Origin of the sequence: Actinoplanes sp. NPDC023936 (assembly GCF_040639325.1) — a bacterium.
In the GTDB taxonomy this organism is placed as follows: Bacteria; Actinomycetota; Actinomycetes; order Mycobacteriales; family Micromonosporaceae; genus Actinoplanes.
Genome location: NZ_JBEZZR010000044.1, coordinates 24849 through 76154 on the forward strand (window position 1 = coordinate 24849; position 51306 = coordinate 76154).

40 protein-coding genes are annotated in these 51306 nt (G+C 71.4%); 23 read left to right on the forward strand and 17 right to left on the reverse strand.

What is annotated here, in order from left to right; genetic code table 11:
- Positions 1 to 439: 439 nt before the first annotated feature.
- Together AB0F72_RS36180 and AB0F72_RS36185 are read right to left on the reverse strand one after the other, a co-directional pair.
- Positions 440 to 1936, reverse strand: a complete 1497-nt coding sequence (locus AB0F72_RS36180) for an MFS transporter (protein WP_360441526.1) — start codon at positions 1934 to 1936, stop codon at positions 440 to 442.
- Positions 1937 to 1948: 12 nt separating this feature from the next.
- On the reverse strand, positions 1949 to 2494 hold the full coding sequence (locus AB0F72_RS36185; RefSeq protein ID WP_360441646.1) for a hypothetical protein: 546 nt from the start codon (positions 2492 to 2494) through the stop codon (positions 1949 to 1951).
- A 132-nt stretch (positions 2495 to 2626) separates the two neighbouring features.
- On the opposite strand from AB0F72_RS36185, the gene AB0F72_RS36190 reads away from it, so the two are divergent.
- Positions 2627 to 3127, forward strand: a complete 501-nt coding sequence (locus AB0F72_RS36190) for a hypothetical protein (protein ID WP_360441529.1) — start codon at positions 2627 to 2629, stop codon at positions 3125 to 3127.
- Positions 3128 to 3159: 32 nt separating this feature from the next.
- Here the strand turns inward: AB0F72_RS36190 and AB0F72_RS36195 are convergent, their stop codons facing one another.
- The 4 genes from AB0F72_RS36195 to AB0F72_RS36210 are packed head-to-tail and all read right to left on the reverse strand — an operon-like array spanning position 3160 to position 7987.
- A complete protein-coding gene (locus AB0F72_RS36195; protein WP_360441532.1) occupies positions 3160 to 3942 on the reverse strand; it encodes a metallophosphoesterase in 783 nt (260 codons plus the stop codon).
- A complete protein-coding gene (locus AB0F72_RS36200; RefSeq protein WP_360441535.1) occupies positions 3939 to 5147 on the reverse strand; it encodes an arginine deiminase in 1209 nt (402 codons plus the stop codon). The genes AB0F72_RS36195 and AB0F72_RS36200 overlap by 4 nt, the downstream gene beginning before the upstream one ends.
- Positions 5148 to 5158: 11 nt before the next feature.
- Positions 5159 to 5995 carry a class II glutamine amidotransferase gene (locus AB0F72_RS36205; protein ID WP_360441538.1) on the reverse strand — a complete coding sequence of 279 codons (837 nt, stop codon included), beginning with the start codon at positions 5993 to 5995 and terminating at the stop codon, positions 5159 to 5161.
- Positions 5996 to 6037: 42 nt separating this feature from the next.
- Positions 6038 to 7987 carry a phage holin family protein gene (locus AB0F72_RS36210; RefSeq protein WP_360441541.1) on the reverse strand — a complete coding sequence of 650 codons (1950 nt, stop codon included), beginning with the start codon at positions 7985 to 7987 and terminating at the stop codon, positions 6038 to 6040.
- An 87-nt stretch (positions 7988 to 8074) separates the two neighbouring features.
- Between AB0F72_RS36210 and AB0F72_RS36215 the strand changes: the two genes are divergently transcribed.
- Complete coding sequence (locus AB0F72_RS36215) at positions 8075 to 8935, forward strand: YhjD/YihY/BrkB family envelope integrity protein (protein ID WP_360441544.1); 861 nt, start codon at positions 8075 to 8077, stop codon at positions 8933 to 8935.
- Here the strand turns inward: AB0F72_RS36215 and AB0F72_RS36220 are convergent.
- Positions 8909 to 11497, reverse strand: a complete 2589-nt coding sequence (locus AB0F72_RS36220) for a LuxR C-terminal-related transcriptional regulator (RefSeq protein ID WP_360441547.1) — start codon at positions 11495 to 11497, stop codon at positions 8909 to 8911. The two genes, AB0F72_RS36215 and AB0F72_RS36220, sit on opposite strands and share 27 nt — an antisense overlap.
- Positions 11498 to 11949: 452 nt before the next feature.
- On the opposite strand from AB0F72_RS36220, the gene AB0F72_RS36225 reads away from it, so the two are divergent.
- Entirely contained in the window at positions 11950 to 12390 is a 441-nt protein-coding gene (locus AB0F72_RS36225; RefSeq protein WP_360441550.1) for a hypothetical protein, read from the forward strand.
- An 18-nt stretch (positions 12391 to 12408) separates the two neighbouring features.
- Here AB0F72_RS36225 and AB0F72_RS36230 read toward each other — a convergent pair whose 3' ends face one another.
- The 5 genes from AB0F72_RS36230 to AB0F72_RS36250 form a co-directional block, all read right to left on the reverse strand.
- Complete coding sequence (locus AB0F72_RS36230) at positions 12409 to 15084, reverse strand: LuxR C-terminal-related transcriptional regulator (RefSeq protein WP_360441553.1); 2676 nt, start codon at positions 15082 to 15084, stop codon at positions 12409 to 12411.
- A gap of 150 nt (positions 15085 to 15234) precedes the next feature.
- Positions 15235 to 16704, reverse strand: coding sequence for an alpha-amylase (locus tag AB0F72_RS36235; protein WP_360441556.1), 1470 nt, complete (start codon positions 16702 to 16704; stop codon positions 15235 to 15237).
- The gene (locus AB0F72_RS36240; RefSeq protein WP_360441559.1) at positions 16701 to 19385 is read right to left on the reverse strand and encodes a glucosidase; all 2685 of its coding nucleotides are present in this window, start codon (positions 19383 to 19385) and stop codon (positions 16701 to 16703) included. Before AB0F72_RS36240 ends, AB0F72_RS36235 begins: the two co-directional genes overlap by 4 nt.
- A 21-nt stretch (positions 19386 to 19406) precedes the next feature.
- Positions 19407 to 21113 (reverse strand): sulfate permease, encoded by a 1707-nt coding sequence (gene sulP / locus AB0F72_RS36245; RefSeq protein ID WP_360441562.1) that lies wholly within the window; start codon positions 21111 to 21113, stop codon positions 19407 to 19409.
- A 63-nt stretch (positions 21114 to 21176) separates the two neighbouring features.
- The gene (locus AB0F72_RS36250) at positions 21177 to 21671 is read right to left on the reverse strand and encodes a DUF1269 domain-containing protein (protein WP_360441566.1); all 495 of its coding nucleotides are present in this window, start codon (positions 21669 to 21671) and stop codon (positions 21177 to 21179) included.
- A gap of 261 nt (positions 21672 to 21932) precedes the next feature.
- Between AB0F72_RS36250 and AB0F72_RS36255 the strand changes: the two genes are divergently transcribed.
- From AB0F72_RS36255 to AB0F72_RS36275, 5 genes are read left to right on the forward strand one after another with little or no spacing between them, the layout of a single operon-like run.
- A complete protein-coding gene (locus tag AB0F72_RS36255) occupies positions 21933 to 22208 on the forward strand; it encodes a hypothetical protein (protein ID WP_360441569.1) in 276 nt (91 codons plus the stop codon).
- Between the two features lie 9 nt (positions 22209 to 22217).
- On the forward strand, positions 22218 to 22664 hold the full coding sequence (locus AB0F72_RS36260; protein WP_360441572.1) for a hypothetical protein: 447 nt from the start codon (positions 22218 to 22220) through the stop codon (positions 22662 to 22664).
- Positions 22648 to 23751 carry an AI-2E family transporter gene (locus AB0F72_RS36265; protein WP_360441575.1) on the forward strand — a complete coding sequence of 368 codons (1104 nt, stop codon included), beginning with the start codon at positions 22648 to 22650 and terminating at the stop codon, positions 23749 to 23751. Before AB0F72_RS36260 ends, AB0F72_RS36265 begins: the two co-directional genes overlap by 17 nt.
- Positions 23748 to 24242 carry a DUF1269 domain-containing protein gene (locus tag AB0F72_RS36270; RefSeq protein WP_360441578.1) on the forward strand — a complete coding sequence of 165 codons (495 nt, stop codon included), beginning with the start codon at positions 23748 to 23750 and terminating at the stop codon, positions 24240 to 24242. Before AB0F72_RS36265 ends, AB0F72_RS36270 begins: the two co-directional genes overlap by 4 nt.
- Positions 24239 to 25639, forward strand: a complete 1401-nt coding sequence (locus AB0F72_RS36275) for a DUF2252 domain-containing protein (protein ID WP_360441581.1) — start codon at positions 24239 to 24241, stop codon at positions 25637 to 25639. The genes AB0F72_RS36270 and AB0F72_RS36275 overlap by 4 nt, the downstream gene beginning before the upstream one ends.
- Before the next feature lie 655 nt (positions 25640 to 26294).
- Here AB0F72_RS36275 and AB0F72_RS36280 read toward each other — a convergent pair.
- Positions 26295 to 27740, reverse strand: a complete 1446-nt coding sequence (locus tag AB0F72_RS36280) for a hypothetical protein (protein ID WP_360441584.1) — start codon at positions 27738 to 27740, stop codon at positions 26295 to 26297.
- A 256-nt stretch (positions 27741 to 27996) separates the two neighbouring features.
- On the opposite strand from AB0F72_RS36280, the gene AB0F72_RS36285 reads away from it, so the two are divergent.
- Together AB0F72_RS36285 and AB0F72_RS36290 are read left to right on the forward strand one after the other, a co-directional pair.
- A complete protein-coding gene (locus tag AB0F72_RS36285) occupies positions 27997 to 28461 on the forward strand; it encodes a DUF6325 family protein (protein ID WP_360441587.1) in 465 nt (154 codons plus the stop codon).
- A 5-nt stretch (positions 28462 to 28466) separates the two neighbouring features.
- Positions 28467 to 28787, forward strand: a complete 321-nt coding sequence (locus AB0F72_RS36290) for an SHOCT domain-containing protein (protein ID WP_360441590.1) — start codon at positions 28467 to 28469, stop codon at positions 28785 to 28787.
- Here AB0F72_RS36290 and AB0F72_RS36295 read toward each other — a convergent pair.
- The 3 genes from AB0F72_RS36295 to AB0F72_RS36305 all read right to left on the reverse strand — a co-directional run bounded on the left by AB0F72_RS36295 (position 28777) and on the right by AB0F72_RS36305 (position 30406).
- Positions 28777 to 29337, reverse strand: coding sequence for an RDD family protein (locus AB0F72_RS36295; RefSeq protein WP_360441593.1), 561 nt, complete (start codon positions 29335 to 29337; stop codon positions 28777 to 28779). The two genes, AB0F72_RS36290 and AB0F72_RS36295, sit on opposite strands and share 11 nt — an antisense overlap.
- On the reverse strand, positions 29334 to 29822 hold the full coding sequence (locus AB0F72_RS36300; protein WP_360441596.1) for a hypothetical protein: 489 nt from the start codon (positions 29820 to 29822) through the stop codon (positions 29334 to 29336). Before AB0F72_RS36300 ends, AB0F72_RS36295 begins: the two co-directional genes overlap by 4 nt.
- Positions 29823 to 29908: 86 nt before the next feature.
- A complete protein-coding gene (locus AB0F72_RS36305) occupies positions 29909 to 30406 on the reverse strand; it encodes a DUF6069 family protein (RefSeq protein WP_360441599.1) in 498 nt (165 codons plus the stop codon).
- 152 nt (positions 30407 to 30558) lie between these two features.
- Here AB0F72_RS36305 and AB0F72_RS36310 point away from each other — a divergent pair, with 152 nt between their 5' ends.
- The 5 genes from AB0F72_RS36310 (at position 30559) to AB0F72_RS36330 (ending at position 38190) form a co-directional block, all read left to right on the forward strand.
- A complete protein-coding gene (locus AB0F72_RS36310) occupies positions 30559 to 31824 on the forward strand; it encodes a histidinol-phosphate transaminase (protein WP_360441602.1) in 1266 nt (421 codons plus the stop codon).
- Between the two features lie 67 nt (positions 31825 to 31891).
- The gene (locus tag AB0F72_RS36315; protein ID WP_360441605.1) at positions 31892 to 34006 is read left to right on the forward strand and encodes an ATP-binding protein; all 2115 of its coding nucleotides are present in this window, start codon (positions 31892 to 31894) and stop codon (positions 34004 to 34006) included.
- A complete protein-coding gene (locus tag AB0F72_RS36320; RefSeq protein WP_360441608.1) occupies positions 34003 to 35196 on the forward strand; it encodes a GAF domain-containing sensor histidine kinase in 1194 nt (397 codons plus the stop codon). The genes AB0F72_RS36315 and AB0F72_RS36320 overlap by 4 nt, the downstream gene beginning before the upstream one ends.
- Before the next feature lie 32 nt (positions 35197 to 35228).
- The gene (locus AB0F72_RS36325; RefSeq protein WP_360441611.1) at positions 35229 to 35816 is read left to right on the forward strand and encodes a hypothetical protein; all 588 of its coding nucleotides are present in this window, start codon (positions 35229 to 35231) and stop codon (positions 35814 to 35816) included.
- Positions 35817 to 35847: 31 nt separating this feature from the next.
- Positions 35848 to 38190 (forward strand): PAS domain S-box protein, encoded by a 2343-nt coding sequence (locus AB0F72_RS36330; protein ID WP_360441613.1) that lies wholly within the window; start codon positions 35848 to 35850, stop codon positions 38188 to 38190.
- On the opposite strand, the gene AB0F72_RS36335 is transcribed toward AB0F72_RS36330, so the two are convergent.
- On the reverse strand, positions 38187 to 40202 hold the full coding sequence (locus tag AB0F72_RS36335) for an ATP-binding protein (protein WP_360441616.1): 2016 nt from the start codon (positions 40200 to 40202) through the stop codon (positions 38187 to 38189). The two genes, AB0F72_RS36330 and AB0F72_RS36335, sit on opposite strands and share 4 nt — an antisense overlap.
- Before the next feature lie 164 nt (positions 40203 to 40366).
- On the opposite strand from AB0F72_RS36335, the gene AB0F72_RS36340 reads away from it, so the two are divergent.
- The 8 genes from AB0F72_RS36340 (at position 40367) to AB0F72_RS36375 (ending at position 50468) form a co-directional block, all read left to right on the forward strand.
- Positions 40367 to 41530 (forward strand): S8 family peptidase, encoded by a 1164-nt coding sequence (locus AB0F72_RS36340; protein ID WP_360441619.1) that lies wholly within the window; start codon positions 40367 to 40369, stop codon positions 41528 to 41530.
- Between the two features lie 166 nt (positions 41531 to 41696).
- The gene (locus AB0F72_RS36345; RefSeq protein WP_360441622.1) at positions 41697 to 43052 is read left to right on the forward strand and encodes an NAD(P)/FAD-dependent oxidoreductase; all 1356 of its coding nucleotides are present in this window, start codon (positions 41697 to 41699) and stop codon (positions 43050 to 43052) included.
- Positions 43053 to 43194: 142 nt separating this feature from the next.
- Complete coding sequence (locus tag AB0F72_RS36350; RefSeq protein WP_360441625.1) at positions 43195 to 45345, forward strand: ATP-binding protein; 2151 nt, start codon at positions 43195 to 43197, stop codon at positions 45343 to 45345.
- Positions 45346 to 45506: 161 nt separating this feature from the next.
- Positions 45507 to 46613, forward strand: coding sequence for an LLM class flavin-dependent oxidoreductase (locus AB0F72_RS36355; protein ID WP_360441628.1), 1107 nt, complete (start codon positions 45507 to 45509; stop codon positions 46611 to 46613).
- Positions 46600 to 47838, forward strand: coding sequence for an extracellular solute-binding protein (locus tag AB0F72_RS36360; RefSeq protein WP_360441631.1), 1239 nt, complete (start codon positions 46600 to 46602; stop codon positions 47836 to 47838). The genes AB0F72_RS36355 and AB0F72_RS36360 overlap by 14 nt, the downstream gene beginning before the upstream one ends.
- Positions 47835 to 48707 (forward strand): sugar ABC transporter permease, encoded by an 873-nt coding sequence (locus AB0F72_RS36365; RefSeq protein WP_360441634.1) that lies wholly within the window; start codon positions 47835 to 47837, stop codon positions 48705 to 48707. Before AB0F72_RS36360 ends, AB0F72_RS36365 begins: the two co-directional genes overlap by 4 nt.
- Positions 48704 to 49504 (forward strand): carbohydrate ABC transporter permease, encoded by an 801-nt coding sequence (locus tag AB0F72_RS36370; protein ID WP_360441637.1) that lies wholly within the window; start codon positions 48704 to 48706, stop codon positions 49502 to 49504. Before AB0F72_RS36365 ends, AB0F72_RS36370 begins: the two co-directional genes overlap by 4 nt.
- 28 nt (positions 49505 to 49532) lie before the next feature.
- Positions 49533 to 50468 (forward strand): PfkB family carbohydrate kinase, encoded by a 936-nt coding sequence (locus AB0F72_RS36375; RefSeq protein ID WP_360441640.1) that lies wholly within the window; start codon positions 49533 to 49535, stop codon positions 50466 to 50468.
- The last annotated feature ends 838 nt before the right edge of the window (positions 50469 to 51306 follow it).

Here is a 51306-nt window from a genome sequence, read left to right on the forward strand (position 1 = left end):
GTCACCCGGCCGTAGCTCAGACATGTGATCAAGCCCGGATAGCCGCTCTGGCCTACGGCTGGCGTCACCCGGCCGTAGCTCAGACATGTGATCAAGCCCGGATAGCCGCTCTGGCCTACGGCTGGCGTCACCCGGCCGTAGCTCAGACATGTGATCAAGGCGGGTAGCCGCTTCGGACTCCACTCCGCACCCACGTTTCCGCGGGTAGACGGGTTCCTTAATCAACCAGCAGGGTCAGTGCTCTCGAAACAGGCACCCGGCAGCACTGGTGACCAGCTGGACCAGCTGGTCGTCAGAGCTCCCGGGCGCGACAATGCCGGTGGGCACCTCCAGGGAACACGAACAGCCACTGCATGCGGTGGCCGGCCACAGTGCGCAAATCAGTCACGCCACCCGGCTTTCCCGGCCCGCGCGGGTCGGTCGCGGTCGCGGCGGCCGGCTAACCCGGCTCGGTGATCGGGCCGGTCGCGGCGGCCGGCTGACCTGGGTCGGTGATCGGGCCGGTCGCGGCGGCCGGCTGACCCGGGTCGGGGCTCGGGTCGGTCGCGGCGCCCGGGTTCGCCGGGCCGGTGCGGGGCAGGAACGACGCTGCCGCCAGGCCGATCACGCCGGCGGCGGCCACCGAGCACATCGCCCACAGGTACGCCCGGCCCGGCGCCGCCCCGTCCACCCCGGCGACCAGGATCGTGCCGGTGAGCGCCGCCCCGAGCGACGACCCCAGATTGGAGACGCTGCGGGACAGGCCGGAGATCTCGCCCTGGAGGTGTTCCGGGAAGGCGGACTGCACCACGTTCACCGACGGGGTCAGCATCACGCCCAGGCCCAGGCCGATCACGAAGAGCCCGGGAACCATCCCCCACACGCTACCGGCCGTGCCACCGGCCGCGAGCAGCAACGCGATGCCGGCGATCGTGATCAGGAAGCCGCCCATGATCAGGGTTCGCTGCGGGCGGCGCTGCGCCATCCGTTCCGCGCTGAGCGAGGAGATCAGCACACCGACAGTGGTCGCCGTGAAGACCGCGCCCGTCTCGATCGCGTTGTACCCGCGCACCACCTGCAGATACGTCGAGATCACGAAGGACGAGCCCATCACCATGAGCCACTGCGTGTTCTGGGTGACCAGGCCCAGGTTGGAGGTGCGGTTGTGGAACAGCGCGGTGGAGAGCAGTGGTTCACGGCCGGCTCGCTCCTTGGCGCGTACCGAAAGGAAGAACCAGGTCAGCACGAGCGCACCGGCGACCAGCAGGCCGATCATGGCGAGGACGTTGTTGTCGGCCAGCAGGATGCCGTTGACGATCAGGATCAGGCCGAGCGCGGAGAGCACGGCCCCGCCGGTGTCGAACGGCTTGGACTTGTCGGCCGGCAGCGGATCCGTCACGGCCTTGCGGCTGAGCACCACGATCAACAGGCAGATCAGGGCCTGCAGCACGAACGCGGCCCGCCAGTGGATCACGGACGCGACGAACCCGCCGATCAGCGGGCCGGTCACGGCGCCCACCCCGCCCATCGCGCTGATCAGGCCGAACGCCCGCGCCCGGGCGGCGACTCCGGTGAACAGCAGCGTGGTGAGGATGTAGACCGGCGGGATCAGCAGTGCGGTGCCCACCCCCTCGAAGACCGAATATCCGATGATCAGCAGCGGGAGGTTCTGGGCGAACGAGCTGAGCAGCGCGCCGGCGGCGAAGAGCAGCAGCCCGGCGACCAGGCACCACTTGCGGCCCAGCCGGTCGGTCAGCTTGCCGCCGGGGATCATCAGCGCGGCCATCACCAGCAGGAACAGCGTGATGGCCAGTTGCACGCCCTGGACCGTGGTGTTCAGGTCGTCGCTGATGTCGGTGATCATCACGTTCATGTTCGAACCGGCGAAGCTGCAGATGAACTGGGCCAGCGCGAACGCGATCAGCGCCTGACGCAGTTGGGCCGGGAATCGTGCCATCGAGCAACGCTCCTATTTTCTCGTAGTCCAGCGCGGGCCGACCTCGTGCCATTCGCGCTGCCAGGCACGGTCCCGCTGCCGGTCGAGCAGCGCCCGGCCGGCTTTTCCGAGGCCGCCGAGAAGCGCGGCCAGGCAGAGCACCACCGCGCCGGTCACCAGCACCGCGTGCACCATCGGGCTGCGGTCCAGCGGCGGGTCGCGCAGGTTTCCCCGGTCGTCCACCCAGACCGGGGTCCGGTCGCCGCGCCGGCTCTCCAGCTCGACCGGCAGCAGGCCGCTGCGCGGTGTGCCGTCCGGCGCTGTCCAGCGGGCCTGGGCGGTGCGCGGCACGGGGTTGCCGGTCTGGCTGACGGGCTCGCTGACCAGCTCGGCCGTCACCTCGAAGACATGGGCTTCCTCCCATTCCTCGGCGCGGACACCGGCGAGGTAGTTGGACCGTCCGGCCCACCAGCCGAGCCCCGGTGCGGCGGCCAGGAACAGCATGACCAGGGTGAAGATCATCAGACTCTCGATGCGGTCCGAACGCCGTCGCAGCGGATTACCCATGGCGAAAAGCATCGTCACGCCGGATCCCGCCGTCCCCATTCGCAGCGGGTGATTCATCCGTGCCGGACGAGGCCCCCGGGCCCCCGGCCGGGCGAGGCTCGGGGGAACGAGACGACCGAGGCTCGAGGGGACGAAGGGAACCGCATGGCCGGGACGAATCCACTTCGGGTCCGCGTCACCCGCGACACCGAGGAGGCGACCGCATCCGGAATCTACGGCCTGATCGTCGGCGCCGCCGTGCTCGTCGCCTCGCACGCGAAGACCGCGACAGCGGCCGTGATCGTGGAGGTGGTGACGCTCACCATCTACTGGGCCGCCGAACGGTACGCCCGGATCGTCGCCGAACGCATCCACGAGGGCCACCGCCCGACCTGGCACACGGTCCGCCGCCAGCTGACCACCGGCTGGGAGCTCGTCACGGCCTCCGCGCTGCCGCTGCTGGTCCTGGTGGTCGCCCGCCTGGTCGGCACCCGCCTGATCACCGCGGAGATCCTGTCGCTGGCCTGCACCACGCTGCTGCTCTGCGTGAGCGGCTGGCGGATGGGCATGGGCGGCCGTCTCACCACGCTGGAGCGGGTCGTCTCCACCCTGGTGGCCGGCATGTTCGGCGTCGCCATGGTGGTCCTGAAGACACTGCTCCACTAGAAGGCACTGCTGCACTAGAAGGCACTGCTCCACTAGAGACCACTGCCGCGCTGGGTGCGGGGCACTGTCACCACGCGGCCGGTCGTCCAGGCGCCGTCCACCAGGTAACGCTCCCGGACCACGACCTCGCCCTCGTGCACGCTGATCAGGCTCCACGAACAGCCGATCTCGTGCCGGGTCCGCCGGCTGACCGAGGTGCCCGCCACCACGAAGACCGGCCCGCCCGGCGTCGGCACGCGCACGTCGGGCACGTGCGTGTGCCCGGCGAGGACCAGGTCGACCCGGGCCGCGCGGATCGCGGCGAGCAGCCGGTCCCGGCCGACCAGCCGGTCCGGCCCGGTGACCAGCGGCGGGTGGTGCAGCGCCAGCAGCCGCAGGTGGCCGGCGGGCGCGCCGCCCAGCACCCGGGTCACCAGGGCAGCCTGCCGGGCGGACACCCGCCCGTTCTTCCAGCGCCACCGCGGCATCGACTGCAACCCCAGGGCGACCAGACCCGGGACCGTGCGGTCCGGGTCCAGCTCGGCGCCCATCCAGGTCCGATAGCGATGGTACGGACGGAGCGCCCGCCGCCAGCTCAGGAGCGGGACGTCGTGGTTGCCGGTGACCGTGAGCAGCGGTCCGGGCAGCCGGTCGAGCAGATGCCGGGCCCGGCGGAACTCGTCGGTCCGGGCCCGCATCGTGCTGTCCCCGGTCACCACGGTCAGCGCCGGCCCGGCCCGTGTCACGTCGTCCGCGATGCTCTCCACGGCGGCCCGGTCGTGCGCGCCGAGGTGCAGGTCGGACAGGTGCGCCACGAGGACGGGCCGGCCGCTCACACCGCGTCGCGTTCGAGCGGGCAGGTCATGCACCGTGGTCCGCCCCGGCCACGGCCGAGCTCGCCGCCGGCGATGGTGATCACCTCGATGCCCTGGCGGCGCAGGAACGTGTTGGTGGTGACGTTGCGCTCGTACCCGACGATCACGCCGGGTTCGATCGCGAGGAAGTTGCTGCCGTCGTCCCACTGCTCCCGCTGGGCGGCGCGGACGTCCTCGGTGGTCTCCAGGATCTGCAGCTTGTCGGCGCCGACGGTCTCGGCGATCGTGTCGAACAGGTCGTCGTTGCGGACCACGCGCAGCCCGTCCGCGTCGTCGGCGGGGAGCACCGTCCAGGACCGCAGCGGGCTCCGCAGGTACGGGTAGACCACGAAGGTGGCCCGATCGACCATGGTGAGCACCGTGTCGAGGTGCGTCATCGCGGACGAGTGCGGCAGCTCGACCACGATCACCCTGGTCGCGGCGCCGGCCGCGAAGAGGCTGCGGGCCAGGTTCTCCGCCCCCATCGCGGTGGACCGCTTCCCCAGGCCGACCATCACGGCGCCACGGCCGAGCACGTGGATGTCGCCGCCCTCCAGGGTGGCCGGAGGATGCGTGCGGTCGTCACCGCCGTACCAGACGGTGAAGTCGGTGAGGGTGAACATCGGGTGGAAGCGGTAGACGGCGGCGCTGTACACCGACTCCCGGAGCCGGGCCGGCATCGCCATCGGGTTGATGCTGACACCGCCGTAGATCCAGGCCGAGCTGTCCCGCTGGAACAGGTGGTTGGGCAGCGGATCGAGCACGAAGTCGTCGGCGCCGAGCAACTCCCAACGCAGGCTGTTCACGGTGAACCCGGCCAGCTCGTGCTTGAGCACCCCGCCGATCAGGTACTCGGCCAGTTTCTCGCTCTCCGCCTGCTCGGCCAGCCGGCGCAGCGGGCCGGCCAGGGTGGGGCCGACGGTGTCCTCGGTGAGGATCCGGTCCAGCACCCAGGCCCGCGCCCGCGGGATGTCCATCACGTCGGCGAGCAGCCGGCCGAAGTAGTGCACCTTGACGCCGCGCTCGCGCAGCACCTCGGCGAAGGCGTCGTGCTCCTCGCGCGCCCGGCGGGCCCAGGGAATCCCGTCGAAGAGCAGCCCGCGGAGGTTGTCCGGGGTGAGGCGGCTCAGCTCGACACCGGGCCGGTGCAGGATCACCTGACGCAGCCGGCCGGTCTCGGAGTCCACGTGAAAGCTCATCAGGGCCCGGCCGGCTCGAAACGGCCGAGTTCGTCGTCGCCCTTCTGGATCACGCCGTAACTGGACTCGGGCACCGGCTGCCAGGCGCCCTCCAGCTCGCCGAGGGGTTCCGAGACGACCAGCCGGGTCTCGTCGGAGAGCCGGGCCAGCTGCTTGTTGTCCGGGTACAGCCGGTGCAGCGCGCTGGTCGCGGTGCTGTAGAAGAGCGACCGGCTGTGTCCCTCGGTGGAGTACCTGACACACCAGATCCGGTCACCGTCGGTGGTGGCCACTGTCATCTGCAACGGGTCCGGCACCCCGTGGGCCCGGCCGACCGACTCGACCAGTCCCGCCATCCGCTCGATCGCGGCGATCGGCCGGTCCCGCAGGCCGAACGTGAGCGCCAGGTAGAACATCACCTCGGAGTCGGTGGAGCCGACCATCGCCGGGTAGAGGTCCGGGGCGACCGCGAGGATCAGGTCCCGCTTGAGCCGGGCGAAGTCGCGGATCGAGCCGTTGTGCTGCCAGAGCCAGTTCTGGTAGCGGAACGGATGGCAGTTGGTCTGCTGCACAGCCGTGCCGGTGCTGGCCCGGATGTGCGCCAGGAAGAGCGGCGAGACCGTGGACCCGGCGATCTCGCGCAGGTTGGCGTCGCTCCACGCCGGGCCGACGCCGCGCATCAGGGCGGGCTCGGCCGGTCCGTCGACCGGGTACCAGCCGACCCCGAAGCCGTCGCCGTTCGTCGTCTCCACGCCGAGCCGGGAGTGCATGCTCTGGTCGATCAGGGAGAATCGCGGCTTGTAGAGCAGCTCTTCGAGCCGGATGGGCGTACCGGAATAGGCCAGCCAGCGGCACATGGGCATTCCTCTCACGCGACGGGCCATCAGCGTCCCGCCCGATCACCGGGCCGGGCTCACCCCGGAGGGATGACCGGGCCGGCAGCCGGTCTCCTCGAGCGCGCGGCAGAGCAGCCGGTGCACCGCGTCCGCGCCGACCAGCTCCACCGGCACCCGCCAGGACCGGGGGTGGATCAGCACCGGCCGGTTCTGCCAGCCGCCCAGCCCGCCGTGGCAGCCGATCAGGTCCTCGAACGCGGCGACCTCCTGAGACTCCGGATCCCAGCAGCTGTTGATCACCAGGTCGCCGGTGTTCGCCAGGCCGTCGTGCCGGATCAGGTCCTGGGCCGCGCGCGGGCCGTACCCGAGCAGCGGATCGAGCCCGTCGATGTGGCCGTCCCGCAGCCGGCGGCGCCCGTTGCGGCCGAGCACCACGGCGCCGTGCTCGGCGGAGCGGACCATCACCCAGCCGACGCCCGGATGCTCGACGAGGCCGTCGAGCAGCTTCGGATGCCGGTCGTCGATCTGTTCCAGGGTGACCCGGCCGGGCAGCCGGGCGAGGTAGACGAGTGACAGGTTGCCGGAGGACGCGACGACGATCTCCGGGGTGTCCGGGACGGTCTCGGGCTGCGGGGGCGGGGCTTTGTCCGTACCGGAAAGGCTCACGCGCAACGCGTGCGCCCGGCCCTCCTGCTCGTCCTCGCGGGTCGCCACCACCTCGGCGTCGGTGGTCAGTTGCCCGATCAGCTGCTCCAGGCGCAGGCCGAACCGCTGCTCGAACGTGGCGCCCTGGCTCTGCCCATGATCGGAGAGAACCACGAAGAGGTACGGCCGGGGCGCGGCCGCCGCGACCTCCTCCAGCGTGGCGAGAACGCCGTCGATGCCCTCCAGCGAGGCGAGCGACTCCGGGCGGGCCGGCCCGGCGTGGTGCGCGATCTCGTCGTAGTCCACGAAGTCGCAGTAGATCGACGGCGCGCCCTGCATCATCTGCTCGGTGATGATCGCCAGGTTGAGGTGGCGCAGCAGCACGTTGGTGGCGCCGCGCAGGAAGACGTACGAGCCGCGGCGGCGCATCCGGGGCCGCACGTCGCGCAGCCGCTGCCGGCGGGCCTGGTAGAGCTCCTTCACGATCTCGCCGACGGTGAGGATCAGGGAGCGGGTCAGGCCGTACGGGTCGATCAGGTACGCGCCGAGGTAGCGGGACGGTCCCGCCGAGCCGGCCGTGCTCATGGTCAGCAGCGACGTGCCGGCGTCACCGGAGAACACGTTGCTCACGCTCACCCCGCCGCCGGCCAGCAGGCCCCGGCCGTCGGAGCAGCGGGACTCGACGAGGGCGCTGTCCTTCGGGCGGTTCGTCACGACGAGCCGGGCGGACGATTTCTCGTACCATCGGAAAGCCGGAATCTGATCGCTCGCGCCGTGCAGCAGCCCCGCCTGGCTGGCCGGCGTCGTGGCCGGCAGCTGGGCGTGCCACTCGGTGAGCGCGTGGCTTCCGGAGCGCAACCACCGGCCGAGCGTGGGCAGGTTGCCCGCCTCGATCGCCCACCGGGCCAGCGGCGCCGACAACCCGTCGATCTGGATCATCACGACGCCGGGCGTCTCGGTGCGCGCGACGTTCTTCCGGAAGCGCCGGTTGACCCGCAGCAGATGCTGGGTGGCCGGGCCGCTCTGCCCCGCCGTGACGACCCAGAGTCCGATGCTCATCAGAGCGGCACCGAGCCAGGACGCCGCGAACGCCGACCAGAAACCGTCCACGTGCACGTCCGGCGCGAGCCAGAGCGCGCCCCAGACCAGCAGGGCCTGCGTCACCAGCCAGCCGGCCACCACACCGGCCCAGCCGACGCGGGAGAGCAGGCGGACCAGAAGCGGCCGCAGGAGCGCGCCCAGCAGACCGAGAATGATCGCCGCGCCGAGGACCGCCCAGCCGTTCTCCGCGCTGATGCCGGGCATCAGAACGACGGTGGCGCCCAGCGCCAGCGTGCTGAGGATGACGGTGACCACGATGGAGGGCATGCGCCTCAGTGTCGGCACGCTCCGCGGGCCTGACCCCATCCGTGCCGGATGATGCTCGGCCCGGCCCCGGTCGCCGACCATGACGGGGTGACCGAGCCCGATCGCAGTTTCACCCCGGGGAGCGTCCTCGCCGCGGTGCCCCGCAGGCTGCGCCCCGGAGCGGAGCTGATCCTCGGGAACCGGGCCGGCACGCTGCTGCTGCGCATCGCGAGCGAGTTGTTCCGGGTGCAGATCTTCGACCGGTCGATGACGCTCGCCGCGCAGGCCTTCACCTCGATCTTCCCGATCCTGATCATGTTCGGCGCGCTCTTCGGCCACCGGGCCCGGGACCAGCTGAACCGGGTGCTCCAGGTTCCGGACAGCAGCGCGAGGCTGATCGACGAGGCGCTCAGCGGCAGCCGCAACGGCGCGTTCGGCGTGGCCGGCAGCCTCATCGTGATCATCTCGGCGACCGGCCTGGCCCGCGCGCTGACCCGCTCCTACCGGGCGATCTGGTCGGAGCCGGGACGCCGGGGCGCGGTGGCGACCGCCTGGCAGATCGGCGCCGTGCTGATGATGGTGTTCTTCCTGGTCGCCATCCGGGTGCTCGGCTGGCTCGCCGGCATGCTGCCCGCACCGCACGTCACCGGCGTCGTGGTCACGCTGCTGAGCGACTTCGTGCTGGCCGTGGCGCTGCCCCGGATCCTGCTCGGCCCCGGCCTGCCGCGGAACCGGCTGCTGGTCTCCGCGGCGGTCTTCGGGGCGGCGATGGTCGGGGTCCGGGCGGTCGGCTCGGTCTACCTGCCCCGGGCGTTGCAGGCCAGCGCCGATCGGTACGGGACGATCGGGCTGGCCTTCACCTACATCGGCTGGCTGTACGTCATCTCGTTCTGCCTGCTGCTGTGCGCGGTCATCGGCGCCGTCCTGACCTCGCCGGCCACGTCAGAGCAGGCCCAGCTGGCGGGCTAGCACGACAGCTTCGCGGCGTCGCCCCGCGCCCAGCTTCCGGTAGATCGCGCGCATGTGCGCCTTGACCGTGTTCACCGAGATGCCCAGGTTCTCGGCGATCTCGCCGGCGGTCAGCACGGTCGGCAGGTATTGCAGGACCTCCAGCTCCCGCTCGCTCAGCGGCCCGGCGGCCGGTGTCGCGCCGGGCACCGGGACCTCGCCGGTGATCTCCCCGAGCACGGTGTCGCGGGCCGAGCCGCGGGCCTCGCTCAGCCACTGCTGCCGTTCCGCGAGGACCAGCATGCGCGGGGCGCCGAACCGGCGGAACGGCTGCCGCAGCAACTCCGGCTCGGCGTCGGCCAGGGCGCGGGACAGCGCCTCGCCGGCCCGGCCGCCGTGCCCCTGCGCGTCGGCGGCGAGCGCCGTGAGGATCCAGGCGGAGACCGCGGCCACCCGGTCCGAGCCGGCCCGGACCCGGGACAGCAGGGGCTCGGCCGAGGCCTCGTCGCCGACGTCCCGATGGGCGCGGGCCAGGCAGACCTGCTCGGCGGGGAGCAGCGCGGGGACGGGCGGGCGGTGCGCGTACCGGGTGATCACCGTGGCCGGGCGGCCGAGGTCCAGGTCGGCTTCGGACTCGGCGAGCGCCAGCAACCGGCCCAGCAGCGGGGCGTCGAAGTGCGGCCCGGCGTCGACCCGGGCGCGGTGCAGCACGGCGCGTGCTGGGAGCGGCTCCCGGCGGTCCAGCAGCAGCCGGGCCCGGACCAGGGCGACCATCATGGCGGACGCCGCCTCCGGGTTGTCGCCGACCGCGTGCAGCCCGCGGCGCAACGACTCCTCGGCCTCGGTCTCGCGGCCCCGGTCCGCCTCGATCAAGGCAAGGGTCAGGTAGGCGAGGGCGACCGGCGGCCGGGTCCGCGCGTCGATCCGCCGGGCCAGGTCGATCGCGGCCGTCGCGTGCTCGTCCGCGGTGTTCAGCGCCCCCTGCAGATGGACCAGCAGGGACAGGTGCGCCAGCGCGTCGATCTCCACGAGCGGGCTGCCGGCGGCGCGGGCGGCGGACGCGGCGGCCCAGAGGAACCGTTCGGCATGGTCGAGACGGCCGGTCCAGAGCAGACCGGCGCCCTTGTGGCCGAGCATCATGGCCCGGTACTGCAGCCGGGCCGGCACCTCGTCCCAGCGCAGCGCGGTCAGGTCCTCGAGCGCCTGCGCGGAGACCGCGACGAGCCTGGGCATGTCACCCTGGCAGCGGATCACCACGCCGCTCTCCAGGACGATCAGGGCCAGGTCGATCACCGCGCGGAACCGGGCGTCCCGACCGGTCAGCAGCATCCGGGCCCGGGCGATACGCTGCGGCACGGCGGCCATGTCACCGTCCGCGAACGCGCGCAGCGCCGCGCAGAACGCCAGCTCGGCGCTCTCGACGAGCTGCTTCACCGGGATCCGCCCGAGCACCGCCAGGAACTCCTCCCGGTCGGCCGAGGCGAAGAGCTGCAGCCCGCGGTCCACCACGAGCCGGGCCACCAGGGCCCAGTCCCCGCCGGAGGCCGCGTGATTGATCGCGGTGAGGCCGTTGCCGGTGGCGGCGTGCCACTGGGCGGCCAGCAGATGCAGCGCGTGCACCCGCTCCGGCTCGACGGTGGCGAGCTGGTGGCGCAGCGCGGATCGGAACATCCGGTGGTAGCGGAACCACCGGCCCATCCCGATCCGCTCCACGAACAGGTTCGCCTGGGCCAGCCGTTCCAGGGTCCGGTGACCGTACCGCTGCCCGGTGAGCGCCTCGGCCAGCTCGCCGCAGATCCGGTCCGGCACGCTGGTGCGCAGCAGGAACTCCCGGAAGTGCGGCGGCTGTGCGGCCAGCACCTCGCGGACCAGGTAGTCCTCGATCGCGGCGTCGGCCGAGCCGGCCGGCGCCTCCAGCCCGAGCCCCAGCCCGGCGCCCCAGCCCTCGGCGTGCCGGACCCGGTCGGCCACCTCGGCCGGGGACGGCCGGCGGCCCCGCGCGGCCAGCAGTTGCTCCGCCTCGTCCACCCGGAAGGCGAGGGCCTCGGTGCCAATCTCGGTCAGTTCGCCGGAGGCCCGCAGCCGGTGCAGCGGGACGCCCGGTTCGGTCCGGCTGATCAGCACGACCCGCAGCCGCTCGGGCAGTCGCTGCAGCATCCCGGCGAGGCCGTTCAGCACTCGCGGATCGGTCACCTCATGCAGGTCGTCCAGGATCAGGACGGTCACCGCGGGAAGGCCGGCCAGTCCGGCGAGCAGCCGGTTCGGGAAGCCGGGCTCGTCGCCGGGGAGCGGGCCCGCCTCCGGCAGTCCACTCGCGCCGGCGGTGGTCAGCGCCATGACCAGGTCCGACCAGAACGCCGCCGGCTCGTTGTGCTGGCTCTCCAGCGTGAGCCAGGCGACCGGTCCGGAGTTCGAGCGGGTGCTCGCCCACGAGGCGGCCAGGGCGGTCTTGCCCCAGCCCGGCCCGGCACAGATCACCGTGACCGGGCGGCGCACGCCCGCGTCGAGCGTCTCCGCGAGACGCGGCCGCCACAGCACTCCCCGATCGGTCCAGGGACGCGCCGACCGGACCCGCTGAGCCATCGCCACTCGCTGAGAAGGAGCATCACTCGACATATCGGGCATACCTTCACCACCCCCGATCGGCACGGTGCAAGCTCCGGCGCCCCTCCGCGACAGGGGCGCCCGCTACCGTGTCTCGTTCGCCAAGCCGTTCCGGGTCGAACGCGCCGACCAGCCGTCGGCACATCGAAAATACGAAGCGTCACCCTTCGCGCGGGTTCTATTACGATGTAGAACCCAGAGTGCGACCTAAGAAATCACGCAGAGTAACGCATCGGTGAACCGCTCACCGCAACCGAAGCACAGGCGGTACGCACGCAGCAACCCTTCGTGTCGATCGACTTTCTTGATTTGCAAGTTGCATGTTCAGCGACTGTGCCACAAATTCCCCGCCTCCCTCTCGTCCGCTACGAGTGATGTGCGCTCCCGCCTCACCGGCTCTGCTGGGTACACCGAGGAAAGGGGTTCGCACCATGTCGAGCAGTTACGCAACGGAACGCCCGGCGAACACCGGAGCGGCGCCGGACACCACCGGATGGATCGGCCTGGTGGTGTTCGCCGGGATCATGATGCTCATCCTGGGCGGCTTCCAGATGGCCGAGGGTTTCACCGCCCTGTACCGCGAAGAGGTCTACCTGGTCTCCGCGGACGGCCTCCTCTTCCAGCCCGACTACACCACCTGGGGGTGGGGACATCTGATCTTCGGTTTGATCACGACGGCGACCGGCGCGGGCGTCCTGTTGGGACAGACCTGGGCCCGGGTCACCGGCATCGTCATCGCCGGCATCGGAGCCCTGATCCACTTCTCCTTCCTGGCCGCCGCGCCGGTCTGGTGCTCCATCCTGATCTGCATGGACGTTCTGGTCATCTACGCCCTCGCCGCGCACGGGCGGGACGTCCGGCGCAAGCACTGAGGCGCCCGCACCGAGCGGTCAGATCAGGTTCATCGTCCGGGCCCGGCGCACCGCCTCGTTGCGCCGGGACGCGGAGAGCTTGCGCAGGATGCTCCGCACATGGGTCTTCACGGTGTTGACCGATACGTAGAGCGACGCCGCGATCTCCTCGGTCGGGAGCATGGCGGCCATCCCCCGCAGCACGTCCAGCTCCCGCTTGCTCAGCGCCTCCACCACCACCGGTTCGGCGGCCGCGACCGGGACCGTGGCGGCGCCGGCCGGCACCGCACCCGGCGCGGCGCCCAGCGCCGCGAGTTGCACGGCCAGCCGCTCGTCGTCGCGCAACAGCCGGCGCAACTGACCCCAGGCCTGGTGCACCGGGCGCCGATGGCTCTCCGCCCCGGCCACGCGCAGCGCCCGGCGCAGCGCTTCCCGGGCGCCGGTGGCGTCCTCGGCCTGCGCCGCGAGGACGGCCAGCAGCAGCCAGGCGTCGAGGGCCACCGGCAGCGGCGCGCCGGCGGCATCGGCGACGGTCCGGGCCACGTCGTGCGCGGTCCGCGTGTCGCCACGGCTCACCGCGAGGGTGGCCCGCACCAGCGCCACATCCGCCAGGGAGGAATCGGCGCAGCGCTCCACCAGGGCGGCGGCGTGATCCGGGTGACCGCCGGCGATCAGCAGCCGGGCCTGGCCGAGCAGCACCTCCCGGGTCAGCCACTGCGGCGCGGCACGGCCGTCGACGGCCTGCTCCGCGGACCGCAGGGTGTTCACCGCGCTCCGGAGCTCGCCGCGGGTGTGCAGGCGGCGGGCCCGGACGATCGCGTAACCGAGCATCGCGGACGTGGCCGAGGCCGGCCCGCAGAGCGGCTGGGCCAGCCGCAGATGCCGGTCGGCGGCCTCGATGTCGTAGCGCTCCAGGGCCACCCAGGCCAGCGCCACCTCGGCGATGCCCGGCCGGTGACCGCGGTCCAGCCCGGCTTCGGAGGCCAGCTCCAGGGCCTGCCGTGCGGCGTTCTCCGCCCGGCTCAGCCGCCCCCGGTACGCCTCGGCGAGCGCGAGCTGCCCGAGACAGTCGATCCGGATCGTCTCGCAGCCGGGCAGGATGCTCGCGGCCACGTCGGACAGCGCCTCCACGGCCGGCCCGACCGACCCCAGGTTGTTCAGCGCGGTGCCCTCCGCCGCCTTCAGCAGGAGCCGCAGTTCCGGGTGGCGGGCCAGGCGCTCGGGCGGCGCCACCGCCAGGAACGTCTCGGCGACGGCGACCAGCTCGCCGACCCGCTCCGGCTCGGGCCCACCGGTGAGGATCAGGATCTGCACCAGGAAGCCGGTCAGGGTGAGCCCGTCACCGCAGGTGCTCCCGTTGACGGCGAGCAGTTTCCCGGCGTACGCCAGAAGCTCTGCCGCCCGGTCCGGTCGCCGGTCGCCGTAGGCGATCGCGGCCTGGACCATCACCGCCTCCGGCAGCTCCACGTGCCCCGGCATGGTGGCGAAGAGCCCACCGAGCCGGCCGGCGCTGCCCTCGATCACCAGGCGGCCCACCGCGTAGTCCTCGACCACCATGGCCGCCGCCGACGCCCAGTCGCCGGCCTGCGCCGCGTGCCCGACCGCTTCCACCAGCCGGCCCTGCTCGGCGAGCCAGGCCGCCGCCCGGATGTGCAGGGTCGGCACCTCGTCCGGCTCGGACCAGGCCAGTTGCGCGCGCAGCAGCTCGGCGAAGAGCCGGTGGTACCGGTACAGCCCGGAACCCTCGGCGACCGGCTGGATGAACGCGTTCTCCTTGGTCAGCGTGGAGAGCAGCCGGCTCGCGTCGGTGCGGTCGGTGACCGCCGCCGCGAGCTCCGGGGTGAACGTGTCCAGCACGCTGGTCTCCAGCAGGAAGCGCCGCACCTCCGGCGTCTGCAACCGCAGCACCTCACCGATGAAGTACTCGGCGATGGTCGACTCGTCCCCCGAAATCGTGTCGACCATCCGCTTGGCGTCCGGGCTGCGCTGCAGCGCACAGGCACAGAGCCGGATCCCCGCGGTCCAGCCCTCGGTGTGCTCCAGCAGCCGGCTGATCTCCGCCGGGCCGAGATCGACTCCGTGCGACGCCATCAGCTCGGCGGTCTCGGCGGCGCTGAACGCCAGGTCCGCCGTGCGCAGCTCGCGGAGCTGCCCGGAGAGACGGTAGCGGTAGAGCGGCAGCGGCGGGTCCCACCGGCCGGCCAGCACCACCCGCAGCTGCCGCACGTGGCCGAGCAGGAAGTCCAGGCTGGTGGCCCAGTCCCGGCCGGGCAGCTGGGAGACGCCGTCGAGGATCAGAACCACCGGGGTGGGCTGCTCGTCGATCGCCGCGGCGAGCCGGCCGAGAGCGGCCCGGCCCGCCGTACCCCCCGGCACGGCGGGAACGGCCACCCCCGCCCGGCGCAAACCCTCCATCACGTACGTCCAGAACGCCGGAAGGTCATCGTCACCGGCTTCCACGCTGATCCAGGCGATCGGCCAGTCCACCGGATCGCTGTCCACCCAGGAGGCCAGCAGCTGCGTCTTGCCGCTGCCGGCCAACCCGGTGACGAGCGTGACCGGACCCTGCACGCCCTCGGTCACCCGGGCCAGCAGAGCGGGACGCGCCACCATGAACGGCGGTACCACCGGCACCGCGAACTTGGAGTCGAGTAACGAATCATCCGCGTCTAGACCCGGCACGCCGGGCAGATCCGCGATCAGTTCAGTGGACACGTCTTGTACCTCCGAGAGCCGACCCCATTCGATCTCGGATACAGACTCGTCCGGGTGAACTCACCCGCGCATCGTCCGGATCGGATAATCGTGACCCTCGGTGCCCCGCCCGCTACTCCACGGTCAGATCGCTACTCCACGGTCGAATCGCTACTCCACGGTCAGGACGTGCGCTCCCCACGCCGGCAGATCGACGAAGAGGCCGCTCCGGGCGAGCTCGTCCCCGCCGCGCTCGAAGACCCGCCCGTCCAGCCGGTTCGTGAGCCGCCAGGCCTGCCCGGCGAGGGCGGGGAAGGGCAGCACGACCCGGCCCTGTGCGTCGTGCGCGCCAAAATTGATCACGATGATGTGCCCGGGGCGGTCACCGTCGTACCACGCCCAGGCCAGCAGGTCCCGGCTCGTCGGGTTGTCGGCCCAGCCGTGGCAGTCGAGCAGCCGCCAGTCGCCCGTGCGGATCGGCGCGGCCAGCTCGAGCAGGCGGTGGTAGAACTCCCGCAGATCGAGGTCGGCCAGCTCGTCGCGGTACCGGGCCAGAAACACCGGCAGGTGTGCCCGGCGGCCCTCGAACTGCCCGTCGTGCCAGAGGATCGCCCCCGGCAGCGTCGCCACCGCGATCGCCGCGGCCCGGCCACGGCCGTCCGGCATGGTGGTGGCGGCCCGCGGCTCGTCGTGGTTCTCCAGGAACCGGATCAGCCGGTCCTGGAAGTCCCGGCCGGCCGTGAGGTGCTTGCGGACCGCGTCGGCGTCCTCGTGCACGAGCCGGTCGTAGAGCCGCTTGTCGTAACAGAAGTCGAACCCCTGCTGCTGCAGCGTCCACTCCATGTCCCAGTAGGCCTCGGCGATCAGCACCAGGTCCGGGTTGACCGCGCGGACCCGCTCGACGATCGCCGGCCAGAACTCCCGCTCCGGCGCCGGACCGGCGTACCGCCCCCAGGTCCGCGCGAAGATCTCGTTGGTGAGCAGCATCGCCATGTCACAGCGGACACCGTCGCACTGCTCGCCGATGCCGATCAGCGCCGACGCGGTCGCCTCCCGCAGGCCGGGGTCGAACGCGTTCAGCTGCGCCACGTCCGGCCACGGCGGGAAGTACGGGTCCCGGCCGTGCGCGAGCACACGCCCGCCGGCCGGGAACCAGCCCGCCGGGTCGGCGGCCAGATCCTCCGGTGTGCCCTGGATGAACCACTCCGGGTGCTGGACCGTCGCCGGGTGGTCCGGGGCGGTGTGGTTCGGCACGTAGTCGAGGACCAGCCGCAACCCGCGCCGGTTCAGCTCGGCCCGCGCCGCGGCCAGCCCGTCCCGGCCGCCGAGCCGGTCGTCGACCCGGTACCGGCGCACGCAGTACGGCGAGCCGACCACGTCCGCCGGGGTGAAGTCGGGCAGCGCCTCGTGGAACGCCACCTGCAGCTTCTCGTTCGCGTGGGCCAGGGCCAGGCCGGCCGGGCTGCGCTCCCAGACGCCCATCAGCCAGACCGCGTCCAGCCCGGTCGCGGCCACCTCGTCCCAGATCTCGCCCGGCACGTCGGCAAGCGTGACGGGACGGCCCAGCCGCCGGCTCAGACCGGTCAGCCAGGGCCACGTGTCGATCTCGTAGATCGCCGGGGCGTCCGGCCACCCGCTCATCGTCGTTCCTCCGTGTCGATCACCGGGAGCGCGTGCAGCATCCCGGCCATACCCTGGTCCAGCAGTTCCGTCCCGGCCAGCCCGGCGAACATGTTGGAGAAGACCGCGACCAGCCCGGTCCAGCCGGTCTGGTGCGACGCGCCGAGACCCGCGCCGTCGTCCCCGTGGAAGTACTCGTTGAACAGGATCAGATCGCGCCAGTGCTCGGTGGCGAAGACCTTCTGGCCACCGTAACAGGGCCGTCGGCCGTCAGCGGAGGGCAGGAAGATCCGGGTCTGCCGGTCGGAGATCTCCCGGGCCACCTCGAACAGGTTCATCCGCACGCCCGAGCCGGTCGGGCACTCGACAGTGAAGTCGTCGCCGTACCCGAGGTAGAGGTTGAGCAGGGCCCGGATCATCAGGGCGTTGGCGGGCATCCAGATCGGCCCCCGCCAGTTCGAGTTGCCGCCGAACATCCCGCTGAGCGACTCGGCCGGCTGGTAGTCGACCGCGTACGTCTGATCGCCCACCCGGAACTCGAACGGGTGCTCGGCGTGGTGCCGGGAGACCGACCGGATCCCGTACGGGCTGAGGAACTCGTTCTCGTCGAGCAGCCGGGACAGGATCCGGCGCAGCTTGTTCTCCTCGAAGAGCGCGAGCAGGCGCTTGCCCTGCCGGCCCTCCCGCCGTCCGGTGGACACCACCGAGCTCACGCTCGGGTGCCGGTTCACGAAGTCCTGGATCCCCTCCATCAGCTGCGGATGACGGTCCACCAGCGCCGGGTCGTAGACGGTGGCCGCGGCGAGCGGCAGCAGGCCGACGAGCGAGCGCACCCGCAGGCGCTGCGAGGTGCCGTCCGGCAGCCGGAGCAGGTCGTAGAAGAAGCCGTCCTCCTCGTCCCACATGGTCGCGCTGCCGGTCTCGTGGTTCACCGCCACCGCGATCCAGGCGAAGTGCTCGAAGTACGCCTGCGCCTGCTCGACGTAGACCGGGTCCTTGATCGACAACTCCAGGGCGATGGTCAGCATGCTCTGGCAGTACAACGCCATCCACGCGGTGCCGTCGGCCTGGTCCAGGTGTCCCCCGGTGGGCAGCGGCGCGCTGCGGTCGAACACGCCGATGTTGTCCAGGCCGAGGAAGCCGCCCTGGAAGATGTTGTTGCCGTCGGCGTCCTTGCGGTTCACCCACCAGCTGAAGTTTCTCGACAGCTTGTGGAAGATCGCCTCCAGCCAGTCGTGGTCGCCCTCGCCGTTGCGGGCCTTGTCGAGCTCGTAGACCAGGTGCGTGGCCCAGGCGTGCACCGGCGGGTTCACATCGCTGAAGTTCCACTCGTACGCCGGGATCTGCCCGCTCGGGTGCAGGTACCGCCGGCTGAGCAGCAACTCGAGCTGCTGCTTGGCGAAACCGAGGTCCACCAGGCTCAGGGCGATCGTGTGGAAGGCCAGGTCCCAGGCGGCGAACCAGGGGTACTCCCACTTGTCCGGCATCGAGATCACGTCGTGGCAGATCATGTGGAACCAGTCGCCGTTGCGCAGGTCGCGGGCCTGCAACGGGTCCCGGCCGTGCTCGGTGAGCCAGCGTTCCACGTCGTAGCCGAAGTACTGCTTGCTCCAGAGCATCCCGGCGACCGCCTGGCGGGACACCTGCCGCTCGGCGTCGCCGAGGGTGGGCGCGAGGCAGGTGGCGTAGAACTCGTCCGCCTCGGCGATCCGCTGGTCGAACACCTCCGCCCCGATCTCCGTGGCCGGGGAGTCGCCGAACCGCAGCAGCACCGTCTCGGCGCCACCGGCCGGCACCCGCAGGTCGATGTCGAAGGCCGCCTTGGTCCCCGTCTCGGCCGGGTTCACCGCGTCCTTGTCGCCGCCGACGACGTACCGGTGGAAGGCGTCCTTGCGATAGGGCCCGTCGCTCTCGTTCTCGGTGAAGAGCGACTGATGATCACCGAGCACGGAGAACCACCGGGTGCCGATCCGCTCGTGCGAGGCCTCGATCGCCGACCGGCCGGCGGCCCGCAGGCTCGGGCGCTGGCCACCCGTCTCCCACGACCACGTGTTGCGGAACCAGATCGTCGGCAGCAGGCGCAGGCTCGCCTCCTCCGGCCCCCGGTTGTGCACGGTGATCCGGGCCAGGATCTCCTCCGGCCCGGCCTTCGCGTACTCCACGACCACGTCGAAGTAGCGGTCCTCGGCGAAGATCCCGGTGTCCAGCAGCTCGTACTCGAAGTCGTCGCGGCCCCGGGCCCGGTTGGTGGCGACCAGGTCGTTGTAGGGGAACTCCCGCTGCGGGTACTTGTAGACCATCTTCTGGTACGAGTGGGTCGGCGTCGCGTCGACGTAGAACCAGTACTCCTTGACGTCCTCGCCGCGGTTGCCCTCGCTGTTGGTCAGCCCGAAGTACCGCTCCTTGAGGATCGGGTCGCGGCCGTTCCACATCGCCAGCGCGATGCAGACCGACTGCTCGTCGTCGCAGAACCCGGCGATGCCGTCCTCACCCCACCGGTACGCGCGGGAACGCGCCTCGTCGTGGCTGAGGAAGTGCCAGGCGTCCTGGTCCTTGCTGTAGTCCTCGCGGACCGTGCCCCACTGCCGCTCGCTGAGGTACGGCCCCCAGCGCCGCCAGGGGACGTCCGCGTGGTCGGCGTCGTGCAGGCGCCGCTGTTCGGCGCCGGAAGAACCGGAGAAACCGGAAGAAGAGGTGGCCATGCCTCCACCGTCGGCGCGTTGCTAGGTGGCGGGTTCCTCCGGGAGGGATGAAATCATGCGGTACGCGGCCACCGCCTCCTCGATCGTCGGGTAGAAGTGCGCCGGATCGATCGTGCGGGTCAGCCCGTACCTGTCAATCTTGGAACGGACCGGGCTCTTCATCTCCGCGAAGACCAGCGAGATCCCGGCCGCGTTCAGCTCCTCGTCGAGGTCCTCCAGCATGTCGGCGGCGGTGGTGTCGACGTCGGTGATCGGCTCGGCGGCCACCAGGATCCACCGCGGCGCCGGGTCGGCGTATGCCAGATGCCGGATCTCCTCGCGGAACGTCCGGGCGTTCGCGAAGATCAGCGGCGCGTCGAACCGGAACATCACCAGACCCGGGATCCGCTCGCCGCCGGGGTACTCGCGCAGGTCGTGGTACCCGTCCACACCCTCGGCCCGGCCCAGCACCGCCTGGTACGGCCACCACACCCGGCGGAACACGTTGAGCACCGAGAGCGCCACCGCGACAGCGATGCCGGGCAGCACACCGAGCAGCGCGACGCCGAGGAACGCGGCGACCGCCAGACCGAACTCGACGCGCCGCTGCCGCCACAGCCGGCGCAGCCCGGCCAGGTCGGCCAGTGACAGCGAGGCCGCGATCACCACGGCGGCCAGCATCGGCTGCGGCAGGTCCTTCAGCAGGTCCGGCGCGAACACCAGCATTAGTGTGATCGCGCCCGCGCCGACCACGCCGGTGAGCTGGCTGCGGGCGCCCGCGGTGAACGCCACAGCGGTCCGCGAGCCGCTGGTGCTGACCGGGAAGCCCTGGAAGAGCCCGGCCGCCAGGTTCGCCGTGCCGATGCCGATCATCTCCTGGTTGCCCCGCACCTCCTGGCCGGTGCGCTCGGCGAACGCCGAGGCCGTGGAGATGGTGTCGGTCACCGAGACCAGCGTGATGCCGAGCGCGCCGGCCGCGAGCAGGCCCAGGTCCGACCAGGACACGGTCGGGACGGTGAACGGCGGGAAGCCCTGCGGCAGCGGGCCGACCACGTCGACGCCGTCGTCGGAGAGGCCGAGGACGGTGACCGCGAGGATCCCGCCGACCACGGCGATGAGGATGCCCGGGATCTTCGGCAGGAAGCGCTGCAGCAGCAGGATCACCAGCAGGCCGCCGGCGCCGACAGCGAGGGACGCGGGCACCGTCTCGCCGGACGCGACCCCGCGGACGAACCCGGTGGCCTCCTCGATCAGCCCGTCAGCGTCCACCGAGAAGCCGAACAGCTTCGGCAGCTGGCCGATCAGGATGGTGAGCGCCAGGCCGTTGACGTAGCCGAGCTGGGTGGGATGCGACAGCAGATCGGCGATGAAGCCCAGCTTCAGCACGCCCGCCGCGGTCATGAAGAGGCCGACCAGCAGGCCGAGCATCGAGGCGAGCGCGACCGCCTTGGCCGGGTCCCCGTCCGAGGCGACGATCGGCAGGATCACCGCGGCGATCATCGGGCCGAGCGAGGAGTCCGGTCCGAGCACCAGGACGCGGGACGGGCCGAAGACCGCGTACCCGAGCAGGCAGAGGACCGAGGTGTAGAGCCCGGTGATCGCGGGCAGGCCGGCCAGCTCGGCGTACGCCATGCCCTGCGGGACCAGCAGCGTGGTCAGCACGATGCCGGCGATCACGTCCTTCGGCAGCCACGCCGGCCGATAGGTGGAAACGGCCTTCAGACCCGGAATCCAGTCCGCCGCTGCCATGTGCGCTCCTGACACGAGGGACGCCGCCCGGTCCCCCGGGCGGCGTCCGGCCATGATCGAAGATTACTGCTGAACACCGCCGTGCAGGGCCTCCTGCAGGTCGGCCTCGGCCTGCTTGGACAGCGACGACTTGATCACCGTGCCGCCGTACTTGCTCAGCGCCTCGACCGCCTTGTCCGGGGTGACCGCCTCGACCACGAGGAACAGCGCGGACGTGCCCGGCTGCAACTCATCGCGGATCCGGTCCTGGAACTCCTTGCTGATCGCGTTCTTGGTGAGCTTGCCGGTCAGCGCGCCGAGGCCGGCGCCGATCGCCATGCCGAGAACCGGGATGAAGAAGAGCATCCCGAACAGCAGACCCCAGAACATGCCCCAGGTCGTGCCACCGCCCACGGCGTGATGGTTCGTCGTGACGTGGAACTTGCCCTCACGGTCCCGGATGATCACGGCGATCGCGTCCGGCTGGATGATCAGGTCCTTGGACAGGCGGTCGGCTTCCAGCGACGCCGCCGTCGCCGTGGTCTCGTCGGGATACCCGATGGCGACCAGAGTTGACATGGATCTCTCCTCTTCTGCTATGCCGCCGCAGAGCGGTCTCGCGCTGTGCCGCCGCGGCGCGGCACGGCGTCTGCGATCAGTGAGCCACGGCGGGCATCGGCTTCCCTCATTCCGCACGGATGACTTCCGCGCCGGCGCGGACGCCGGCGGCCGACACCCCCGGGCAGGCCGCGGGCCGTTCATCCCCGGCGGGGGAGGCATCGGTACGGGGATCTCGGCCACCGTCGGTACTCCGGTACCGGCACGACGAAGGAGCAGGTGATGGCTGAGCACTACGAGATCCGGATACGCGGCTTCCTGGGCCCGCTGTTGCGGAAGGCCTTCGGTGACCTGCGCTGCCGCACCCTGCCGGCGCAGAGCACGATCCGCGGCCGGCTCTCCGACAGCGACCTGGAACGGCTGCTCACCAGCCTGGACCGGTCCGGCCTCGACCTGGTCTGCCTGAGCCGTGTCACCCCCGGTTCATTCGCCACGGATGGCGTGCCCGCCGGTCACTCCGGAACACGATCAGGACTCAGCCGGAATCCCTCTGACTAGGAGATGAGCATGACGGACACAGAGTCCAAACGGTCGTACGACGACCCGCCGCCTCAGCCTGCCCGCCGGCCACAGCCCACCGGCTGGGTCGGGATGGTGGTATTCGCCGGCGTCATGCTGTTGATGCTCGGCGGTTTCCAGATCGTGGAGGGGCTCGTAGCGCTCTTCCGGGACGACTTCTACGTGACGACCGACGCCGGTCTGATCATCCCGATGGACTTCAGCGCCTGGGGCTGGACGCACCTGATCATCGGCGCGATCACCCTCGGCACCGGGTTCGGCCTGCTCTTCGGACAGACCTGGGCCCGCGTGGTCGGCGTGATCATCGCGGTGTTCAGCGCACTGGCGAACCTGGCGTTCCTTCCCGCGTACCCGATCTGGTCCACCATCGTGATCGCCCTCGACGTGCTGGTCATCTACGCGCTCACCGTGCACGGCCGTGAGGTCAGGTACTGACGCCCGCCCGGGCGGGGCTCTCCTCACCCAGGAGGTCCTGCCCCGTGGCGTCATCGTCCTGCTCGGAACCGCCGGCCTGGTCGTCGTGGTGGCCGGGATGCGTGGTGTCGCCGACCTGATCGGCCCGGTCTTCCTGGCGCTGATGCTGACCGTGACGGTCAGCCCGATCACCGCCTGGCTCCGGGGGCACGGCGCGCCGGCCTGGCTGGCGATCCTCGCCATGATCTTCACGGTCTACCTGATCCTGTTCGCCCTGGGCGCGGCCCTGGCCGTCTCGGTGGCCCAGCTGATCGACCTGATGCCGCAGTACGCCACCCAGTTCGCCGATCTGCGCGACGGCCTGGTGCAGAGTCTCAGCGGGCTGGGGATCAGCACGGCGCAACTGCAGAACGTGGTGTCCGGCGCCGACCCGAGCGCCGTCGTCAGCCTGATCGAGGGCCTGCTCGGCAGCCTCGTCGGCACCCTGTCGAGCGCGCTCTTCCTGCTCGCGACCCTGCTCTTCATGTGCCTCGACGCCGTGTCGTTCCCGGCCAGGCTGCACGCCACGATGGAGGAGCGCCCGCAGGTCGTCGAGGCGTTCCGCTCGTTCGCCCAGGGCACCCGGCGGTACCTGTGGGTCTCCACGGTCTTCGGCCTGATCGTCGCGGTCATCGACACCCTGGCGCTGTGGGCCCTGGGTGTGCCGCTGCCGCTGCTCTGGGGCCTGCTCTCGTTCATCACCAACTACATCCCCAACATCGGCTTCGTGGTCGGGCTGGTCCCGCCGGCCCTCCTCGGCCTCCTGCAGGGCGGCCCGGAGCTGATGCTGGCCGTGATCGCGCTCTACTGCGTGATCAACTTCGTCATCCAGTCGGTGATCCAGCCGAAGATCGTCGGCAACGCGGTCGGGCTCACCGCCACGGTGTCCTTCCTGTCCCTGATCTTCTGGGCCTGGGTTCTGGGCGGCCTCGGCGCCCTGCTGGCGATCCCGCTGACCCTGCTGGCCAAGGGCATGCTCATCGACATCGACCCGGCCACCCGCTGGGTGAACGTCCTGCTCTCCAGCGAAAAACCGCACTCGTCCGATCCCGCGAGGAGCACGTCATGACCACGTTCACGGTATGGAAGTTCGACGACCCCGGCCGCGCCGAGCAGATGTCCCGGATCCTGCACGACGCCGCCGCCGACGGCCTCGTGAAGGTCGTCGACTACACGGTCGTCACCTGGCCGAAAGGCGCCGAGAAACCGGAGACCCACCACGAGCACTCGAACATGGCCCGGCACGTCGGCTGGGGCGCGTTCTGGGGCATCGTGCTCGGCGGCCTCTTCCTGGTGCCGGTCGTCGGCGGCGTGCTGGGCGCCGGCATCGGCGCGCTGGACAAGTCGCTGCAGGGCACCGGCATCGGCCGCGCGGAACTGGAACGCATCCGCACCCAGATCACCGAGGGGACGTCCGCGCTCTTCGTGGTCACCTCCGACGGCAACCTCGACCGGCTCGGTGAGCGCTTCCACGGCCTGCACAGCAAGCTGATCGCCACCAACCTGACGGAGGGCGAGGAGGAGATCCTGCTCGAGACGTTCGGGGATCACACGCGATGACCCGTACCCCCGAAAATCGCAACCCGGCGGCGCGCGCGGCAGCGGGCCGCGCCGCCCGGAAGCTCGCGCCGCTCAAGGCGCACGCCGGGTGGAGCGCCGACGGCGGCCGGGCGGACCCGGTCGCGCTGCTCACCGCGGAGGAGGAGGACCGGCTCCCGGAACTGCTGCCGATCCGGCACGCCCGGATGGCGGCGTCACCGCTGGCGTTCCTGCGCGGCACGGCCGGGGTGATGGCCGCCGACCTCGCCGCCGCGCCGCACTCCGGGCTGATCACCCAGCTCTGCGGTGACGCCCACCTGTTCAACTTCGGCCTGTACGCGTCACCCGAGCGCCGTCTCGTCTTCGACCTCAACGACTTCGACGAGACCTACCCCGGCCCCTTCGAATGGGACGTGAAACGGCTTGTCACAAGCCTCGCGATGGCCGGCCGGGCGAACGGCTTCCGCCGCCGGGACCGGGCCGCGGCGGTACGGTACGCGGCCCGCCGCTACCGGGAGGCGATGGCCGAGTTCGCCGCGATGCGCGAACTGGACCTCTGGTACGCCCGCGCCGACGTGGACGAGCTGCAGGTCCAGTTCGGCGCCGAGCTCGGCAAGAGCCGCCTGGCCCGGGTCACCAGGGCCGGCGCGAAGGCTCGCGCCCGGAACAGCCTGCAGGCCTACCGCAAACTGACGGCGGTGGTGGACGGCGAGCGCCGGATCGTCGCCGACCCGCCGCTGCTGGTCCCGGTCCAGGACCTGGTCCCGGACGTGGCCCGCAAGCAGTTGGAGAGCCAGATCCGGGTCCTGCTCGACGGGTACCGGGACAGCCTCGCCGAGGACCGGCGGCGGCTGTTCGACGCGTTCGAGTTCGTCGACCTGGCCCGCAAGGTGGTCGGCGTGGGCAGCGTCGGAACCCGCTGCTGGATCGTGCTGCTGACCGGCCGGGACGACGAGGACCCGCTGCTGCTGCAGGTGAAGGAGGCCGGCCGCTCGGTCCTCGACCGGGACGCCGCGCCGCCCGAGCAGCCGCAGGGCCGCCGGGTGGTCACCGGTCAGCGGCTCATGCAGGCCGCCAGCGACATCTTCCTCGGCTGGCACACCGCCGAGGGCTTCGACGGCCGGACCCGCGACTTCTACGTGCGCCAGCTGCGCGACTGGAAGGGCGGCGCGGTGGTCGAGGAGATGGACGCGACCGGGATGCGGGTCTACGGCGGGCTCTGCGCGTGGACGCTGGCGCGGGCACACGCCCGCTGCGGCGACCGGATCGCGATCGCGGCGTACCTGGGTTCGAGCCCGAAGTTCGACGAGGCGCTGGTGGAGTTCGCCGAGCTCTACGCCGACCAGGCGGAACGCGACCACGCCGCCTTCGCGGGGGCGGTCGAGCGGGGTGAGCTGTCCAGCCAGCCCGGCATCTGATCGTCGCGCCGCCCTCCCTTATCGTCGCGCCGCCCTCCCTTATCGTCGCGCCGCCTTCCCTTGGGGAGGTGGCGCGTCTCCGCGTGCCTGCCCCGCGTGCCCCACCTGCGTGCCCACCCCGCGTGCCCCACCTGCGTGCCCCACCTGCGTGCCCACCCCGCGTGCCCCACCCCGCGCGCGGAGTTCCGGCACGCTGCGACACCTGAACTCCACACGCAGGTAGCGTTATCGCGGAGCGTGTGAAGTTCGGGCGGCCGAGCCGTAGCGCAGGCAGGTTGTTCGGCCGGATGACATGCGCCAGCTACGGCTCGCGCGCGCCGGCCGTAGCACAAACATGTGATCACGCCCGGATAGCATGCGCCCCCTACGGCTCGCGCCACCCGGCCGTAGCACAAACATGTGATCACGCCCGGATAGCATGCGCCCCCTACGGCTCGCGCCACCCGGCCGTAGCGCAGGCAGGTATCCGGCTCGATGACCTGCGCCAGCTACGGCTCGCGGAGGGCGACGAACGCGGCCAACCTGCGCCAGCTACGGCTCGCCGAGGGCGACGAACGCCTTACCTGCGTGGACTACGGCTCGCGAGGAGACGGGCGTGCGGAGGTTGACCGGCCCGCGCGCTCCGCACCCCCACTCCACACGCTCAACGGGGGGGTCAGCCGACGATCACCTCGGCGGAACCCTCCGTGCGGCGGGCCAGCAGGGTCACCCCTGCCTCGAACACCACGAGCAGGATCACGATCACGAACAGCCCGGTCCACGACGACCAGATCAGCGCCGCCAGCACTGCCACGATCACGCCGCCGATCCGGATCGGGTCGAGATTGCGGGCCGCGAAGCCCGGCCCGTGCGCCGTCACCGCACGCCCGCCGACGGCCACGCCGCGCCAGGCGGCCACCGCGCCGCGCCGGGTCTGGCCGCGCAGCCACCGGGGGAACCGGCCGGGCCCGGCCAGGTACCCGATCAGCGCGAGCAGCACGCCGATCACGATCAGCTGGACGCCGCGTTCGCGCAGCACGCTGAAGACCGTGGTGACGGTGGCGTCGACGCCGTCCCGGTAGACGCCCTCGGGGACGGCCTCCAGGATCTCCCGGCGGACGGCACGCAGCACCACTGTGACGGCGACCGCGGCGATCACCAGCCAGACGCCGAGTTGCACCATGGTGCGCCGGCGGCGGGGCGAGATCGCGAAGGCCGCGAGCACCAGCAGAACGGTCAGCACGACAAATCCCACTAAATACCGTTTAGCCGCGACCACTGCCTGCTGGGCCTCGTACAACTGCCCCGCATCGTAGACAGTGAACTGCGCGAAGTTCGGCGGCAGCGTGACACCCACCGCCTCCTCGATCCGCAGCCGCAGATTCGGCGGGATCTCCCCGCTGCTCAGATCCGGCAGCGTGATCTGCTTGCCGAACATCGTGGGCAGCTGCGCGCTCAGCTCCCGCAACACCTGGTTGATCAGCGGCAGCAGGTCGATCTGGACGCTGTCCGAGGTGGTCGTGATCACCTCCGAGCGTCCCTCCAGGACGGCCAGGGCCCGCTGGTGCAGCTGCTGGTTGAGCGACACCCAGATGGTCTGGAACCGGTCGCTCGCCAGCACCGTCCGTACCGTCTTGTGCACCTGCTCGCGCAGCTGCCCGGCGATCGGCCCGGCCACGAACGCGGCCTGCGGCGGCAGCACGTCCCGCAGCCGCTGCTGCACGTCGACGACAGCGAACAGCTCGGTCGTGGCGTACTCGGCGACGGCCGCGTTGATCCGCGGGTCCTCCGGCAGCGGCGCGACGGTCGCCACCCAGCGGTCCGTGTTCAGCGTGGTGCGCGCCGCCCACAGCCCCACCACGCTCGTCACCAGGCAGAACGCCGCCAGCACGACGAGCACTGCGGCGAGGCCCGAGCGGATGGACCGGGCCACCGGCCGCCGCCGGGGGCGTGCGTCCAATTGGGCGCGCAACGCGGCCACTTCCGCTTGGAGACGCGCGACCTCCAGATCATCCGGTACGGAAGAAGCTCCCTCGACCGCAGCCGAAGCCGTCCCCGAGCGCTCCGGTTCGTCCGGCTCGTCCGGACCTGCGAGGTAGGACTCACCAGCCGGGATCGTCATCTGACCCTCCTCGAGTCGCCCGCGGCAGGACTCGCCGACGGCACAGCGCCGACCCTCCCCGACGGGTGCGCCGGCCACCTCACCCGCCGCGGATGAACCCCGAAGTGGCACTCAGTTCATCCGCGGCGGGTGAGCCTGCCCGGCGCGGAGTCGAGCACGCTGAGGCAAGCGCCTGCGCCGTGGAGGTCACGCACATCCCGGGAGCGCCGGGACACGGCCGGATCCGGACCGGAACGACGATCTGAGGAGACTGTTGATGCCAGACGAACTACAGGACATGGGTCCGATCGACTACCTGTGTTTGGAGTTCCCGGACGGGAGCCTGAAAGGAACCGCCTTCCCGCTGCTGCTCGACCTGGTGGACCGGCACATCATCCGGGTGCTCGACCTCGCGTTCGTCCGCAAGAACCTGGACGGCACGGTGACCGCCATGGAGGGCCGCGACCTCGACCTCGAGGAGCTCGGGGCGTTCCACGGGGCAGCGTCCGGCATGCTCGGCGGCGACGACCTGCGCGAGGCCGGCGAGGTGCTGACGGCCGGCTCGGCCGCGGTGATCCTGGTCTACGAGAACACCTGGGCGGCGCCGCTCGCGATCACCCTGCGGCGCAACGGCGCGCAGTTGGTGGCCGGCGGCCGGATCCCGGTGCAGGCTCTGCTCGCCGCCCTGGACGAGACCGAGACGGCGTTCGTCCCGGCCGTCTCCCAGCTGGGCGGGCGGTGATCGACATGCCTGGTCTGCTGAGGGGTATGGCCCGCACCGCCGTGGTCGCGGGCACCGCGACAGCCGTTTCCAACCGTGTCTCCCGCCGCCAGGCCGGCCGCTGGTCCCGGCAGGCCGAGGAGGAGGACATGCGCCAGCAGTACGAGGAGCAGCCGCAGCAGCCGCAGTACGCGCCGCAACCGCAGTACGCGCCGCCGCCCGCCCCTGCGCCGGACCCGATGGCCGTGAAGATCGAGCAGCTGCAGAAGCTCGGCGAGCTCAAGACCCAGGGTGTGCTGACCGACGCCGAGTTCGACGCGCAGAAGGCCCGCATCCTCAATCAATAGGGAACCGGTCTCGCGCCGGCCGTCGCAGCGCATGCCCGCGCGGCGGCCGGCGCGTCCGCGTGCCCGTGCCCGTGCCCGTGTCCGTGTCCAGCGTGCGATCCGGCCCATCGGGGTGGCATCGGCTCGCACCGGAACGCAGGTCCCGGATCACCGTGGTCCTCGCCAGCTTGTCGTGCAGGCCCTGGTGCCGGCGGTCCACCAGCAGCCAGAGCGCGATGATCGGGAGATAGGCCAGAAGCAGGCCCCGGACCACCGCGGACACCCAGCCGATCGGCCGGCCGTCGACCCGGACCACCCGCAGGCCGAGCAGGGCCATGCCCGGCGTGCACCCGGCCAGCAGCCAGAACAGCGCGCAGTACATCGCCATGAACGCCGGCAACAGGATCAGGTAGGACGAGACGACGACCTGGCCGAGCTGACGCGCCTCCGCGCCGATCACCGACGCGACCATCGAGAACACGGTGGCCGACCCGCCGGCCAGCAGGGCGATGAGGAACGCGTCGGCCGCGTACGCCATCGACCGGCTGACCACCCCGCCGTAACCGTTCACGACGACTCGGGGCCGCCCCGGCGGGTCATCCGCAGGGTGAGCCGATCCACCGCCGCGTCACCGGCCGCAGCGCCGCTGCGCACCCGGCCGACCATCTCGCCGACCACGGTGTCGCGCTGACTGCGGACCAGGCCCTGTATCCGATCCGGCTCCTTCTCCAGCATCCCGAGCATCCGGTCCGCCTGGACCTCGACGATGCGGTTCACCAGCGAGGACGTGGCGATCGCGGTCATCGCGGCGTCGATCGCGCCGGTCACCGCGCCCTGTCCGCGCTGCCGTTCCGCCGCGCCTCGCCGGCGCAACCTCTCCAGCTTCTCCCGGATCTCGTCGGCGTGCGGCTGCAGGTTCACCTGAAGGTTCGACTGCAGGGTCTGGCGCGGCGTGGCGGCCCGGAACCGTTCCACCACCTCGGCGGTGCTCTCCCGGGCACGGATCGCGGCGCCGAGCGCGACGTCGCCGAAGCGCAGCAGTCCCAGCATGCTCATCGCGAACCCCTCACTCCGGTCTTGCGACCCGGGACTGCCGCGCGGATCTCCGGGCGGATGGTCGTGCTCCTCATCGGTCGCGCCCCTCAGCGATACTGCTGCGGGTAGGGACGCGGCGCCTGGCGGGGCGGGATCAGGATGGTCGCCGACCGGGCCACCCCGGAGATCAGCGAGCCGATCGCCACACCGAGCACCAGGTTGAGCCCGGCCGTGTAGATCCGGGCGCCGAGGCTGCCGTCGGTGACGAACGGCGCCAGCATCGCCACCACCGTGCTCAGCCCGACCACCCAGCCGAAGAACCGCATCGGCCGGGGCGTCGTCAGGATCAGCGCGTGCACGATGCCGGTCGCGACCAGGGCGGCGAGCGCGGCACCGAGGGCGTACCAGCCGGTGCTCGCGTCACCCCAGGTGCCCTGGCCCTTGGGCGCCAGCACGTCGATGTCGAAGAGACCCCGGCCGAACAGGATGCCGGCGATGGCGATCAGGGCCGCGACGGCGGCGGTCGCGGCGCCACCGGCCCAGAGCTTGCCGCCGTTCACCGCCGGGCGCGGCGTCGGATCGAGCGGTGCGTTCATACCGGTCATGCCGTCCTCCGGGCGGTCGGGGATAACAGCCCCGAGCCTGGATCCACGAGCCCGCGGGCGCCTCATCCGGCGAGGATGAAAGCGACAGCGCTGAACGATTCCGGGTCCCGGCCCGTACTGGACTGCGGCACGCCCAACTGAGGGAGGACACCGTGGCACGGACCGGAATCGACACGTCGATCCTGCACAAGGGAGCGCACAGCGCGTCCTACTTCGACCTGGCCCGCGCGGCCGGCGAGGGTGCCGAGATCGTCGACTTCTGCATTCCGTGCAACCCGTACTTCCCCACCCCGGAGATGTTCGACGAGCTGAGCCGGGACCTGAAGAGCATCCTCAAGTACTACCCGTCCGACTCCGCGACGATCACCAAGAAGCTGGCCAGCGTGCTCGGCCTGCACCCGCAGACGGTGGCGATGGCGAACGGCTCCACCGAGCTGATCACCTGGATCGACCACCTGATGGTCAAGGAGAGCCTGGCCATCCCGATCCCGACGTTCGGCCGGTGGACCGACCAGCCCCTGGAGACCGGCAAGCGGGTGGACATGTTCCCGTTGCAGGAGCGGGACGGCTTCCGTCTCGACCTCGAGGAGTACGTGGAGTTCATCCGGGAGCGCAAGTCCCGGGTCGCGGTGATCTGCAACGTCAACAACCCGGACGGCAACTACCTGCCGCGTCGCGACGTGATCCGGTTCATGGACGCGCTCGGCGACCTCGACCTGGTGGTCGTCGACGAGTCGTTCATCGATTTCTCGGACGCCGAGCGCTACCCCTCGGTCGGCCCGGACGCGGTGATCCGCCCGAACGCGGTGGTGCTGAAGAGCCTCGGCAAGAACTTCGGCCTGCACGGCATCCGGTTCGGATATCTGCTGGCCAACCCCGCGATCGCCGGCAAGATCGGCAAGATGCTGCCGAAGTGGAACCTCAACTCGCTCGCCGAGAAGGTCGTTCACATGATCTCCGACCACGAGATGGAGTACGAGGAGAGCCTGCGCCTGCTGAGCCGGGACCGCCGGTCGATGGCCCGCGAGCTGAGCCGGGTGCCGGGACTGACCGTCTTCCCGTCGCAGGGCAACTTCTTCCTGGTGAAGCTGCCCACCGAGTGGTCCGGTGTGGCGCTGCGCGACTATCTGGTCGCCAACCACGGCATCATGACCCGCGAGTGCGGCAACAAGCTCGGCATGACCAGCCAGTTCATGCGTCTCGTGGTGCGGCCGACCGCCGACGTGGACCGGCTGGTCGACGGGATGATGGAGTACGCGCAGCGGTTCCACAACCGGTCGGTCTACGACACCGAGCCGCTCGAGCAGGCCGGCCGGCGCTGGGCCGACACGTCGTACGAGGAGCAGGCGGACAACCTGATCCCGTACCCCGGTCACCGCACCGGCGAGTACACGGCTCGGAGGGCCGCGGTGAGCTGACACGCTCAGTTCGCCCCGTTTCCAGCCGATTGGTCCCTGGACACGTCGGTTCCGGGAGGACGGGGCGATGACCTATCGCAGGTCGCTGATGCGCACCGGGATCTTCACGGTGGCGTACGCGGTCGCGACCTACGCGGGCCGGGCCAGCATCCTGGACGACTCCGGCTTCGGCCTGGTCTGGCCGGCCGCCGGTGTCGCGGTGATCTGGTTCTGCCGGCAGCGGGGGGCCCCGCTGCGCTGGCTGGACCCGCTGGCGCTCGCCGTGGTCACCGTCGTGGTGAACACCAGCACCGGCGCCACGCCGGCCATGTCGGTGATCTTCGTGGCCACGAACCTCGCTCAGGCGTACGCCTTCACGTGGTTGATCGGCCGCTGGCGACCCGCCCTCTGGGGCGCCGGCGGCACCGAGCCGATGCGCAGCCCGCCGGATCTCTGGGCGTTGCTGGCCGCCGCCTCCGGCGCCACCCTGACCAGCGCGTTCTTCGGACCCGGCCTGGTCTGGCTGGCGATGAGCGACTACACCTGGACGGCGACGTCGGTGTGGCTGTCCCGCAACATCGCGAGCATCCTGGTGGTCGGCGCGGTCGGCTTCTGCCTCGGGCCGGCGCTCAGCCGGGGCCCGGCCGCCTGGCGCGAGTCCGCCGATCGGGTACGGCGCATGCGGCGCGGCCGGATCGCCGAGTACGTCGCGCTGGTGGTCTGCTCGACCGGCGCCTACCTGGCCGGCTTCGCGTACAGTCACGGCCTCCCGCTGGCGTTCCTGCTGATCGGCGTCACGGCCTGGGCCGGCACCCGGCTGGCGACCTCGTTCGTGGCGCTGCACAACCTGATGGCCGGGATCATCGTGGTGCTCTTCACCCTGCACGGGACGGGGCCGTTCGCGGAGATCAGCAACCACGCGTCCCGGGCCGTCGTCGCGCAGCTCTTCGTGTCGCTCATCGCTTTCATCGGCCTCGCGCTGGCGCTCGGCCGTGACGAGCGCAGCGCGCTCGTCGTCGAGCTCGCCGCCGAGAAGGCCGAGCTGGCGATGCAGCGGGAGCAGGCCTCGCAGCGCGCCGAGCTGCTCCGGGCGATCATCGATTCGACAGCGGACGGCCTCGCCGTGGTGGACGAGGAGGGCCGGGTGACCCTGCGCAACCCGGCCGCGTCCCGGCTGCTCGGCGGTTACACGAGCCCGGCCGGCCAGCCCGCCCGGGCCGTTCATTCCGGCTTCCATCACCTGGACGGCACGCCGCTCACCGACGAGGAGATGCCGCACGCCCGCGCGCTGGCCGGCGAGGTGCTGGAGGACGTCTACATCCTGGTCCACAATCCGGGCGTGCCGGAGGGCCGGGTGATCAGCGTGCGGGCCGCCACGCTGACCGACGGCACCGGCCGGCGCAGCGCTGTGGTGCTCTTCCACGACGCGACGGCCGAGCGGCGGCACCGCGACGAGCTGACCAACTTCGCCGGGGTGGTCGCGCACGACCTGCTCAACCCGGTCACCACGATCGAGGGCTGGAGCGACTTCGCCGGCGAGGCGCTGGACCAGCTGCCGGACGGCCCGGAGGTGGCGGAGGCGCGGGACGGCCTGGCCCGGGTGCACCGGGCGGCCCAGCGGATGCGTGCGCTGATCGACGGGTTGCTCGCGTACACGACGGCACGGGACGCGACGGTCGCCACCGTACCCGTCGATCTGGGCCATGTGGTGACCGAGGTGACAGTGGCGCGGCTGGACGCGGCGATCGCGGCCGGGCTCCCGGTGCCCCGGTTCATCGTCGGCGACCTGCCCCGGGTGCAGGCCGACCCGGTGCTGATCCGGCAGTTGCTGGACAACCTGATCGGCAATGCGATCAAGTACACCGCGCCGGGTGTGACGCCGGAGCTCACCATCACCGCCGAGCCCGACCACGACCTGGTACGGGTGTGGATCGCGGACAACGGCATCGGCATCCCGGCCGGGCAGCACGACGCCATCTTCGGCAACTTCCACCGTGCCCACCGCGGCGCCACGTACGCCGGCACCGGTCTCGGTCTGGCGATCTGCAAACGGATCGTGGAACGGCACGGCGGCACGATCGGCGCGGCCGACAACCCGGCCGGCGGATCGATCTTCACGTTCACGATCCCGCCCGGCCCCGGATCCGCTCAGTTCGACTTCCCCCGGGCCGAAGAGCAGTCGTGGAGGGAACCGCGCCGATGAGCCAAGATCCGGACGAACCCGCACGACTGGCCGCCCTCCGGTCCTACCAGGTCCTCGATCGTCCCCGTCCGGTGGTCCTCGACGACCTCGCCAGGCTCGCGGCCGGCATGTTCGGCACCCCGATCTCCGCGGTCTCCCTGGTCGACCGGGACCGGCAGTGGTTCGCCGGCCAGGTCGGCCTGGCCGAGGCGGAGACCCCGCTGGCCGTGTCGTTCTGCCGGCACGTGGTGCCGGCCCGGGCGCCGCTGATCGTGCCGGACGCCACCCGGGACACCCGGTTCGCCGAGTACGCCAACGTCACCGGCGCGCCGGGCATCCGGTTCTACGCCGGCGCACCGGTGATCGACGAGGAGGGCCATGTCCTCGGCGCCATGTGCGTGGTCGACACCGAGGCCCGCGAGATCAGCGACCGCCAGGTGGACACCCTTGTCACGTTCGCCCGGCAGGCCGCCGGGCACCTGTCCGCGATGCGCGGCCGGCTGCGGGTGGCCGATCTCGGCGACGAGCTGGCACGCACCGCTGCGCGCGAGGACGACCTGGTCGCCACGATCACCCACGAGCTGCGGACACCCGTCGCGATCATCCAGGGTTATCTGGAGATCCTCGGCGACCAGGAGGGCCTGGAGCAGTACCGCCGGCTGATCGACCCGATCCACCGCAACGGCCGGCGTCTCGTCGAGATGGTCGACCACATCCTGGCCGGCACCCGGCCGCCGGAGGCGCCGATCCCCGCGCCGGTCGAGACGGTCGACCTGAACACGGTGGTCGCGGCCGCCCTCACGTCGTGCCGACCGCTGATCGCGCTGCGCGGCGGCCCGGTGGACGTGGCCCCGGCCGCGCCGGTCCTGGTCCGCGCCGACCTGGCCCGGCTCGCCCACGCGGTCGAGCAGCTGCTGCGCAACGCGCTCACGTTCACCCCGGCGGACCGGCCGATCACGGTACGGGTGGAGAGCACGCCCCGCCCGGCGATCGAGGTCCGCGACGGCGGGACGGGCATCCCGGAGGACGAGCTGCCGCTGGTCTTCGACCGCTTCCACCGCGGGCGGCACGCCCGGGAGCGAGCGGTGCCCGGTGTGGGCCTCGGGCTCACCATCGCCCGTAACATCGTGCGCGCGCACCGCGGCGACCTGACCGTGCGGAACACGGCGGACGGCGTCTCCGCCCGGATCCGCCTGCCCGGCGCCCGCTGAAGGACCGGGCGGACGACCGTTACGGTGAGAAGATGGACCGGCCCGGTGCGATGAACCTCGGCGACGTCGTCGCGGAGATCGTCCGTCGGCTCGGCGAGCAGCAGCGGGTGGTGCCGGAGTACATCGTCCGCGATGCCGTGGAGGCCGCCCTGAGCCGCCGCTTCCCCGGCGCCACGCCGTCCGCCTCGGTCCTCGTGCCGGGTGAGATCGCCGGTGAGCTGATCGAGGGTTTCTGCGCCGGGGCGACGACGAGCGAGGACGACTCGGCCACCATGCCCGCCGTGCTCAGCGGCGACGAGACCGGCCGGTTGATCACGGCGCTCGGTCTGGCCGTACACGTGGCGGCTTTCAATCTGGACCGGGACCGCCTGCATGTCGCCCAGATCTTGAACGGCGCGGCGGCGGCGCTGGTGGCGCTCGGCGCCGCCGAGCGTGCCGCGCACGCCGACGGCACCTCCGCGGTGCTGCTCTCCCCCGCCACGCTGCGTACCGTGCGGACCACGGTGGCCGGCGTGCTGCAGGGCACCGAGAGCCGGGGCTGGCAGGCCCAGCATCTCGATCAGGACGCCACCAGCGCCCTGTTCACCGGGGTTCTCGTGATGCTGGGCGCGGTGCCCTAAGTCCTCCCGGATCGCAACCGATCAGGATCTTGTGGCCGCTACCAAGGACCCCGAACGCGTCGCCGCGGTCCACGCCACCGGCGTGCTGGACAGTCCCGAGCCGCCCGGTCTGCGCCGCCTCACCCGGCTCGCGTCCCGCCTGGTCGGCAGCCCCACCGCGCTGGTCTCCCTGGTCCTCGACGACCGGCAGGTCTTCCCCAGCCAGGTCGGCCTGCCCGAGCCGTGGGCCGAGCGCGGGCAGACGCCGCTGTCGCACTCGTTCTGCCGGCACGTCGTCGACGACGAGGCGCCGCTCGTGGTCAGCGACGCGCGGCTCAGCGACCGGCTGAGGGACAACCTCGCGATCCCGGAGATCGGGGTGATCGCGTACGCCGGGATGCCGATCCGGGTCGACGGTCAGACGCTCGGCTCGTTCTGTGCCATCGACGGGCAGCCACGCGACTGGTCCCCGGACGACCTGGCCGTGCTGGAGGACCTGGCGGCCGCCGTGTCGACGGAGATCGCGCTGATCCGGGCGGCCCGGCACGCCGAGGAGACGTCCGCGGTGGTCCGGCGGATCCTGGAGGTGTCGCAGGACGCGTACATCTCGATCGACGCGTCCGGTGTGGTGCTGGAGTGGAATCCGGCCGCCGAGACGCTCTTCGGCCGGTCCCGGGAGGAGGCGGTCGGCGCCGATCTGGCCGGGCTGATCATCCCGGCGGAGTTCCGCGCGGCGCATCACGCCGGGCTGGCCCGGGTTCGCGCCACCCGGCAGTCCACACTCACCGGCAAACGCATCGAGCTCCCGGCGATGGACCGGGACGGCCGGCGTTTCCCGGTCGAGTTCACGGTGCAGGCCACCCAGCACGACGGGCGCGTGGTCTTCCACGCGTTCCTGCACGACATCAGCGAGCGCAGCGCCGCCGCGAGCCAGCTGCGCCGGCAGGCCGAGCTGATCGACGCGGCGCCGGCCGCGATCATCGTGCGCACCCCCACCGGCAAAATCACCTTCTGGAACAAGGGCGCCGAGCAGATGTACGGGTGGCCGGCCGCCGCCGCCGTCGGCCGCAACATCCATCGTCTGCTCGCCACGGTGTTCCCGGACGACGAGGCCGCGATCGAGCGCGCCCTCCACGAGGAGGGCCGCTGGGAGGGCCAGGTCACGCACCGCCGGGCCGACGGGCGGACGCTTACCGCGCTGAGCCGGCACGTGGTCCGCCCGGACGCCGGCGGGGCGAGCCCCGAAGTGATCGAGACGAACACCGACATCACTGAGCGCCGGCGGGCCGAGGAGCGCCTGGAGGCGAGCGAGCGGCAGTTCCGGACACAGTTCCACCAGTCCACCGTGGGCCAGGCGATCGTCGGGCTGGACGGCGTGATCCGGCACGTGAACGAGGCGTACGCACGGATGATCGGGCACGCGCCGGAGGAGCTGATCGGCCGCCGCAACGAGGACTTCACGCACCCGGACGACCATGCCGAGGGCATCCTCATGACGGCCCGGCTCTTCGCCGAGGAACAGGACTCGTACGAGCGGACCAAACGGCTGATCCACGCCGACGGCCACCCGGTCGACGTGCACATCGGGGTCCGGCTGGTGCGCGACGCGGACGGCGCGCCACTGCACCTGATCGGCGTCATCCAGGACATCACCGCGCGGCTGCGCGCGCAGCGGGAACGGGACGCGGCCCAGGCCGTGCTCGCCGAGCGCAACGCCCAGCTGGAGCTGGCGAACAGCGAGCTGCAACGCGCCAACCTGCTCAAGCTCGACCTCATGGGGATGCTCTCGCACGACATCGGCACGCCGCTGACAGCGATCCTCGGTTACGGCGAGATGATGGTGGAGAGCGACCTGCCGAAGCCCCTCGCCGGGCCCACCGAGAAGATCATGAAAGCCGCCCGCCGGATCGACGAGCTGCGGCACAACGTGCTGTCGATGTGCACGCTGAGCGAGACCCGGCTGCGCACCGAGCGGCACCCTGTCCGGCTGGCCGAGGCGCTGCGGGACGCGCTGGACGCCGCCGACCAGGTCGTCCCGCTGCACTGCCCGCCGCAGGCAGCCGTGCTGGTCAACCCGGCGCACCTGCGGCAGATCGTGGTCAACTTCCTGACCAATGCCCGCAAGTACGGCGGCGGGGCGACCGGGATCGTGGTGACCGCCGGCGACGAGACGACCCGGATCGCGGTGCTCGACCAGGGTCCCGGCGTGCCGGAGGCGCTGCGCGAGCGCCTGTTCGACCGCTACACCCGGGCCGGTGGCACCGCGGCCTCCGGGCACGGGCTGGGCCTGCACATCGTCGCGAGCCTGGCCGAGGCGAACGGCGGCTCGGTCGGCTATCAGCCCGGTGACCCGGCCGGGAGCGTCTTCTGCCTGACGCTGGAGAGCGCTGTCTAACGGGCCCGCGACGCCCACTGGTTCTCCAGCGTGCGCGCGTACGCCGACCGCCCGGCCGGCAGCGTGAACGACATCCTGGTCCCGCTGCCGTACGGATTCACCATGGCCTCGATCGTCCCGCCGTGCCGTTCCACGATCCGCTTGCAGACCGCCAGCTCCATCCCGTTGCCCCGCTCGTCCCGGCCGCTGTGGAAGCTGGTGAAGACGTCCCGCCGCTGGCTCGGCGACAGCCCGATGCCGTTGTCCAGGATGTCGATCCGCAGCATCCCGTTCGGCGCCGGCTGGCAGGAGACGCCGACATAGGGCGCCACTCCCGGCGGCATCGGCCCGAGCGCGTTGTCGATCAGGTTCTCCAGCAGCTGCCGGGTGAGCACCGGATCCGCCTCGACCGCCTCCATCGGGCCGATCTCGAAGTACGGCGGCGCCGAGCCGGTGCTCTCCGCGAGGTCCCACCGGCTGTTCACGATGTCGCCGAGCATCAGGGACAGGTTCACCGTGGTCGGCATCAGCTTGCCGTCGCGGGCCGCGGTGTAGGCGAGCAGGCCGTTGAGGAACGTCCGCATCCGTGCCGCCGCCCGCTGGATCCGGCCGACCCGCTCGGCCGGCTGGTATCCGGCCAGCTCCTGCTCCAGGACCTCGGCCCAGCCCTCGATCGTGGTGAGCGGATTGAGCAGGTCGTGCGCGACCCGCCCGGCGAACGACATCAGCTCGTCGCGGTGCCGCCGGTCCGCGGTGACGTCGTGGAAGACCACCACCACGTGCTGCGGGCCGTTCGCCCGCATGGCGATCCGGGCCACGTTGAACCGGACGACCCGCCCTTCCGGCACCGCGGCGTTGCGGACCAGCACGTCCATCGGCGGCACGTCCTCGCCGGCGAGGGCCCGGGCGTAGGGCAGGTCGGCGTCGGCGAGCGGGGTGCCGTCCGGGTGGAAGAACCCGTAGTCGCTGCCGAGCGCCACGCCGCCGCCGACCGTGTTGACGTTGCCGATCAGCCGGCCGGCCGCCGGGTTGCGCAGCACCAGCCGGCCGTTCTGGTCGAGGATGGCCAGCCCCTCGGTCATCGAGTTGACGATCGTGGTCATCATGCCGGCCTTCTCGGTGGCCTCCTGCTCGGAGACGCGGAGCCGGGCGATCAGCTCGTCGCGCTCGTCGCGGCTCAGCGCCAGGGCGAGGCCGACGACGGCGAGGATGACCGTGTACATCTCGATCACCAGCAGCCGGGTGTCCGGTGCGGCGATCTCCGCGTACGGCCCCCAGCCCTGCTGGGTGAAGATCGCCGCGGCGCAGCCGAACAGCAGATAGTGGCCGATCGCCAGGATCGTCGGCATCCGGATCGCGGCCCACGCGGTGAGCGGGAGCAGCGCGAATCCGATCGGCAGGTCGTGGTTGACGGCGAACGTGTAGTAATACGCACCGGCCGAGACGACGAAGATGGCCACGCATTCCAGGGCACGGTTGCGCGGCAGCGCCGGTCGGTCCCGGCGGAACAGGTAGCCGGCGTGCCGGACCGCGACACCGAAGATCAGAACGCCGCCGACGTCGCGGACCACCCGTGCCGCGAACAGCAGGGTCATGCCGTCCTCACCGAGCCGGCCGCCGCCGAGCAGCTCGACGCAGGACGCCACCGTGGCGGCGAGCGTCGCGGCCAGCAGCAGCCGCCAGAGGTCGGCGAGGCTCGCGATCGGGCGGCCGCCCTCCGGGCCGGTCCAGACGCCGGGCAGCAGCCGGGCGCTCGCCACCGCGAAGGCCATCGCCGCCAGCACCGCCGCGAGGGCGTGCACGGCCGCCGCCTGGACGCCGGCCCGGTCCACCAGCAGGCCGCCCACTGTCAGCGCGCCCAGCACTGCCACGTCGAGCCATCGCCAGCGCGAGTCCCAGCGGACCACCAGCCAGACCGCCGCCACACCGGCCGCCGGCCACACCACCGGCTCACCGGCCAGCATGGTCTCCCGGCCGACCAGGAGGGTGAGCAGGTAGAGCGCCGCGAAGCCCGCCGTGCTGGGAACGGACATCCTTGTCACACCCGCCTGTTCGGCACGTCCGGCGATTTGCTGAACGATATAGCCATTTCGATATATAGATGAGGTGCGGCTTCCCGCCTACGCTCTCCCCAAAGCCGAGTGACGAACGTCAATACCCCCCGGACGTTCGCCGGCAGGCGTGAGAGAGGAAGAACATGGCGATTCGACGGCACGGCCGCATCCTGGCCGCAGGTCTGTTCGCACTGGCAGCGGTCGCGGCGGCAACACCGGCGCAGGCCGCGGCACCGGTGCTCGGGCAGATCCGGCTGGCCGGCTCCGCGACCGCGGTGGACGGCAGCTACATCGTGGTCCTCAAGTCCGGGGCGCAGCAGGCGTCCCTGAGCAAGGCCTACGGCGCGTCCGTCAAGCGCAGCTTCGGCAAGGCGCTCAACGGGTTCGAGGCCACCATGACCGAGACCCAGGCCAAGCGGCTGGCGGCCAACTCGAAGGTGGCGTACGTCGAGCAGAACCAGGTCGTCTCCCTGGCCGCCACCCAGACGAACGCCACCTGGGGCATCGACCGGATCGACCAGCGCGCGCTGCCGCTGAGCACCACCTACACGTACCCGACGACCGCCTCGAACGTCACGGCCTACATCATCGACACCGGCATCCTCTACAGCCACAGCCAGTTCGGCGGCCGGGCCCGGGCCGGATACGACGCGGTCGGCAGCGGCGCGGTGGACTGCAACGGCCACGGCACGCACGTCGCGGGCACTGTCGGCGGCAGCACGTACGGCGTCGCGAAAGCCGTCAAGCTGGTCGGCGTCCGGGTGCTGAGCTGCTCCGGCAGCGGCACCACGGCCGGCGTCATCGCGGGCGTCAACTGGGTCACCTCGAACGCGGTCAAGCCGGCGGTCGCCAACATGAGCCTCGGCGGCGGCGTCAGCAGCTCGCTGGACACCGCGGTCGCCAACTCCATCGCCTCCGGCATCACCTACGCGGTGGCGGCCGGCAACTCGAACACCAACGCGTCGAGCTCCTCGCCGGCCCGTGTCGCCTCGGCCATCACGGTGGGCGCCACGACCCGTACCGACGCCCGGGCCAGCTACTCCAACTACGGCAGCGTGCTGGACATCTTCGCGCCCGGCTCGTCGATCACCTCGGCCTGGTACACCGGCACCTCGGCCACCAACACGATCAGCGGCACCTCGATGGCCGCGCCGCACGTGGCCGGCGCGGCGGCGCTCGTGCTGTCCCGCAACCCGAGCTACACCCCGGCTCAGATCGCCTCGTCGCTGACCAGCAGCGCCACCCCGAACGTGGTCACCAGCCCCGGCTCGGGATCGCCGAACCGCCTGCTCTTCGTGGTGCAGTAACGGGTTACGCCATCGAAGGGGCTCGCTTGATCAGCGGGCCCCTTCCCCGTGCGACGAGATGACCAACGTGTTTGTGACGGCCGACCCTGGTGATCATCATCATCACTGCCGTACGGCATTTCCGTACCTGATCCGCGGTTCTATTAAGTGGATCAAGGAGCGTGAAATGATGACCGAGCAGGGACAGCACCGCGTCGTCATCGTCGGAGCCGGATTCGGCGGCAAGTACGCCGCCCGCGCGCTGCGCAAGGCAGACGCCCGGGTGACGATCCTGAACGGGACGAACCACCACGTGTTCGAGCCGCTCATCTATCAGGTCGCGACCGGCCTGCTCTCCCCCGGCGAGGTCGCCACCCCGGTCCGCGAGTTCTTCCGCGGCCAGCGCAACACCGAGGTGCTGCAGGGCTGGGTGACCGACGTCGACGTGCGGAGCCGCACGGTCACCGCGGCCGGCGCGGACGGGACGCCCTACCAGGTTCCCTACGACACGCTCATCATGGCGGCCGGCGCCGGGCAGTCGTACTTCGGCAACGACCGGTTCGCCGAGTTCGCCCCCGGCCTCAAGAGCATCGACGACGCCGTCGAGCTGCGTGCCCGGATCTTCTCCGCGTTCGAGATGGCCGAGCTGGAGACCGATCCGGCCGCCGCCGGGCGCTGGCTGACGTTCGTCATCGTCGGCGCCGGCCCGACCGGCGTGGAGCTGGCCGGCCAGCTCGCCGAGATCGCCCGCCGCACGCTGCCCGGCGAGTATCGCCGGATCGACCCGGCGAAGGCGCGGATCGTGCTGGTCGACGCGGTCGACCGGGTGCTGCCGACGTTCTCGCCGCAATCGTCGGCCGCCGCCGAGAGGCGTCTCCGCGCCATCGGCGTGGAGGTCCGGCTCGGCACCAAGGTGGTCGACATCGACGCCACCGGCGTGACCTTCGAGACGTCGACGGGTACCGAACGCCTGGCGGTGATGACCAAGATCTGGAGCGCCGGCGTCGCGGCCGCGCCACTGGCCCGCCGCCTCGCCGAGGCCACCGGCGCACCGGCCGACCGCGCCGGCCGCATCCAGGTCAACCCGGACCTGACCGTCCCCGGCCACCCGGAGATCTTCGTGATCGGCGACCTGATGAGCCTCGACCGGCTGCCCGGCGTCGCCCAGGTCTCCATCCAGAGTGGTAAATACGTCGGCCGGACCATCCGGGACCGGCTCACCGGCAAACCGGCGGGCAAGCCGTTCCACTACTTCGACAAGGGCAACATCGCCACTGTCGCCCGGTTCTCCGCGGTCGCCGACCTGCGCGGGCTGCGGCTCAGCGGGCTGGCCGGCTGGCTGCTCTGGCTCGGCGTGCACTGGGCGTACCTGCCGAAGGGACGCAACCGGGCCAGCTCGCTGGTCCGCTGGGCGGTCGCCTTCCTGGGCCGCCGCCGGCCGGAGCGGGCGGTCACCAGCCAGCAGATCAACGCCCGGGCCGCCCTGCGGGAGGCCACTGCCACCGAGGCCGCCACCCCGCCGCCGGTCCCGATCAGCTCGTAGGGCCCGATCAGCTCGCAGGGCCCGGCCAGCTCGTAGGGCCCGGCCAGCTCGTAGGGCCCGGCCAGCTCGTAAAACCGGTTCGGCGAAGGGCGCTCCCGGGTGCTGCTCTCAGCAGCCCCGGTCCGGCGTCGAACAGGTAAGGGTGAGCCGGAAGCGACCGGGTACCGCGGCCCTCAGTGCGCTGGTGGCCGCGATCGGTTGTGCCGTCACCCTGGCCGTGTTCACCGCGCTGGTCCGGCGGGAGAGCTCGGCGGCCGAGGTGCAGATGGACCGGCGTACCGCGGCGGCCGCCGAGGCGGTGCGCTCCGAGACCCGGCGCTACGTGGAGATCCTGCGCACCACGGCGGCCGCTGCCGGAGCGCAGGAGACCCTGACCGCGACCGAGTACGACCGCATCGTCCAGCCGCTGAAGACCATGAAGCTGGCCGGCGCCACCGCGATCGCCCTGGTCGTACCGGCCACCGACGACCAGGTGGCCGAGCTGCAGGAGCGGTGGCGGCGGCTCGGCGCGCCGGACCTCACCCTCGCCCCGAAGGGCAGCGGCGAGCACGCGTTCGTGGTGGCCGGCGTCTCGCTGGACGGCACCCGCCCGCTGCGGGGCGTCGACATGACCCAGGCCGTGGCGCCGGCCGAGGCGTTCGCCCAGGCCCGCCGGACCGGCCAGCCGGCCGTCTCCGACACCTACCAGCTGCTCGTCGACCGAGACCTGCCCTCGGCCCAGCGGCAGCACTCGTTCGTGATGGCCGCGCCGGTCTTCCACGGGGTCGAGCAGCATTTCCTCGGCTGGGTGGTGCTCGGTGTGCGCGGGCAGAACTTCATGGGCGACACCCTTCAGCACGCCGGACAGGGCCTGCTCGACCTGACGCTGACGGTGGCCGGCGCGGATCGGCGCGAGGTGACGGTGGCGGAGCTCGGCGCCGCGTCGGAGGGCGAGCGCGACCTGGTCCGTACCGTCGACATCCCGGTCGCGGACAAGAGCTGGACGCTGCGGGCGAGCGCGCCGGCGGCCGGGCTGCCGGGCGCCCGCAGCGCGTTCCCGCTCTCCATGGCCTCCGGCGGCCTGGTGCTGACCGCCCTGCTCAGCGCGCTCGTCTGGGTGCTCGCCACCAGCCGGGACCGGGCCCGCGTGCAGGTCCGTGCCGCCACCGCCGAGCTGCGGGCCGGCGAGGCCGCGAGCCGCCGCCAGGCCGATCTGCTCGGCGCGGTCCTGGACGGGATCAGCGACGGCGTGGGCGTGGTCGGCCCGGACGGCCGGTTCCTGCTGCACAACCCGGCGGCGATCCGGATGCTCGGCAAGGGCAACCCGGAGGCCGGGGTGGAGTCCTGGCAGGGGCACTACGGGCTCTTCCGGGTGGACGGTGTCACCCCGTTCGACACCGCGGAACTGCCGCTGGTCCGTGCGCTCGCCGGGGAGGACAGCGACCAGGTGGAGATGATCATCCGGCACCCGGCGTATCCGGAGGGGCGGGTGATCAGCGTGTCGGCCCGCCCGATCGAGACCTCCGCCGGGGAGCGCGGCGCTGTCGCGGTCTTCCACGACATCACCGAGCGCAAGCAGGTCGAGACCGAGCTGCGCGGCTTCGCCGGTGTGGTGGCGCACGACCTGAAGTCCCCGCTCAGCGCGGTACGGGGGTTCGCCGAGCTGATCATCGACGCCCTGGACGACGCGGAGGCCGGCAGCCCGGACGCCCTCCGGGAGGCGCGCCACAGCGCCGGCAAGGTGATCAGCGGGGCGGGCCGGATGGAGAAGCTGATCAGCGAACTGCTCGACTACGCCGCCGCCCGGGACGCCACGCTGCGCCTCGGCGAGGTGGACCTGCGCTCGCTCGTCGACGACGTGGTGACCGCCCGGACCGACCATCTGGGCGGCCCGGATCTGCGGCCGGACATCTTCGTCGGCTCGCTGCCACCGGTGCAGGCCGACCCGGTCCTGCTCCGGCAGGTGATCGACAACCTGGTCGGCAACGCGATCAAGTACACCCCGCCCGGTCAGGCGCCGCGGATCGACATCACCGGCCGCCGGGAGCCGGACGGCGGCGTGCGGGTCCAGGTCGCCGACCGGGGCATCGGCATCCCGGACGGCGAGCACGCCCTGGTCTTCGACAGTTTCCACCGGGCCAGCAACGGCGTCGCCCATCCGGGTACGGGTCTGGGGCTGGCCATCTGCCGCCGGATCGTGGAGCGGCACGGCGGCCGGATCGAGGCCGCGCCCAACCCCGGCGGCGGGACGATCTTCGCCTTCACCATCCCCGCCGCAGGTCAGCCGACATCGAACCTGGTAGGGGTTGTGTGATCACGTGCACATAATCTAGATCGCCTTGTTGCTCTATAGGAATTGTGCCAACATCTCGGACCATGCCAATGAGCAATTTTCAACCCGACATCGGGCCTGAAGCCGCCGGGCCGCTGTCCGGCACCGGCAAGCGAGGCCCTCGCCGGGTTGAAAAAGGCTCAGTGATCCTGCATTGGTTCCTCCCCACGACCGGTGACAGCCGGTCGATCGTCGGCGTCGACGATCGAGGTGGTCACAGCACGCACACTTCCGCCACCGAGAAGGCGTTCCGCGCGCCGGACCTCGACTACCTGATCGACGTCGCCCGCGCCGCCGAACGCAACGGGTTCACCGGCGTGCTCACGCCGACCGGCACGTGGTGCGAGGACGCGTGGCTGACCACCGCGGCGATCGCCCAGCACACCCGTACCCTCAGGTTCCTCGTCGCGTTCCGGCCCGGCTCGCTGTCGCCGACCCTGGCCGCGCAGATGGCCGCGACGTTCCAGCGGATCTCCGGCGGCCGGCTGATGCTCAACATCGTCACCGGCAGCGACGCGGCCGAGCAGCAGCGCTTCGGCGACTGGCTGGACAAGGACCAGCGGTACGCGCGGACCGGCGAGTTCCTCAGCGTGCTGCGCGGCGCCTGGGACGGCCCGTTCGACTTCACGGGCGAGCACTACCGGGTCGCCGGCGCCCTCGCGCCACGCGCGTTCACCCCGCCGCCGATCTACTTCGGAGGCTCGTCACCGGCCGCCCTCGACGTGGCGGCCGAGCACACGGACGTGTATCTCACCTGGGGCGAGCCGCCCGCCGCCGTGGCTTCCAAGATCGCCGCGATCCGGGAACGCGCGTCGCGCACGATCAGATTCGGCATCCGCCTGCACGTCATCACCCGGGACACCGCCGAGGAGGCCTGGGCCGTCGCCGGGTCCATGCTGGACGCCCTCACCCCGGAACAGATCGCGAAGGCGCAGAGCTCGCTGCGGCAGGCCGAATCGGTCGGCCAGCAGCGGATGCTCGCCCTGCACGGCGGCAAGCTCGACGCGCTCGAGATCTACCCCAACCTCTGGGCGGGCGTCGGCCTGGTCCGCCCCGGCGCCGGGACCGCGCTGGTCGGCAGCCACACCGAGGTGGCCGACCGGATCGCCGAGTACCACGAGCTCGGGATCGACGAGTTCATCCTCTCCGGGTATCCGCACCTGGAAGAGGTCTATCACGCCGGCGAAGGGCTGATCCCGGAACTGCGCCGTCGCCATCTTCTTCTGGGGAGCACCAATGAACCGTCGTGATCTGCTTCGTCTCGCCACCGGCGCGTCCGCCGCCTCCCTGCTGGCCGCCTGCGCCGGCCCCGGGGGCGACTCCGCCGACAAATCCGGCAAGTCGGATACCCTGTCCTTCGCCCACTGGCGGGCCGAGGACAAGGAGGTCTTCGAGAAGGTCATCGCGGGCTTCACCGCCGCGAAGGTCCAGCAGGACATCTCGCCCTCCAACGACTACCAGAGCACCGCGCTGCAGAAGCTGCGCGGCGGCAGCGTCGGCGACGCGTTCACCGCGTTCCGCGGCGCGCAGTTCCTCGACCTCGCCGGGGCCGGGGTCTGGACCGACCTGACCGGGCAGGCTCTCGTCCAGAAGTACGAGCCGGCCCTGATCACCGCGGGCGCCCGGGACGGCAAGCAGCTCGGTGTCCCGTACCAATTGGTCTTCAACACCCCGCTGGCCAACACCGACCTGATCAGCAAGGCCGGCGTCAACGCCGCCCCGAAGGACTGGGACGGCTTCCTCTCGCTGCTCGACAAGCTGAAGAGCCAGGGCGTCACGCCGATTGCCTGGCCCGGCGGCGACGCGGCCAACGCCGGGCAACTGCTCAACGTCATGGTGGTCAACAACGCGCCGAGCGACGACGCGCTCGGCAAGATCGAGACCGGCGAGCACAGGGTCACCGACGACTGGTTCCTCACCGTCCTGAAGCAGTACCAGCAGCTCGCGCCGTACTTCCAGACCGGCGCGACGGGCACCAGCAGCGACGCGGCCGTGGCGCTCTTCGCGCAGGGCAAGGCGGGCCTGCTCGCCACCGGCTCGTTCCAGGTCGCGGGCGTGCGCAAGCTCGGCGCCACCTTCCCGATCGACCTGCTCGCCCCGATCACCACGACCGCGGACAAGGCGAAGTACGAGGGCGTCTTCAACGCGACGTTCATCCTCGGCGTGAACGCGAAGTCCGGGAAACAGGACGCGGCGCGGGCCTGGCTCGAGCACCTCTCCGACCCGGCGGTGGCCGGCGTCTACGCCAACGGCACCGCGCAGCACGTCACGGTCAAGGGCGTCGAGTACACCAACGCCGACCTGAAGGCGCTCGCGCCGTGGCTGAGCCGGAAGACCGCTCTCGCGCCGCGCTTCCAGTTCAGCAACCTCGACGTCCGTGGCGCCGTGGAGAACGCGACGGTGCAGGTCGCCGGCGGCAAGAGCCCGGAGGAGGCCGCCGAGGCCGCCCAGAAGGTGATCGACCAGAAGAAATGATCTTTTTCAAGAACTGGCGTCTGCTGCTGTTCGCGGCGCCGGCGCTGGCCCTGTACGGCGGGTTCTTCCTGCTCCCGGCCGTACAGGGCCTGCGGTACGCCACCACCGACTGGGACGGCTACAGCCCGGCGTTCACCGACGTGGGACTGTCGAACCTGACGGACGTGGTCAGCGACGACGACCTGTTCCGCAACGCGCTCACCAACAACCTGAAGTTCCTGCTGGTCGTGGTGCTCGGGCAGACCGCCCTGGCTCTGCTGCTCGCGGTCCTGCTGGCCGCCCGCAGCCGGGCGTCGACGGCGTTGCGGGCACTGTTCTTCCTGCCCACCGTGCTGTCGTCGGTCTCCGTCGCGTTCATCTGGAAGTTCGTCTACGACCCGAACTTCGGCCTCGCCAACAGCCTGCTCGGCGCGGCCGGGCTGGACCGGTTCCAGTCGGCGTACCTGGGCGACGAGGCCACCGCGATCCTCTGGGTCGCTGTCGCGCAGATCTGGTTCCACGCCGGGCAGATGATGGTCATCTACATCGCCGGCATCAACCAGATCCCGGAGGAGCTGTACGACGCCGCGAAAACCGACGGCGCCGGCCGGTGGCAGCAGTTCCGCCACGTCACCTGGCCGATGGTCGCGCCCGCCACGGCGCTCGTCATCGCGTACACGAGTCTGCAGTCCTTCAAAGCCTTTGATCTGATCCTGGGCCTGGCCGGGAACCCGCCGCGGTCCAGCCTCGACGTGCTCTCCACCCGGATCTACACGACGTTCACGAACTCGCAGCTCGGTTACGCCGCCGCCGAGTCGGTCATCTTCATGGTCGCCATCGCGGCGGTCACCCTCCTGCAGAACCGAGCCGCCCGGATGGTGCACGGATGAGACGCGCTGTCCTCGCCCTGTACGCCCTGCTGATCGCCGTGCCGCTCGTGGTGATCGTCGGTGGCAGCTTCAAGACCACGCCCGAGCTGTTCGCGTCACCGTTCGGCCCGCCGTCGAACCCGACGCTCGACAACTACGTCACGGTGCTCACCAAACAGGACATGCTGCGGGTGCTCGGCAACAGCCTCACGGTCGTCGCCGTCTCCGTGCCGGTCACGCTCCTCCTGGGCAGCCTCGTCGCGTTCGCGGTGGCCCGGCTGCCGCGCTGGCCGTCCCGGATCCTCTTCGCGATCTTCGCGATCGGTCTGGCGGTGCCGGCCCAGGCCGTGATGATCCCGCAGTACGTGCAGTTCGACCGCCTCGGCCTGCGCGACAGCCTGACCGGGCTGATCCTGGTGAACATCGTGGTGACGCTGCCGATCGCGGTCTTCATCCTGGCCGGCTTCATGCGCACGCTTCCCGCCGAGCTCTACGAGGCGGCCGAGCTCGACGGCGCCGGGCCGTGGGCCTGCTATCGCCGCATCGCCGTGCCGGTCTCGTACCCCTCGCTCGCCGCCACCGCGATCTTCCTGATCGTGATGCACTGGAACGACCTGCTCTATCCGTTGCTCTTCATCGACGACCCGGACAAACGCACGCTCCCGCTGGCGCTGCTGGACTTCCAGGGCGAATACCTGACGGAATATCCGCTGCTCTTCACCGGGGTGGTGGTCGCGTCGCTGCCGATGGTGCTGGCCTACGCGTTCCTGCAGCGGCATTTTGTGGCGGGCATCACAGCCGGAGCCGTGAAGGGTTGAGGCCGGGCGAAGCGGGTAGGCCCCGGAGATGCCCGCTGACGAACCCGGCACGATCATGGTGTTCGCACCGGTGCCCCAGCTGACCGTCACCGTCGAGCAGCAGTCGGACGAGCCCGAACTGCACGTCCACCCCGGCGGCCAGGGAGTCTGGCAAGCACGGATGTGCGCCGGCCTGGGCGCGTCGGTCACTCTCTGCGCCGCCGTCGGCGGCGAGATCGGCGAGATCATCGCCCTCTTGCTGCAGAGCGAGCAGATTGAGGTACGTACGGTCCGCCGCTCGTCCGGCAGCGGATGGTACGTGCACGACCGGCGCGACGGCTCCCGTGACGAGGTCGCCCAGCACGCCGGCGAAGCGCTCGGACGGCACACCCTCGACGAGATCTACAGCGTCACCCTGGCGGCCGGGATGCGTACCCGGGTCAGCATCCTCAGCGGCCCGGCGGCGCCCGGCATAATCTCCCCCGACGTGTACCGGCGGCTCGCCGCCGACCTCGGCGCGAACGGCTCGACGGTGGTCGCCGACCTCTCCGGCGATCACCTGACCGCGGTCCTCGACGGCGGCGTCGACTTCCTCAAGGTCAGCCACGAGGAGCTGATCGACGCCGGCCGGGCCACCGGCGACAGCGTCGAGGAACTCGTCGACGCGGCCCACGACCTGCGCAAAAATGGCGCCGGATCGGTGCTGATCAGCCGGGCCGGCGAGCCCGGCATCGCCCTGATCGACGACGAGGAGCCGCTGCTCGTGGAGCTGCCCACCCTTCAGGTGGTCGACCACCGGGGCGCCGGCGACTCGATGACCGCCGGGGTCGCCACCGTGCTGGCCCGCGGCGGCAAGCCGCACGAGGCGGTACGCACCGGCGCGGCGGCGGGCGCCCTCAACGTCACCCGGCACGGCCTCGGCACCGGCCGCACCGAGGCGATAGCCGAGCTGACCAAGCGAGTCCGCCTCACCCCGATCACTTAGCTCACCGGCGCGGCACCCCACCGTCCACACGCGCACGCTACGGCCCGCGAAGCCACCCAGCTTAAGTTGATCACGGCTGCGAGCTGCACATATGCCTGTGGAATTCGGGCCTGCGGGGTAATGCTCGCCGGGGTGGGGGCCGTCCCGCAGTCGCGCCGTCCCGCAGTCGGGTCGTCACGCAGTCGCGCCGTCCCGCAGTCGCGCCGTCCCGCAGTCGGGTCGTCACGCAGTCGGGTCGTCACGCGGTCGCGAGGGTTGCCGTTGGGGCGGGTCGATCGGCCCGCCCGGCCTGCCCGGTTCGCCTGTTCCGCCCGGTTCGCCAGGTCATCTGGTTCGCCACGTCGCCCGGATCGACCTGTCGCCCGCCGTTTCGCCCGCTGGGTGCACGGATCGCCTCGTCTGCGGCCGGGCGGCTCATCGAGCCCACGCCGCGTCACGTTGGGTGACTGTCCACGGGGAGCACTACGGGGTGTGCGGCATTCTGCGGGGCCTCCCACGTCCGCGGCTTTCCGGAAAGCGCCGGCTTTACCCCGGATGCCAGCACACCAGGTGACGATCCGGGGTAGTTGGCGGCTGCGAGGGCGACCGCTTCACTCGGACTAGCCGCTCACCAGCCCCGACTCCAAGATCGACTCCGGCTAAGTGGCATTGCGCAAACCTCAGCCGTACCCAGCGCAGGTCATCCGCGCCGGAAACATGCGCACACTACGGCTCGCGACCCCGAGCCGTACCCAGCGCAGGTCATCCGCGCCTTGGAGTCAATCAGTGGTTGCAACACTCGATTGATCAGGGGTTTTGATGGGGAAGATGGTGCCTCGTGGGGTGCAGGTGCGGTTCT

Excerpts from the sequence above, each read along its gene's own strand:
- AB0F72_RS36180 (WP_360441526.1), bottom strand. The coding sequence starts at position 1,936 with ATGGCACGATTCCCGGCCCAACTGCGTCAGGCGCTGATCGCGTTCGCG.
- AB0F72_RS36185 (WP_360441646.1), bottom strand. The coding sequence starts at position 2,494 with ATGCTTTTCGCCATGGGTAATCCGCTGCGACGGCGTTCGGACCGCATC.
- AB0F72_RS36190 (WP_360441529.1), top strand. The coding sequence starts at position 2,627 with ATGGCCGGGACGAATCCACTTCGGGTCCGCGTCACCCGCGACACCGAG.
- AB0F72_RS36205 (WP_360441538.1), bottom strand. The coding sequence starts at position 5,995 with ATGTGCCGCTGGCTGGCCTATTCCGGTACGCCCATCCGGCTCGAAGAG.
- AB0F72_RS36210 (WP_360441541.1), bottom strand. The coding sequence starts at position 7,987 with ATGCCCTCCATCGTGGTCACCGTCATCCTCAGCACGCTGGCGCTGGGC.
- AB0F72_RS36220 (WP_360441547.1), bottom strand. The coding sequence starts at position 11,497 with ATGGCTCAGCGGGTCCGGTCGGCGCGTCCCTGGACCGATCGGGGAGTG.
- AB0F72_RS36225 (WP_360441550.1), top strand. The coding sequence starts at position 11,950 with ATGTCGAGCAGTTACGCAACGGAACGCCCGGCGAACACCGGAGCGGCG.
- AB0F72_RS36235 (WP_360441556.1), bottom strand. The coding sequence starts at position 16,704 with ATGAGCGGGTGGCCGGACGCCCCGGCGATCTACGAGATCGACACGTGG.
- AB0F72_RS36240 (WP_360441559.1), bottom strand. The coding sequence starts at position 19,385 with ATGGCCACCTCTTCTTCCGGTTTCTCCGGTTCTTCCGGCGCCGAACAG.
- sulP (WP_360441562.1), bottom strand. The coding sequence starts at position 21,113 with ATGGCAGCGGCGGACTGGATTCCGGGTCTGAAGGCCGTTTCCACCTAT.
- AB0F72_RS36250 (WP_360441566.1), bottom strand. The coding sequence starts at position 21,671 with ATGTCAACTCTGGTCGCCATCGGGTATCCCGACGAGACCACGGCGACG.
- AB0F72_RS36255 (WP_360441569.1), top strand. The coding sequence starts at position 21,933 with ATGGCTGAGCACTACGAGATCCGGATACGCGGCTTCCTGGGCCCGCTG.
- AB0F72_RS36260 (WP_360441572.1), top strand. The coding sequence starts at position 22,218 with ATGACGGACACAGAGTCCAAACGGTCGTACGACGACCCGCCGCCTCAG.
- AB0F72_RS36270 (WP_360441578.1), top strand. The coding sequence starts at position 23,748 with ATGACCACGTTCACGGTATGGAAGTTCGACGACCCCGGCCGCGCCGAG.
- AB0F72_RS36275 (WP_360441581.1), top strand. The coding sequence starts at position 24,239 with ATGACCCGTACCCCCGAAAATCGCAACCCGGCGGCGCGCGCGGCAGCG.
- AB0F72_RS36280 (WP_360441584.1), bottom strand. The coding sequence starts at position 27,740 with ATGACGATCCCGGCTGGTGAGTCCTACCTCGCAGGTCCGGACGAGCCG.
- AB0F72_RS36285 (WP_360441587.1), top strand. The coding sequence starts at position 27,997 with ATGCCAGACGAACTACAGGACATGGGTCCGATCGACTACCTGTGTTTG.
- AB0F72_RS36290 (WP_360441590.1), top strand. The coding sequence starts at position 28,467 with ATGCCTGGTCTGCTGAGGGGTATGGCCCGCACCGCCGTGGTCGCGGGC.
- AB0F72_RS36300 (WP_360441596.1), bottom strand. The coding sequence starts at position 29,822 with ATGAGCATGCTGGGACTGCTGCGCTTCGGCGACGTCGCGCTCGGCGCC.
- AB0F72_RS36305 (WP_360441599.1), bottom strand. The coding sequence starts at position 30,406 with ATGACCGGTATGAACGCACCGCTCGATCCGACGCCGCGCCCGGCGGTG.
- AB0F72_RS36315 (WP_360441605.1), top strand. The coding sequence starts at position 31,892 with ATGACCTATCGCAGGTCGCTGATGCGCACCGGGATCTTCACGGTGGCG.
- AB0F72_RS36320 (WP_360441608.1), top strand. The coding sequence starts at position 34,003 with ATGAGCCAAGATCCGGACGAACCCGCACGACTGGCCGCCCTCCGGTCC.
- AB0F72_RS36325 (WP_360441611.1), top strand. The coding sequence starts at position 35,229 with ATGGACCGGCCCGGTGCGATGAACCTCGGCGACGTCGTCGCGGAGATC.
- AB0F72_RS36335 (WP_360441616.1), bottom strand. The coding sequence starts at position 40,202 with ATGTCCGTTCCCAGCACGGCGGGCTTCGCGGCGCTCTACCTGCTCACC.
- AB0F72_RS36340 (WP_360441619.1), top strand. The coding sequence starts at position 40,367 with ATGGCGATTCGACGGCACGGCCGCATCCTGGCCGCAGGTCTGTTCGCA.
- AB0F72_RS36345 (WP_360441622.1), top strand. The coding sequence starts at position 41,697 with ATGATGACCGAGCAGGGACAGCACCGCGTCGTCATCGTCGGAGCCGGA.
- AB0F72_RS36360 (WP_360441631.1), top strand. The coding sequence starts at position 46,600 with ATGAACCGTCGTGATCTGCTTCGTCTCGCCACCGGCGCGTCCGCCGCC.
- AB0F72_RS36365 (WP_360441634.1), top strand. The coding sequence starts at position 47,835 with ATGATCTTTTTCAAGAACTGGCGTCTGCTGCTGTTCGCGGCGCCGGCG.
- AB0F72_RS36370 (WP_360441637.1), top strand. The coding sequence starts at position 48,704 with ATGAGACGCGCTGTCCTCGCCCTGTACGCCCTGCTGATCGCCGTGCCG.
- AB0F72_RS36375 (WP_360441640.1), top strand. The coding sequence starts at position 49,533 with ATGCCCGCTGACGAACCCGGCACGATCATGGTGTTCGCACCGGTGCCC.